Genomic DNA, 55,083 nt, shown 5'->3' with positions numbered 1-55,083 from the left:
TGGTGTTGCTATCATCTCTACCAGCAAAGGCATCATGAGTGATCGTGCTGCTCGCGCTGCAGGTATCGGTGGTGAGGTTATTGCACTAGTTGCATGATCCCTAAGCGTGAGGCTTACAAAATTATTACACTTAAGGTTTACTCTTAAGCGTAAATATGTTAAACTAGCAGGCTTTAATGCCTGTTAGTTTTTTTGTGACTACCAATTTCTGGTAGTTTAATTTTCATTTGAAGGAAATTCCTATGTCTCGTGTGGCTAAAGCCCCAGTAACGCTACCAGCTGGTACAAGCGTTACTTTGAACGATCGGCAGGTTGAGGTCAAAGGCAAAAACGGTACTCTGTCTTTGAGCCTGCATGAATTGGTCGAGCTAAAACAAGAAGAAGGTGTCGTAACACTATCTCCAGTTGCTGACACTAAAGAAGCGTGGATGCACACTGGTACAGTGCGTGCACTTCTTAACAACATGGTTAAAGGTGTTAGTGAAGGTTTCGAACGTCGCCTACAATTGATCGGCGTTGGTTATCGTGCACAAGTTGCAGGTAACAAAGTTAACCTAAGCCTAGGCTTCTCTCACCCAATCGAATACACCCTTCCAGAAGGCGTTAGCGCAGAAAGCCCAAGCCAAACTGAAATCGTTCTAAAATCAAGCGATAAGCAAAAACTTGGCCAAGCTGCTGCTAAAATTCGTAGCTTCCGTCCGCCAGAGCCTTATAAAGGTAAAGGTGTTCGCTATAGCGATGAAGTTGTTCTTCGTAAAGAAGCTAAGAAAAAGTAAAGGTGGGTAATCATGTTTGATAAAAAATCAGCACGCCTACGTCGTGCCAAAAAAACCCGTGCTCATATCCGTCATCTTGGTGTTAACCGTTTGACTGTTAACCGCACACCACGCCATATCTATGCTCAAATCATCTCGCCAACTGGTGGTGTTGTTGTTGCTCAAGCTTCAACCTTGGATGCAAGCCTACGTTCAGGTTCAACTGGTAACGTTGAAGCTGCTAAAGCTGTTGGTGCTCTAATTGCTGAGCGTGCAAAAGCTGCTGGCATCACCAAAGTTGCATTCGACCGTAGTGGTTTTAAATATCATGGCCGCGTAAAAGCTTTGGCTGACGCTGCTCGCGAGAACGGATTGGAGTTTTAATCATGGCAAAAGTAGAACAAACTGAAGGTTTGGTTGAGAAATTGGTTGCCGTTGATCGCGTTGCAAAAGTGGTCAAAGGTGGTCGTATCTTCTCTTTCACAGCACTAACTGTTGTTGGTGATGGCAATGGTCGCGTTGGTTTTGGTCGTGGTAAAGCACGTGAAGTGCCTGCTGCTATTCAAAAAGCACTAGAAGCTGCTAAACGCAATATGATCACTGTTGATTTGGCAGGTCACACCCTACAACACCCAATCAACGCTCGTCATGGTGCTTCAAAAGTATATATGCAACCTGCATCTGAAGGTACTGGTGTTATTGCTGGTGGTGCGATGCGTGCTGTTCTTGAAGTTGCTGGCGTTCAAAACGTATTGGCAAAATGCTATGGCTCAACCAATGCAGCAAACGTTGTACAAGCAACATTCAAAGGTCTGCGTGATATGACTTCACCAGAGCAAGTTGCAGCTAAGCGTGGCAAAACTGTTGAAGAAATTTTGGGCTAAGAAATAGGTGAGTTACGATGAAAAAAATGAAAGTTACTCAAGTAAAGTCGAGCGCCCATCGTTTGGCAAGCCACAAAGCTTGTCTTAAAGGTTTGGGACTGCGTCGCATTGGTCATACTGTAGAAGTAGAAGACACTCCTTCAACTCGCGGTATGGTAAATCGTGTGATCTACATGGTTAAAGTGGAGGAAGCGTAATGGGTCTTAAGCTTAATGAACTATCACCAGCACTAGGTGCTAAGAAAAAAGCACTTCGTCGTGGTCGTGGTATCGGTTCTGGTATCGGTAAGACTGGTGGTCGCGGTATCAAAGGTCAAACTTCACGCTCAGGCTCTAGCATTCCTGCGGGTTTTGAAGGCGGTCAAATGCCAATCTATCGTCGTTTGCCAAAATTTGGTTTTACGTCTAAGATTGCTATGACAACTGCTGAAGTTCGTCTATCTGAGCTAAACAAAGTTGAAGGTGACGTAGTTACCGTTGAAACTTTGAAAGCTGCTAACATCATTCGTGGTGATATGAAGCGTGCACGCATCATCCTATCAGGTGAAGTAACTCGCGCATTGACCTTTAAAGGCGTAAAAGTTACTAAAGGTGCAAAACAAGCAATCGAAGCTGCTGGTGGCAGCGTCGAGGAGTAATCTATGTCTAAGCAATCATCGTCTCGCTCAGGCGTGCCTTTAAATCCACTGGCTTTCATTCGTAAATACGATGAGCTGTGGAATCGTATGCTTTTTCTATTTGGGGCGTTGATTGTTTATCGTCTTGGTTCGCATATCCCTATTCCGGGTATGGATCCAATTGGTTTGGCTCGTTTTTTCCAAAGCAACCAAAACACCTTCCTTGGGATGTTTAATATGTTCTCAGGAGGTGCGCTTGAGCGTATGTCGATTATGGCATTGGGTATTATGCCTTATATTTCCGCATCGATTGTGGTGCAAATGATGTCAACAGTTGTACCATCGCTTGAGGCTTTGAAAAAAGAAGGTGAGTCAGGACGCCGTACACTTAATAAATATACACGTCAAGGCACGTTGGCTCTAGCTATTGTTCAAGCTGTTGGTATGTCCACAGGTTTGATTGCTGGTGGCTTAACACTAACATCTGGACTGGGATTTTATATCCCTGCGGTTACTTCTTTGGTAGCAGGTTCGATGTTCTTGATGTGGCTAGGTGAGCAAATTACTGAACGTGGTGTTGGCAACGGTATTTCGATGCTAATTTTTGCCAGCATCATTGCTTCAGCGCCAAGCATGATTTCGCAAGCAATCAGCCAAGACATGAATATGATTGTCTTGATGATTTTTGCGGCACTTGGTATTGCTGTTACCGCTGCGATTGTATTCATTGAGCGTGCACAGCGTCGTGTACCAGTAAACTATGCACAAAAGCAACAGCAAGGCCGTAAGGTTTATGCACAGCAACAATCTCATCTGCCACTTAAGCTGAATATGGCTGGTGTCATTCCTGCGATTTTTGCCAGCTCATTGTTGCTGTTGCCTGCAAGTCTTGGTCAATGGACAGCTGCGAGCGAAAACCCAACGCTAACCCAAGAAATTTTGCAAAATATTTCTTTGGTGTTGCAACCTGGACAGCCACTATACTTACTTCTTTTTGCAGTGATGATCATTTTCTTCTGTTATTTTTATACAGCGTTGATGTTCAACCCAAAAGAAGTGGCCGAGAATCTAAAGCGTAGCGGTGCTTATATTCCAGGTATTAGACCGGGCCAACAAACCAAACGATACTTAGATTTTGTGCTAAATCGCCTGACCTTTATTGGTGCAATGTATATGACAATTATTTGCTTAATGCCAATGATTGTACAGACTGCATTTAATGTGCCAATTCCATTGGGTGGCTCTTCTTTGTTGATTATGGTAGTTGTGTTGATGGACTTTATCGCTCAGATCCAAGCACATCTGATGACGCACCAGTATCATGATCAAGCATTAATTAAATCATCACATCAGTGATGGACTTTAGGAGCATGACATGAAAGTTCAAGCATCTGTAAAAAAAATCTGTGGTAGCTGCAAAATTGTACGTCGCAAAGGTAAAGTCCTTGTGATCTGCAGTGCAGAACCACGTCATAAACAACGTCAAGGTTAATTTACAAATTAATACTTGATATTTGGTAGCGGATAATGTATTATCCGCTTCTTGCCATGCTATCATTTTATTTGATAGCGGTTAACACTTAGCAAATGCCTTTGCATTTGTGCTAATGGAGAGAAATCAATGGCTCGTATTGCCGGTGTAAACATTCCGGACAACAAACATGCTGTGATTTCGCTAACTTACATTTTTGGTATCGGTCGTACTACTGCTAAGCAAATCCTTGCTAAAGTTGGTATCGCTGAAACTACCAAAATTGGTTCGTTAGATGATTCACAACTGGATGCTGTTCGTGCAGAAGTTGCAAACTACACAGTTGAAGGCGACCTTCGTCGTGAAGTTTCAATGAACATCAAGCGTTTGGTCGATTTGGGTTGCTACCGTGGTCTTCGCCATCGTCGTGGTCTGCCTGTAAATGGTCAACGTACTAAAACTAACGCGCGTACCCGTAAAGGTCCACGCAAAGCAATTAAAAAGTAACTAACTTAGGAAGCTAAAAGATGGCAAAAGACACTCGTAGCCGCAAAAAAGTGGCTCGTCGTTCGGTATCTGAAGGTATCGCCCACATTCATGCGTCTTTTAATAACACCATTGTAACGATTACTGATCGTCAAGGTAATGCATTGGCTTGGGCCACTTCTGGTGGACAAGGCTTCCGCGGTTCACGCAAATCTACACCATTTGCTGCACAGGTTGCAGCTGAAGTAGCTGGTAAAGCTGCTCAAGAAACTTATGGTGTTAAGAATGTCGATGTCTTGGTTAAAGGTCCAGGACCAGGTCGTGAGTCTGCGGTTCGTGCATTAGGTGCATTGGGTTATAAAATTAACAGCATCAGCGATGTAACACCAATTCCACACAACGGCTGCCGCCCACCTAAGAAACGCCGCGTTTAAGGAGATAGACTTATGGCCCGTTATATTGGTCCAAAACTAAAACTATCACGTCGTGAAGGCACTGATCTTCAATTGAAATCAGGCGTTAAAGCTTACGATGTGAAGACTAAGAAAGCAGGTCGTGTACCTGGTCAGCATGGCAACAGCCAAAATAAAACTTCTGAATACGCATCACAGCTTCGCGAAAAGCAAAAAGTTAAGCGTATGTACGGCGTACTAGAGCGTCAGTTCTCTAACTACTATAAAGAAGCTGCTCGTCAGCGTGGTGCTACTGGTGAAAACCTACTAGTAACCCTTGAGCGTCGCCTTGACAACGTTGTATATCGCATGGGCTTTGGTGCTACTCGTGCAGAAGCGCGTCAGTTGGTTAGCCACCGTGCTATCTTGCTTAAAAAAGCAGGTCGTGATGAGTTTGTTCGTGTAAACATTCCATCAATTCAAGTTCAAGACGGTGATGTGATTGCTGTTCACGAAAAATCAAAAGAACAACTTCGTATCAAAAACGCAGTTGAGCTTGCGACTCAGCGTGGCATTCCAGCATGGTTGGAAGTTGATCACAGCAAACTACAAGGTACTTTCAAATCTGCGCCAGAGCGTAGCGAATTGCCTGCTGAAATCAACGAACACTTGATTGTTGAGCTATATTCTAAATAATCCGAATTAAATCGAGGTGACACTATGACAAATGCAACTGAGTTTCTAACACCGAGCGCGATTAACGTGGACACGGTTAATGAAACGACTGCAAAGGTCACGCTCGAGCCGTTAGAACGCGGTTTTGGGCATACCCTTGGTAATGCTCTTCGTCGCATTCTGCTTTCTTCATTGTCTGGTGCAGCGGTAGTTGAAGCTGAAATCGAAGGCGTAGATCATGAATATTCTACCCTGGAAGGCTTGCAAGAAGACGTTTTGGATTTGCTATTAAATCTAAAATCGTTGGCAATTATCCTGCATGACCAGAATGAAGCTTATTTGACTTTGGATAAAAAGGGTGCAGGTGTTGTAACTGCTGCAGACTTAGAACTACCACATAATGTCGAAATCGCCAATCCAAACTTGGTGCTTGGCACATTGAGTGAGCGTGGCCACCTGAAGATGCGCCTGCGTGTAGTGACTGGTCGCGGTTATGAGCCTGCAAATCAGCGTCGTGAAGATGCAAATTCGAAGGTGATTGGTCGTCTAAAACTTGACGCTAGCTTTAGCCCGATTTTGCGTGTTGCTTATGATGTTGAGAATGCTCGTGTTGAACAGCGTACCGACCTTGATAAGCTAATTATCGAGCTTGAAACGAACGGCACGATCGACCCAGAAGAAGCTATTCGCAAAGCTGCGACTATTCTACAACAGCAAATCGCTATCTTTGTAGATCTAGAAGCAGAAGAAGCACCTGAGCCAATCAAAGAAAAAGAAGAGATTGATCCTGTACTACTTCGTCCAGTTGATGATCTTGAGCTAACGGTTCGTTCAGCAAACTGCTTGAAAGCTGAAAACATTTATTACATCGGTGATTTGGTACAGCGTTCAGAAACTGAACTGCTTAAGACACCAAATCTAGGTAAGAAATCATTGACCGAGATCAAAGATGTGTTGGCATCTAAGAATCTTGAGCTTGGTATGCGTCTAGAAAACTGGCCGCCAAGTGATTTGCGTGTCGATGATCGTTTCTCTTATCGTAGCCGCTAATTTTAAGGATACTTGACCATGCGACATCGTAAAAGCGGAGTCAAGCTGGGTCGCACCAGCAGCCATCGTAAGGCTATGTTCCAGAACATGACTAACTCATTGTTCGAGCATGAGCTAATCAAAACCACTTTGCCAAAAGCAAAAGAGCTTCGCCGCGTTGCTGAGCCACTAATCACTTTGGCAAAAGAAGACAGCGTTGCAAATCGTCGTCTAGCATTCAGCCGTATGCGTAACAAAGATATGGTAGGCAAACTATTTGCTGAGCTTGGTCCACGCTACCAAACTCGTCCAGGTGGTTATCTGCGTATCATCAAGTGCGGTTTCCGTGATGGTGACAATGCACCTATGGCATATGTAGAGTTGGTTGACCGTCCATAATCAACCACACTGCTAAAAACCCTGATTATTTAATCAGGGTTTTGTTTTATCTTTGATTTACTTTTCTTATCACCAATCAATTTGTGCATCACCTTGTATAAGCACGGTGGCACTCTCATCGATGAGACTGACAAGCGTCGGTGTGCTTTGTGCAATTTCACCGGCATTGATATAGCCATCCACCAAATTTTCAACCGCCATTTCCACTTCATAGCTACTGTCATAAATGAGTGGCTCACCATTAATGATGATGGGTAGGCTTACAAATGCTTCGCCAAGTTTATCAGCCAATGCCTGCTCAATGGCTGTGGTGGCTTGTCGTACGGCGATGGTTTTGGTTTTGTCATGGATGAATTTTTTGGGTGTCAGCTTGGTAGGATTAAGGGTAAAATCAATGCCCGTGCCAAGCTTTGATTTCATGATGCGATGGGCAAAATTATCCATGTCAGCATAGTGGGCGATTTGGCTTAAGTTTTGGCAAATAAGCACAGCGTGCGGCGGTGTTTGCCAATTACCCATACGAGTTGCTTGTGTATGGGCATCTTTGGCAGATAGGCTCATGGCAAGCTGATAGCCATGCTGACTTGGATAGACGATAAGTTTGTCATTTTGCAGGGCATCAATGATTTGGTTGATGATACGCTCTTGCGGGTTGTCGGGGTGTAGATAGTAGGTGTTCATGCGGTTTTCCTAGTGGATGGATTGATAAAATGGTGTGTGCGTCAGCGTCAAAAATGCCCACAACAGCCGTCTGGCGTCCCTAGGCAGGGTGTGCGGCTCATTCAGATAATGTAGTGCTTTGGCATGGACATCTTGGGCAAAGGTGCTTTTGGATGTGTCGAAATCGGCATTGAGATTGTCTTGTGAGACATAAAAATACCGCCCAAGCGCAAGGCTCAATAAGCACTCGATGGCTTGTGGGGTGATTTCAACTTGCTCAAAAATCGCCTGAGTCGTCTCATTACGACCGTCTGCTTCGTACCAGTAGCCAAAGTCATTCAGCGTGCGTCTGTGTTTACCCGCCACGCACCAGTGGCTAATCTCATGTAGTGCACTTTGAAAAAATCCATGTGCAAATTCAATGCGTGCCACATCCTGCTCATCGGCAGGAAAATATTCGGGCTCGCCATTGCCACGCACGAGCCGTGTCGGCATTTGCATCAGCTGTGCATTATTAAACAGGGCATCAAACAATCGGATAAGCCAATCGGTGAGTGCGACTTCAGCCTGCGTATCGCACTTGATGGCTTGCCAAGTGTGATAAAAACTTTGCCAATCATCAGCGCTGATTTGGGCAAATAAATGCTCGGCATCAACAATCAAAGCGCTATTTTGGTGAAAATTTTGCCATAGTGCATGAATACGACGAGCGTGCGTCGTATCGCTGGCTTCTGTGCAGATGTCAATGTCGGGCGAGAGCTGATTAAAGTCAATCATGATTCATCAAAGGTCAAAAACTGTTATTATAATATCTTTGGCTGATTTTGTTTGAGAAATTTTACTTTTGAAATTGGCAAAAATATGCCATAATGCTAGCTTATCCCAAGATTTTGACGACCATGACACACACGCACAAACACCCCGATAATCAAACGCTACCAAACAATATCCTGCTTGAAAAATGGGCGGATATTGGCTTTCATTGGCAAGGTGAGATTGCCATTGATGAATTGCCACGCCTAAATGAGCAGACGGTGGGTGGTGGTCCTTTGCAGGTGGTGTTTGATTTGGCAAAACAAGACGGCATATTGTGGCTTGATTATCAAGTGTCAGGCAGTGCTAATGTCGGCTGTCAGCGTTGTCTTGATCCGTTTGCGATTGATTTATCGGGCGAATATCGCTTGGCGTTATTGAATGATGATAGCGAAATTGGCTTGGTTGATGGTGCTGAATATGTGCTGATTGATGAGCTTGGCGAGTCTGCCCGCCGATTGCTACCTGTCAAAGATTTGCTCGAAGATGAGCTGATTTTGGCATTGCCATTATCGCCACGCCATGCCGACTGTGAGATGCTGGTGGAGTCGGTCGGTGATGAAATCGAAGAAGAAACCCAAGAAAATCCCTTTGCGGCACTGGCAGCCTTAAAAGGTAAATTATCATAATATCAATCACTTAATGAGATTGAGTGTGATTGAAAATACAATTTGATGAAAAGTTTTGTAAATTTTTGCGATTAGGCTTTGAAATTTGCAAGATTTTTGCGTATAATACAGCGTTTATTGTGCATAGGTCTATGATGGACGGCGATTGATGCTTAATCGCATTGACACAAATTGACAAAGACGCACGAACCGTTTATTTCTTGATGGGCACAAACTGCCCACTGACTTAATTAGGAGCTATCATGGCAGTTCAACAAAACCGCAAGAGCCGCTCACGCCGTGACATGCGTCGTTCACACGACCATATCGCTATTGCTGAGCTAAGCATCGATTCTACTACTGGCGAAAAACACCTTCGCCACCACGCGACCAAAGACGGTTTCTACCGTGGTCGTCAGCTATTCAAGGTTAGCCAAGATAGCTAAGCATCACTGTGTGATGATGAAGCCAAGCCAACATTGCAAGTCAATGGGCTTGGTTTTTTATTTGGGTCGGAATAAGATTTCGTGAATTGTGCGGTCAGTTGATACATTTGGGTAAACAAATGTATTTTTTTGTGATAAAATTGGCAAAATATTTTTATTGAATTTTCCAATCAAGCCAAGCGTGTGTTGGCTAAATTTTACATAGGTGAATTATGACACAAGACATCACCACAGTTGCCAAGCGATTGGCGGTGGTTTTCCCTGGTCAAGGCTCGCAGACAGTCGGCATGATGAATGAGTTGGCTGAGACTTATGATGTGGTGCGCAAGACTTTTGATGAAGCAAGCGGTGCGCTTGGCTTTGATTTGTGGGAAGTGACCCAAGATGACAGCCGTCTGAACAAGACCGAATTTACACAGCCTGCGTTATTGACGGCAAGCATTGCCATTTGGCGTATTGTTGAGCCACTACTTGCCAAGCAGTCATTGAAGCCCCTATATTTGGCAGGGCATTCACTCGGTGAATACAGTGCACTTGTGGCATCAGGCGTGCTAAGTCTTGGCGATGCTGCCAAGCTTGTGCATGAGCGTGGCAAGCTGATGACTCAAGCGGTCAAGGGCATGGATACGCAGATGGCGGCTGTTTTGGGACTCGAAGATGAACAAGTGGTAAGCCTATGCGAAGAAGTCAGCGGTAGCACAGGCATCGTCAATGCGGCGAATTTTAATAGCCCAGGGCAAGTCGTGGTCGCAGGTACAGAAGTGGGCGTGGCAGGTGTGCTGTCAGCTGTTGAAGCGCTTGGCAAAAAAGCCGTACCGCTTAAAGTCTCTGTGCCATCACATTGTGAACTGATGAATCCTGCCAGCGATGCACTTGCCGAACTACTGAACCAAACCGCCTTTGGTGAAGCCAAAATCGCCGTCATCCAAAACCGCCATGCCAAAGTGCATTCCGATGTGGCGGATATCAAGCTTGCTTTGACCGAACAATTATCTATGCCTGTCCAATGGTCAAAAACCATGCAAAAGCTTGCTGACCAAGAGATTGAGCTGATTGTCGAATGTGGCCCGGGTAATGTATTATCCAACCTTGCCAAGCGTCAAGCTACCCCAATCACAGCATTGTCAACGGATAAATTGGCACGATTAGAAAAATTGGAGAATTTGGTATGAGTCGTAAAATTGTACTAGTAACAGGCGCAAGCCGTGGTATCGGCAAGGCAATCGCACAGCGTTTCGCTGACGAAGGGCATTTTGTCATCGGTACAGCCACGAGCGAAAAAGGCGCTGATGCCATCGCAGAATACTTGAGCGAATCAGGCGGTATCGGCCGTGTGCTGGATGTCTGCAGTGATGAAGATGTGGATAAGCTGTTTGAAGAAATTGATAGCGTCTATGGCGGTATCAATGTGCTTGTCAATAACGCAGGCATCACCAAAGACGGCCTGTTGATGCGTATGAAAGATGAAGACTGGGCAAGTGTCATCGACACCAACCTAACTTCTATCTATCGCATGAGCCGTCGTGCGGTGCGTGGCATGATGAAAGCCCGTCATGGTCGTATCATCAATATCACATCAGTCGTCGGTCAAATGGGCAATGCCGGTCAAACCAACTATGCCGCTACCAAAGCAGGTGTCGAAGGCTTTAGCCGTGCGCTCGCTCGTGAAATCGGCTCTCGTGGCGTGACGGTGAACTGTGTCGCACCTGGCTTTGTAGAAACTGACATGACTGAAGAGCTGGATGAACGCCTACTCAACTCAATGCTAGATGCCGTGCCAATGGGTCGCATGGGTCAGCCAGAAGAAATCGCCGCAGCGGTGTCATTCCTAGCCAGTGATGATGCAAGCTATATTACGGGAGCGGTGCTAGCAGTCAATGGCGGTATGTACATGTAATCGTCTTTCTAATCGTGGCTATTGCGTCGTTAGACTCGCTCGATGTACTAAATGTACACCATCGCTCGTCTGCCTAGCACTAGCCCCGATTAGTGTGACGATGGATTGTGCTTATACACCTGCGTTCGCCTGCCTAGCACTAAACGCCAGCCACTTTGATAACCCGATTTTTGTGCTTCGCGATAGATTTGCTTGATGCACCAAATGTACACCATTGTTTGCCTGTGTGGCATTAAACCCAACTGATTTGATAACCATTTGTTCCATGTGCTTAGCGGTTGGCATGGCTTGGCAAACATTGATTGGACTTAAGCGATGATTGCTTAATGTCATAAATTGGTTAAAAGCATTGACAAAGTACAAGTTTGCCATTATCATTGAAAAAAGTGTACATATGTATTCATAAACGCTTGCACTTTTTGGGCAAATGTTTTATGATACGATTCAAGTTTCATATGAGCCAACTTTCAGCGTGGTGCTGATGGCTCTTTTATTCAAAGGAAATTACCCATGAGCGATATCGAAGCCAAAGTAAAAGACGCAGTAGCTGAGCAACTAGGTCTAAGCGTTGATGAAATCAAAAACGACGCATCATTTATGGATGACCTAGGCGCTGACTCACTAGACCTAGTTGAGCTAGTGATGGCATTTGAAAGCAGTTTTGGCATCACCATCCCTGATGAAGATTCTGCAGAACTGACCACAGTTCAAAAAGCAATCGACTATGTAACTGCAAAAGTTGCTTAATAGCGATTACATACTTGAAAAACCGTTGATATCATTATCAACGGTTTTTTGTTGAGTTACAATATCGCTTAGCTTGAGTGCTGATGCTACATAAATTAACACTTCTACTAATATTGCGGATGATTTCTGTTGGGATTGTGCTTTATGATGAAGGTATCCAATGAGTTATTAACAAAGTAGGAGAAAGCATATGGGTATTTTTAGTTTTGCCAAAGACATCGGCGATAAAATTTTTAACCGTGATAAATCAGCACAAACAACCGCACCAGTGGCGAATGAACCAACTACAACCGCACCAGTGACAAGCAGTGAACCAAGCGCACAACAAATCGCCGAACTGCTATTGGCTCGTATCCAAGAACAAAATGTCAATATCGCAGGTCTAAAAGTTAATTATAACAGTGACAGCGACACCGTCATGCTATCAGGCACTGCCAAGACCCAAGAAGACCGTGAGCGTGCACGCCTAGCGGTGGGCAATGTGCAGTATGTCGAAACTGTCGTTGATGACATCGAAGTAGAAACACCTGCCGAAGAATCACGCTTTTATACCGTTGTCAAAGGTGATACACTATCAAAAATCGCCAAAGAAATGTACGGCAATGCCAATGATTATATGAAAATCTTTGATGCCAACAAGCCGATGCTAAGCCATCCAGATAAGATTTATGTTGGTCAAGTATTGCGTATTCCTGCTTAAGCATCTTGCTTGATTTAGGCATGATTCGATCAAATCCCAGGCATTGCTTGGGATTTTTGTTATCAATTTATTAAATAAAAGGTGTGATGATGATAAAAGGCAGTTATTTTATATTGCCATTTGCTATGATGGCATTGGTGGCTTGCATGCCAAAACATACAGTTGATGAGCAGATGGTCGGCTCATTCGACTCTGTGATGCAGGCAGATGCGACCGAGTCACTCTACCCATCGACACTTGCCAATGATCAGCGACAAACAGCGAGTCTGTCAGAATATCTCAATGCAATCAGCGACCCTGCCTATGTGGATATGTACCTAAAGCATGAGCCAAAGACGCATACCGTCGTGCTATTTACCGATGCCGATACCAAAGAGCGTCAGGCTTGGTTTGAAAAGCTGCGCCAAAAATTCGGCACAGATATCCGCCTACAAAAGGCTGTACTGACCAAAGTGCAGGCGCAGCGAGAATTTGATCAAATCAAAGTGTTGTTGACTCAACATCAGATTGACTTGCAAGGTGGTTATGACATCGAATTTGAACGCTATCAAGTGCATGTCGATGAAACGGATTATGAGCGTGCCAAACAGCTGTTACAGGCATTGCCATTTGGGTCACGCATCGATCTGCATGCAGGCGGTTTGGCAGTGCCAGAAGCGGGGCTTAATTAGCTGTGTGCTAAGCGTCATGGGCGGCGGTCAGCTCATCAATCGCCCAATAAATATGCTCATCAAGCATCGCATCCATGCCAAGCCGTGATTGTAGTGCGGTGATGGTGTCTATTTTGGCGGTGTCATCAGGCTGACTGTTGCCAAGAGCAATAGCGGTGTTACGCAGTAGATTGAGATAGCCTGTACGCCGAAGTGGTGAGCCTTCGGTCTTGGCCATAAACTCATCTTCATCCCACGCCCATACATCGAGCAGACGCACTTCATCAAGCCCATGTCGTGGTGCGTAATCAGCCACAGTGGCAATCTTGGCATAGCGATTCCACGGACAAATCAGCTGACAGTCATCACAGCCAAAGATGCGATTGCCGATGGCTTTGCGGTATTTGACATCGATACTGCCCTTGTGCTCAATCGTCAGATAAGAAATGCACGCCCCAGCATCGAGCGTGTGCGGTGCGATGATGGCTTGGGTTGGGCAAATATCAATGCAAGCAGTACAGCTACCACAGTGCACTTTGACAGGGTGGCTCTCGGTGTCGCCCATCAAATCAAGACTGATAAACAGCTCGCCCAAGTTAAAAAATGACCCTGCTTGACGATTAATTAGCAAAGTATGCTTACCTGTCCAGCCAAGCCCTGCGGCATCAGCAATCGGACGCTCAAAAATCGGTGCCGAATCACTAAACGGCCGAAATACAAAGGGCTTATCAGCACCGATGGACAGGTGTGTCCAATTAGGCAGCTCCGATTCGATAGCACGAGCCAGTTTTTTGAGCTGTTGGCGGACGGTCTTATGATAATCACGCCCCCGAGCATAGCGCGCGATGATGGCATGATTGGGGCGTTCATTATCTTCGATGCGTCGTGGTGCAGGCAGGGTATGCAGATAGTCCATGCGTACACTGATGATGGTCTTTGCACCATCAACGAGCTGATGCGGATTGGCTCGCAGTTCGTGATTGTCGTGCATAAAATCCAGCGTGCCGTACAGTCCTTGATTGAGCCATGCTTTGAGTGCTTGGGTTTGCTCGGCAAAGAGCGGATGGTGTACACTTAAAAATCCACAATCAGCAAAGCCGAGCTCGCACGCCTTAGCACGAATCCAGTCCTTGACATCATCGACATCGGGCAAGGTAGTGCTGTCTATGCGTGATGGCTGTGATGACGATGGTGGGGGTGATGGCTTAGTCATGGCAATACTGCGTGAGTGCATCACGGATTTGTGCTTGGCGTTCGCTGACTTGGGCGGGGCTTAGCTGTGTTTTGTTGCCTGATGCGTCAATCTCATGGATGACACCGCCGGCGTTTAGGGTGGTTAGATGTCCTTTGAGCTTTTGACAGTCTTGTTGCATCTTATCGTTTTTGGTGGTGCTGTGTAGCACGCTGATGGCTTGATAGGGCTTGCCAATCGGCGGTGTTTGGCTATACACCATCTCGCCAAATTGCCCTGTATATTGATAAATAGGCGCAGCGATGGCTGTGGCAAAGATGCCTGACAACCAAGATGTGTGCAAAATCAGCCAAAATAATCGCTTGAGCATGGGTTTTATTTATCAAATCAAAAGGGCTATTTTATCATGCGTTCGGTGGCTTTATTATTTATTTTTTGTCATAAAATTGGATAGATAATAATTAAAATTTATCATACTTGACAAAAATGCGCCAATTTTTACAAATTTTTAAAAAGAACGCCAAAAATAGCAAAATACGCTTGGCAAGGGCGGATTTTTGGGGTAAGATATTCATATTGTTTTGATGGCGCTTATAAACCATACTAAAAGTTATAAGCATTATCATGAGTCGGCGTAGCTATTTATCAGGTGCTGCGTTTGTGCGATTGGTGCCGTCGGATTACCGTTCGATGACGCAAGATTGTACATTGCAATAGGACTTATCGGTCTGCAAGACACAAGAAATTATCCCAATTCCTTTCTTGTTGGCATTGTCATGATGCCCTTGCTTTGAAGTCATCTTGTATTTGACAGTCCGTTACTGACCCACGCTACGCCATTTCGTCTGTATATTGCCGATATGATTGGCAAAAGGATGCAACTGATGACGCAAATTACCCAAAAAGATGCGACTGCACATTTTCACGAAGCCCAAGAACGCCTAGCCCGTGGTGAGACGGTGATGATGTCTGGTGGCGAGATGTTGGTTCAAGCCTTGATTGATGAAGGCGTTGAGTACATTTTTGGCTATCCAGGCGGTGCGGTACTGCACATTTATGATGCCTTATTCAAACAAGACAAAATCGAGCATATCCTAGTTCGCCATGAGCAGGCGGCAGGTCATATGGCAGATGCCTATAGCCGTACTACAGGCAAGACTGGTGTGGTGCTGGCGACCTCTGGCCCGGGTGCGACCAATACCGTGACCGCCATTGCTACCGCTTATATGGACTCTATCCCGATGGTCATCCTAGCAGGTCAGGTACCGACCACACTCATCGGTGATGATGCTTTCCAAGAGTGTGACATGGTGGGTATCTCTCGCCCAATCGTCAAGCACAGCTTCCAAGTACGCAGTGCCGAAGAAATCCCTGAAATCATCAAAAAAGCATTCTACATCGCAGGCTCAGGTCGTCCAGGCCCTGTCGTGGTCGATATTCCAAAAGATATGACCAACCCAAGCGATAAATTCGCTTATCATATGCCTGAATCGGTGTCGATGCGCTCGTATCAGCCGACGCACAAAGGGCATGGCGGTCAAATCAAAAAAGCCATCGAAACCCTACTTTCTGCCAAGCGTCCAGTGCTGTACTCAGGCGGCGGTGTGATTTTGGGCAATGCTAGCGATGAATTGCGTCAATTGGCGGATATGCTTAAGCTACCTGTTACCAATACCTTGATGGGTCTGGGTGCGTATCCAGGCTCAGGTGAGCAGTTCATCGGTATGCTGGGTATGCATGGTACTTATGAAGCCAACATGACCATGCACCATGCGGATGTGATTTTGGCGATTGGTGCACGCTTTGATGACCGTGTGACCAATAATGTCAAAAAATTCTGCCCAAATGCAACCGTCATCCATATCGATGTCGATCCTGCAAGCATCTCAAAGACCATCACAGCGCACATCCCAATCGTCGGTGATGTCAAGCTTGTGCTGACCGAGATGCTATCACTGCTCAAAGAAACTGATAAGCGTATCGATGAGCACGCACTGAACGACTGGTGGCAACAAATCAACGAATGGCGTAAGCGTCACGGGCTACACTATGATGCCGATGATATGGAAGCTGAAATCCACGCCATCAAGCCGCAGCACGTCGTTGAGACATTGTATAAGCTAACCAAAGGTCAAGCCATCATCACATCCGATGTTGGTCAGCACCAAATGTTCGCTGCACTGTACTATAAATATGATGAACCACGCCAATGGCTCAACTCAGGTGGTCTAGGTACGATGGGTGTAGGCCTGCCGTATGCGATGGCAGCCAAGCTTGCTCGTCCCGAAAAAACAGTCGTCTGTATCACAGGCGAAGGCTCAATTCAGATGAATATCCAAGAGCTATCGACCTGCCTACAGTACAATCTACCTGTAAAAATCCTAAACCTAAACAATGCTCAGCTGGGTATGGTCAAGCAGTGGCAAGATATGCTATACGAAGCACGCCATGCGCAGTCGTATATGAAGTCGCTGCCTGATTTTGTGAAGCTTGCCGAAAGCTACGGTCATGTGGGTGTCAAGATTACCAATCCTGCGACGATGGAACAAGAGCTGGCAGCGGCGCTGGCGATGGATGATAAGCTTGTATTTATCGATGTCTATGTTGATAAGAGTGAGCACGTCTATCCGATGCAAGTGGCAGGTCAGTCAATGCGTGATATGTGGCTATCAAAAGGGGAGCGCACCTAATGTCAAATCAAGTCCATAAACATCTGATTTCTGTATTGATGGAAAACGAAGCAGGGTCGCTATCTCGTGTGGTTGGTCTGTTTTCACAGCGTGGCTACAACATTGATACGCTCAATGTCGCCGCAACCGACGATCCGACGATTTCTCGTCTGACGCTGACGACCATCACCACCAATGATAAGATTGAGCAAATCACCAAACAGCTACACAAGCTGATCGAAGTGGTCAAGGTACAAAACCTGTCTGAAATCAGTGGTGGTAGCCAAATCGAGCGTGAGCTGATGCTGATCAAAGTGCGTGCCACAGGCTCACACCGCGAAGAAGTCAAGCGTACGGCGGATATTTTCCGTGCCCAAATCGTCGATGTCACCCCAAATCTGTACACCATCTTGATCACCGGTGATGCTGGCAAGCTTGACGGCTTTATCGATGTCATTGGCCGTGATCGTATCCTAGAAGTGGTACGCTCAGGCGTGATTGGTATCGCTCGTGGTGAGAAGACATTGAGTTTGTGATAGGAAGGTGGGTAGATGAAAGTTATAAATGTATTAACGGCATTGGCTTTGGTCTGCTTGCCAACCCTTGCCGTTGCAAATAACTTACCGTTTGTGGGTAAGCGGGATTTTGATCTTACCCCTGCAACAGGTAATGTACCACCTGGTCTTTTTGGTGGCAGTGGTAGTCATTATCGATATATTGAAATTAATAAAAATGGGCGAGTCAAAATCACTGGTAGTGGCTGTGCTGGCGTAGCTAGTTGCAGTACTAACACATTGTATCAAGGTAAGTATCAATCTGTAATGCCTATTGGTTATGGCGAATATGTTTCAGTGCTAAACAAAAACCAAATCGCCTATACGGATAAATATGGTAATATTTTGAATGAGTGTACGCATTTTTATTCGGAAGAAGACTATATTGAAGGTCAACCCTGTATCGGTGATTTGCGCAAAGTTCGTAAATGATTTTAAATTGATTTAAATAATTTTTTTAACTTTAACCCTGCCAATTTTGGCAAATTATCAAGGAAACTCTTATGAGCCTAAATATCTATTATGACAAAGATTGTGATTTGTCGATCATCCAAAGCAAAAAAGTTGCCATCATTGGCTACGGTTCTCAAGGCCATGCACACGCATTGAACCTAAAAGATTCAGGCGTTGATGTGACTGTCGGTCTGCGTGCTGGTTCTGCTTCTTGGAAAAAAGCTGAAAACGCTGGCCTAAAAGTCGCTGAAACTGCCGACGCGGTCGCTGGTGCGGATGTGGTCATGATTTTGACCCCAGACGAATTCCAACGCCAACTTTATAAAGAAGTCATCGAGCCAAACATCAAGCAAGGTGCAACTTTGGCATTTGCTCACGGCTTTGCAATCCACTACAACCAAGTTGAGCCACGTAGCGATCTAGACGTAATCATGGTTGCACCAAAAGCACCAGGCCACACTGTACGCTCTGAGTTCACCAAAGGTGGCGGTATCCCTGATTTGATCGCTGTATGGCGTGATGCATCAGGCTCAGCTAAGCAGCTCGCACTGTCTTATGCAGCAGGCGTGGGTGGCGGCCGCTCTGGTATCATCGAAACCACTTTCAAAGACGAAACCGAAACTGACCTATTTGGTGAGCAAGCGGTTCTATGTGGTGGTGCAGTTGAGCTTGTGAAGATGGGCTTTGAAACCCTAGTAGAAGCAGGCTATGCACCAGAGATGGCATACTTTGAATGTTTGCACGAGCTTAAGCTGATTGTTGATTTGATGTACGAAGGCGGTATCGCTGACATGAACTACTCAATCTCTAACAACGCTGAGTACGGTGAGTATGTGACTGGCCCAGAAGTCATCAACGAAGAATCACGCAAAGCCATGCGTAATGCCCTAAAACGCATCCAAGATGGCGAATACGCGAAGATGTTCATCGCTGAAGGTATGACTAACTACCCATCAATGACTGCTCGTCGCCGCAACAATGCAGCACACCCAATCGAAACCACTGGTGCTAAGCTACGTGCGATGATGCCTTGGATTGGCGGTAACAAAATCATCGACAAAGAAAAGAACTAATTTCTCGGTTCTAAATTTGTCCAAAACAGTCATCCTGCGGGGTGGCTGTTTTTTTGTTTAGTGATGCTTGGCTGGATATGGTGGGTGTAGGTCGTCTGCACTGGATGAATTTGGCCGAAAAGTAGCGAAACAGCCAAGCTTTGGCTATAATAGCGATTTTGACAATTGAGATGACCATGAACCAACCGCTACTCATCACCATCTATCTGTGGGCAAGCCTAGCTGTGGCGCTGATGATTATTATCGAAAATGGGCTGCTGCGTCGGTACGGTGGTCGCCTACCGAATACGCCGCTGTTGATGGTGATTAGCATCACGACGAGCATTTGGGGCTTTGTTGTGCCTGCTGTACTGTACTTTTTACCAATAGAAGGCATGATGCGTGCGGTGCCTGTGGCGTATATCGTCTATGTGTTTGCCACTTTGGTGTATAGTTTTCGCTTGGTGCGTGGCAAGGATTTGCCCGATGATCCCAATGACATCATCATGCCGAGTGCTTATATGAATTTTTGTCAGTCATTTGGCATCGTGTATTTATTATTGTGCATGGTGGTATTGGCGTGGCATTATGGCGTGGTTCAGTTACCACTGTGATGATGTCATTCACCGAGTGAATATTTTTATAAATAATTTAAGACTTTTTGAGAAAAATTTGTTATAATAATTCTCATGGTATTTATGTACCAGAGTTTGATTTAGTTTAGGCATAGATTTTTCTTGGTCTAGACCGAAATGACTTTGATAACTGCAGACAGACGCAGTGGTATCAAGCATTCTTTAGAAAGACCAGTAAGTTTCTTATTTGGATGAGTGAAGAAGTTAGGGTGATTTGCCCGTGATCCCGATCGTTTTGTAAGTTTTGCATGAATAGCATAAGTTGCGTGTTTTACGCTTTTCATCATCCAAATTAGGAAAATATTATGTCAAACAAAGTTTTAGGCACTGTTAAGTGGTTCAATGAATCAAAAGGTTTTGGCTTTATCGCTCAAGACAATGGCGGTCAAGATGTGTTCGCACATTATAGCGCCATCAAAGGTTCTGGTTTTAAGACCCTTGCTGAAGGTCAAAAAGTATCATTCATTCTAGGCGAAGGCAAAAAAGGCCCACAAGCTGAAGAAATCGAAGCAATCTAATCGCTTGGTATTGCCAAGTTGCAAATACCGCCTATAATGATTATGGGCGGTATTTTTTTATTGGAATAAACACATGGCACGCATCAAGACAACACCGGCAAAAACGCCATCAACCACCATCGCACACGCACTCATCTCACCGCAGATGACGGCGCATTTTGGGCTATTTGGCTTGGCACTCGTGGCGGTGTCATTGTTGTATCTTGTGGGGGCAAATTGGCTGCTACTGTCCGATATGGTCAAGATTGCCATTCCGATGGCGGTGCTTATGCTGTCTGCTGTGGCGAGTCTGCGTACGGCGGGCGTGTGGATGAGTGCGCTGCATACGGTGTGTGCGCTGATGGCGGGGCTGCTGCTTGCGGTGATTGGTCAGGTGTATCAGACGGGCGCAGATAGTCTGTGGCTGTTTGTGCTGTGGTCACTATTGATTGTGCCGTGGCTGTATCGGGTCAATGACGGGGCGATGGTGCTATTGATGGTGGTGTCGCAGATTGCACTGTGGCTGACGGTCGATCAGATGGCATGGAATGAGTATTGGTATCCTGCGTGGGCGATGGTGTTGTTGCTTGGGGGGTGGCGAGTATTTGGGCGGTGTCGCCTGTCGTGGCTTGTGGCGCTGGGTTTGTCGATGATTGCGGTTTATACGGCAAGTGTTGATTGGTCTAGGCTGTCGGCAGCACAGTTGTTTTGTACGCTTATGGTGGTGGTCTCGCCGTGGTTATTTGCACTATGGGCAAGGGTTCGCCTGTCGGCATCTGAGCAGACGGCAAGCATTGCCATTGGTGTGGTCGGTGGGGCGTTGGCGGTGTTTGGCGCTGTGGTGATGGGTCTTGAGATACACTCTTTGCTTGTCATTACCATCTTGGCTCATGTGTGGTTTGGGGCGCTTGCCTTTGGCATTTATCAGCACTTTGGGCAAAATCTTGCCAAAGTCCAAACAGCACTGCTTGCCGTTGGTGGTTGGCTAAGTAGCTTATTTGCCTTGATTTGGCTGGTGGTGGATGTGCTGATGGGTGTGTCATCGGTGTGGGTGAATGCCGTGTATGCGCTCGTGGTGCTGATGCTTGGCTTTGGGGGGCTAATCAAATGGCAATACAGTGCCTATGCTCGCCATCTGGGCTATGCACTCGTAATCGTCGGCATGGGGCTTGTGGCATATACGCTGTTGGATCAGCTTAAGCAAAACAGTCTATGGGCGCTGATGGCAGTGCAGGCGTGTGTACTCGTGCTACTGTGGCGATGCCGTGTGCATTGGCTGTATTTGCTTGTGCATACGATGGCGTTATATCTATCGATGGTGGTGCAAAGCTTTGGGTCGTTTGATAGGCTGGCCGATTATGAGCATCTAAGTCCATCGGGGGTGGGGTTGTATGCGCTTGGCTTATTGCCTGTATTTTTGCTGAGCAAGCAGGCGTGGCTAGTGCGGGCACATCTGTCATGGCGATGGGCGGCGTGCTTGGTGCTGTCGGTGGTGGCAGGATTTGGGGCGTATTTTGGCGTTGCTGGGCATCAGCTGGATAATCAAGTAATGGCGGCGTTGCCATTATTGATACTATTTGGCGTGCTACTTGCTCGCTTGCCGATGAGCGTGATGCTGTGGCTATTGCCGCTTGGGGTGGTGGCAGGGTTTGGCTATGGGCATTTGCTTGCGGTGCTGATGGTGCTTGGGGTGGCGGTGATGCGTCGTGATTATCTGGTGTATGCACTGGCATTGATGGTGGGGATTGGGCTGTTGTGGCTGTTTTATTATCAGTTATCGTTGCCGTTTTTGGTGAAATTTGCCACGATTTTTGTGAGTGGTGTGGTGGTGCTGACGATGGGTGTTTTGCTAGATCGCCAAGTATCTGCTGAGTCTATCAAGGGGGTGAGTGTATGAAATTGCAACCAATCATCATTGCCCTACTAACGACAATCGTAGGCGGTGTGCTGATTTATCAGCATGAACAGCATCTATCGCAGGGGCAGACTGTCTATGCCAAGCTCGCACCTGCCGATCCTAGATCGCTCATGCAGGGTGATTATATGCAATTAGGCTATGAATTATCAGGCGTGAATGATGGTGGGATGATAAGTGAAACCGCTCGATGGCGTCAAGCATGGGCGCAGATTGATGGCGATGGGCGTATTGTCAGTGTCGATTGGCAAGCATCTGCCAAGCATGATACGCCGTTAATGCTCAAACACAACAGATGGCAGTGGTATCCTGCAACCGATAGCTTTATGTTTGCCGAAGGCTTGGGCGAGTGCTATGCCAAAGCAAGCTATGCCAAGCTGTCTGTTCGTGATGATGGCCAAGTCATGCTTGTGGACTTGGTGGATGATGCGCTTGCATCACTTGGTTGCACGCAGACATCATGGTGGCAGGGCGTACCTCATGCTGATGGTGGACAAGCAATAGCTTGGCAATAAATCATCAGCCGAGTGTGCGTACTCGTGATTCGTGCACCACTTTTTTGCTATGCACTTCTAAATACCATAGCAAAAACACCGCCGCCACGCCAAGCGAGATGACCAGTGCCGTCCAAAAGCCATAAATCCCCATACCGCCAAAAAATGCCATCACATAGCCCGGTATCAAGCCACAGCCCCAAAAGGCGATGATGTGAATCACCATCGGAATACTTGTCACCTTATAGCCACGCAGGGCATAGCTTGCCACGCATTGCACCGCATCCACCAGCTGAAACGCCGCTGCAAACAATATCAGCGATGCCGCAATCTCAATCACCGCCATATCATCGGTGTACATCTGCGCAAGCGGATAGCGAAACGCCACGAGAAATAACGCCGTGCCAACTGATGCCACAATCGCTGAGAGAATCGCCACGCCTGAGATATAGCGTGCTCGCGCAAATCGCTCTTGTCCAAGACTAAAGCCCACACGCACCGTCGATGCACTGCCAAGACTTTGGGGAATCATAAAAATCAAGCTTGTTAGACTCATGACAACTTGCTGTGCAGCGACAAAATCTTCGGTATTGCCATCCAATTTCGCCACCAAAAACATGATACAGGTAAATAGGCTCACTTCAATAAAAAACGATAAGCCAATCGGCACGCCAAGCCGTGTCATCTCGCCTAAGGTTTTGGGATTGGGCAGGCTAAATCGTGCCATCAGACCAAATTGGTCAAAGTGCTTATCCTTGACAATCAGCACCCACAGCACGGCGGCATTGACCCAAAATACAATCGCCGTCGCCAGCCCACAGCCAGCCCCGCCCAACGCAGGCATCCCAAATTTGCCATAAACAAAAATCCAGTTCAACGGAATGTTCAGCACAAAACACAGCCAGCTGACCCACATGATAAGCTTGGGGCGGTTTAGGCTTGATGCATAAGCGTGCAAGGCTCGATGAATCATCGCCGCAGGCATGGCAAGCCCGATGAACCATAGATAATTCTCGGCGATGGTGAGCGTCTGCTCGCTGACATCCAGCCATAGCTTAAACGGCGTAATCGCAAGCCACATCAGCCCCATGCCGATGATACCCATAATCAGTCCGTACCACAGCCCTTGTCGTCCCATCTCACCCACTTCATGACTGCCTTTTGCGCCAAATAGCTGAGCAATCATCGGATTGAGTGATGTCATCACTCCCATCAAGGTTACATAGACAGTCACAAAGACACTGCTACCGAGTGCCACTGCTGCCAAATCTGACTTGCCTGCACCACCTGCCATCACCGTATCAACAAAGCTTGTGCCGACTTGGGCAACCTGCGCAAGTAGCATGGGAATACCAAGCGTAATCAGCTCGGACAGCTCTTTTTTGTAGGTGGTGAATTGATAGCGGTTTAGGTCAAGTAGCATGGCGATATCATCATCTAAAAAAAGCGATATTGTATCAGATTTGCCTTGTCATGTATGATAAGTGTGATAAAAAAAGCAGAATGACTGGCATTCTGCTTTTGGCTTGATAATCAAGATTTACAACGGCAGCTGCTGAGCGTGTTTCCACTGCTGTTCTTTGACTTGTTGTTCAAAGGCGATTAGCACATCTTCGACGATATCGGTCACAAGTATCTGCACTTCTGGGCGTGATGTATCAATCTGCGCCACGCCATGCGCCACCGATTGCATTAGCCCGTCAAGCGTCTCATCATTGAATAGGTGTGCATTGATGGCGGTAGTGACATTCTCGCCGATGTGCTTACCGACATTGGTAATTTGTGACTCAATCATACCGCCAGCAATCGGAATCAGCTTAAGATATTTACGCAATTCAGGCGTATCGATGAGTGCTTTTTCGACAGCACGACCGATATCGGCGGACAGCTTAGCGCCTTGTTCGGCAAGTAGCGCCGCTTGCAGGCGTGGGGTCAGCTCGGTGCGTAGCATGGTCAAAAGTGCCGTTTCGATTTCATGGCGGTTTTGGCTGACGGTGCGGTGTAGTAGCTCGCCATGATTTTGACTGTGGCTAAGCTGTGCTCGAAAATTATCAATCGCCGTCAAAATCACACGGTCAGACAACTCTTCTAATAAGATATGATAATAAAAACGAGCCGATTTGAGCCATTGCTCGGGGATGACTTGGATACCAAGACTGTGTAGTCGCTTGATAATCACCACCGCACGCAGTAGTCGAAACGCACGCAGTGCAGGAAAACAGCCAAGCACTTCATACCAATGCACAAATGGGAAAAAGAACCAGCGATAATAAGTGCGTTTTTTGATGGCAATCAGCCAACGAATGCTCAAATCCGCCACCCAAAAGATGGTAAAAAATCCCGCCACCGTCGCCACCGACAGATGGTACGTATTTTGATAAGTGCTGAGCGCATCAGGCACACCCAGATAGCTTACGATACTACCAGCAAATTCGCTCATCAAAATATTATCCACCGCAATCAGGGTCAAATCAATGACAAGCAAAATCAACATCAAGATGTCATAGGCAAGCTTAGCCGTGCTGACTTCTCGTGTCTCATCCTTGTCCGTGCCATAGATGGGGATGACATCATCAGGCAGTTCGTGCTGTTGGGGCAGTTTAAAATCGTCTAAATCAGGGGTTTGTCGCATAGTTGTCGCTTAAATATCGCTTAAAAAAAGTGCAAAGGATGCATCAAAAAATCAGTGTGTGTCATTGCCAAAGTCGGCAAGCATCTCATCAATCTGGGCATCTTTGGCTTGCCAAATCGTATCAAGTGCGGTAAATAGCTCGGCTTTGATGGCATCATTGCTGTTGTATTCGCCACGCTTGAGCGCATCAAACAATGCATCATCAAGCTTGATGTGCTCAATATTCACGCCTAATCGGGTCAATTTGCCCGACCACAAATCGCTATATTCGGGTGTGCCATCAGGATAGACGATGGTCATATCCAAGATACCGTCAATCTCTTCGCCTAGACTTGAGATGGCAAGCGCAAAACCGCCCGCTTTGGGCTTGAGCAGATGTCGATAAGGCGACTGCTGTTTTTGGTGCTTGGCAGGGGTAAAGCGAGTGCCTTCAAGATAATTGAGTAGCACAAAAGGCTTACCGGTCAATAGCTGACAGGCACGGCGAGCTTCTTCGATGTCACGGCCGGCAAGCGCAGGATTTTTGGCAAGCGCTTCTTTTGAGTGGCGCTTCATCATCGGAAAGTCCAAAAAATAAAAGGTCTGACCGACAATTGGAATATAAATCAGCTCATGCTTGGCAAAAAAACGGGTAATCGGCAGGCGATTTTCGCTGATGTACTGAATGATACTCGTATCCACCCATGATTGATGGTTGCAGATGAGTAGGTATCTGCCGTTGGGGTTTAGGTCATCAGGCAGGGTGATGCGCCAATCTTTTTTTGGTAATACCTTATCAATCAATAAGTTATTGGTATTAATCCAATGATTGGCGATGCCAATGACGGTATCATCTGCACGCTTGGATTTGGTCAGTGTCTTTAAGATGCCTGCACTCATAACAGGCAAGCCAAAGGCAAGACTATTGGCAGCAATCGTGCCCGTGCTTGTGATGAGTGATAATTTTTGCGCAAGCTTGGGCGTGCCGTCGTGGAGCTTTTGAAATAGAGCAAAGGGCTTACGCTTGGGGGTTGTTTGGGTCATGATAAATTCCATTTGGCTAAACTTGACGGCATGAAACGATAACTTTTGCTACTTTAACACATCACACATCGTACACATCGCCAAATTCAGCGAGAATGTTACAGAGTGTGTCAAAATGCCGACAAGTGTTCACAATTTATCTTATTTTATCAAAAAACCACCAAAAACGGCGAGAATTTACGATACAGACTGTAAATGGGGCGATTTTTGACAAATTTTGAAACAATATTGCCGATGATTTGTTGCTAGTAAGACGATGTATGGAAAAATTGGCGATAAATTTGGATGATTTTTGTACAGAATTGATGGATTTTGAATGAATTTGCATAAAATTTATACAAACTGTATGGCAATTAAGAAAATTTTTCAATTAAAAATTATAGAAAATACACTAAGCAGATACACAGCTACTACAAACAAGTAAGAATTTTCGTTCATAATACAAACCAAGCAAGTCATCAAGCGTTTTTGATGGCGTTTATAAACATTCTCAACAAGGAGAAAACGATGAAAAGCATGAAAGTTCTAGGCGTATCAGTATTGGCAGCAAGCGTTGCATTGGCAGGCTGTGCATCAACTTCAGGTACAACAGGCACAACCACCACTGGCACAGGCATCAATAAAGCTGTTATCGGTGCAGTCGCTGGTGCACTAGGTGGCGCAGCAATCTCAAAAGCAACTGGCGGTGAGCACACTGGCCGTGATGCAGCAATCGGTGCGGTCATCGGCGGTGCAGCTGGTGCATATATGCAAAAGCAAGCTAAGCAAATCCAAACTCAAATGGCAGGCACTGGCGTTGAAGTGAAACAAGACCCAACCACAGGTAACATCAACCTTGTCATGCCGGGCAATATCACTTTTGCTTATGATGATGCGACACTAAACCCATCATTCACAACCAGCCTAAACCAATTGGCACAAACCATGAAGCAATATGACCAAACAACCATCGTCGTTGCTGGTCACACTGACTCAAACGGTTCTGATGCGTACAACATGAACCTATCAAAACAGCGTGCGCTATCGGTAGCTAACTACCTAGTCAGCCAAGGCGTATCAGCAAGCCGTATCCAAGCAGTTGGTTATGGTGAAGCACAACCTGTTGCATCAAATGCAACTGACGCAGGCCGTGCCCAAAACCGCCGTGTTGAGCTAACCATCAACACCCCACAAAATATGTAATCAACCCCTTTGATTGCACTTTTGCAAGACGAGTCATCAGCCGATGACTCGTTTTTTGTTGGGTGAAATTGGTCTAAGCATGGTACAATTTGTGCAATTTTATAATCATTATCACAGGTCAAATCAGTGCTCAATTGGATAAATCAAAAAGACACACTGGCAAGCTTGCACGATGACTTTGCTCAAGCAGGTATGCGTCTTATATTGACCAAAAAACGCATCAAAAACATCAACTTTCGGGTGAAATTGGACGAGTTTTTGGTCAGCTATCCTGTGCATATCAGCGAGCATCGGCTGATTGCGATGATTCGTGCGCGCTATGATTGGGCGGTATCTGCGCACCAAAAACTTATCCAAGCTAATGAGCAAAAGCCGGCAGCGATGGGCTATCTGTGGGGCGAGCCGTTTGATTTGGCAATGTGGCTAGCAAGCCATCAGCACCAAATCCACGCACGCACATTTAGGCGACTGACGACGCTTGCACCCGATGACTGCAAGGCATGGATTGACCGCTATGAATTGGCAAACTATGTTGATGACATTCTAGAAAAATGGCAAGCCAAAGTCGGCAAATCAGCAAGTTATATCAGCATCAAGCCGATGGTGAGTCGCTGGGGGAGTTGTAATGTACGCACCGCCAAAATCGCACTTTCTACGCATCTGGTCAGCTATCCTAAGGCTTGCACGGATTATGTACTGGTGCATGAGCTGTGCCATCTGATTCACGCTAATCACAGCCGTGAGTTTTGGGCGAGTGTAGAGAGTGTCATGTCTGATTATCAGACATGGCATCGAATGCTCAAAGGGCGAGTGTGATGGGAAGTGGATTGTATTTGCTTAAGCTGTCAAAATATGATGGATAATAAAAAACCGTTCGTGCCGTGATAAGCGTTACGAACGGTTTTTTTATAAGCTTGTAAAAACAAGTTGTTAAACTTACATCACATAAATGCGTGTGGCACAAACAAGCTTGTATCCTTAGTAATCAGTGTACTGTCTTCACGCACGCCAATCCCTGCTGGGCTATGACCGATAATCCAGCTACCTATCACTGTATAGACAGCTTGGCCTTGATGATTGGTGAACTGCGGTAGTGGGCTAAGTGCTTGATAAACATAGCCTTCTTGACCATAGATGCCATCGGTTGCGATGTTCATGCCGTCTTGGTGCAGGCTGATGTTTGCCCCTTCACGAGAGAAAAATGGCTTTTTGACCATATTGCCTGCGATGGCAGATGGGTTTAGGCTTGCTGGTAGCAGATTTGGATGATTTGGGAATAGCTCCCACAGCACAGCAAGCAAAGCTTTGTTGCTCATGAGTAGCTTATAAGCAGGCTCGATAAACTGCGTGCCACTGTGCTCGATATGACTGCCAAAGGCTTCGGAGAGTAGCCACTCCCACGGATACAGCTTGAACAGATGGCTGATGGCATGGTCTTGTAAGTCGGTAAATCGCCCATCATGCGCCCGATGACCAATCGCACCGATATCGATATAGTCGGTATTAAGCCCTGCTTGGATGGCGACATCTTGTAGATAGCGGGTGGTGGTGTAGTCTTCGACACTGGCAGAGACAGCGGTGAAATACAGCTTATCCTGCCCAATCGCAGGCTTCATCGCCCCAAATTCCACCAATAGCCGTTCATGAATGCTATTAAACTGGTCAGCGCCACTCAGCTCACCGCCTTGTGCCTGTAGCCAATACCACTGTGCGACACTGGCTTCAAACAGGGAAGTGGGCGTGTCGGCATTGTACTCGTATAGCTTGGGCGCGTTTGTCCCATCAAAGCACAAATCAAAGCGACCGTATAGGCTTGGCTCACGATTTTTGAAGCTGTGCTCAATCAGGCGTGCAGCAGTATCTGATAGCCCAAGCCGTGCATAGTCGCCTGTTTTGACGACATGGGCGACGGCTTGTAGGTACATCTGATGCAGTGTCTCGGTGGCGGTTTCGATGGTATCGATTTGGCGTTCATCGAAGATATAGCAGGCATCTTCTTGCCAATAATTGCCATCGATGCTGTGATAATCAAAGCCAATACGAGCCATTTCCCCTTGCCAGTCGGGGCGTGGGGCGACCTTGATGCGTCTCACGATGCAGCGCTCGTGCTACCGCCAGTTGCCCCAAAACCTTGACGGGTCGTGCCTGTCTTATTATCCGCTGTGGCTTGTGCTAGCGATTGGCGGTTTTGGTTGGCGGTTTGTTGTTGGGTGTTTTGTACAGGCTGCTGCGTGGTGGTTGGCGTTTGGGCAGTTTGTGATGCAGCGGCTGTCTGCGCTTTGCCTGCGCCAGCGGCTTTACTTGCCAGATAACCAGCGGCAGCACCAGCAGCGGCAGCACCCAGCATAGTACCGACACCACTGCCATTTTCAGCGGTGGCTTCACCTGTGCCTTGCTCAGCGGCAGCTTGCTCAGCCTGTGCTTGTGCTTCAAGCTCAGCAGCTTGGGCTTGTAGGGCGGCGGCTTGCTCCTGTAGGGCTTGTGCTTCAGCACTGGTGTACTGCTGTGTCTGCTCTTGCGGTGCAGGTGCGGTTGTTTGCGGTGCTTCGGCAGGCGAGCAGGCAGTCAGTCCTAGACCTGTTGCACCAAGTAGCACGAGTGAGATTTGGCGAGATGCTTTTGAAGGTTTGGTCATCTGTGTCATCAAAGTATCCAGTTTGGTGAATGAATTTACAACGATAATCCTATCATTATGCAGGCAAATCACCGATTTTACAAGGGATGGCAGGCGGATTGTTGATGAAAATTGCCAGAATCGCTTGCCAAATTTTGTATAGAGTAGGGCGAATTGTGCTATAATAGGCAGGCTTTGCCACTGATTTTGGCAAAGTGATGAGCGTAATTTTCAAAACTATTTTTAACTATGCAACCTTTGAGCTAGGTAGAAAAATGCCAAAAAATAGCCAAGCCACCAATAGCACGAGCCAAGCCAGTTTTTTTGGGCGACTTTGGCAAGGATTTTTGACCACTGTCGGCACTGAGCGATTTTTTCAGATTTTTTCACCTTGGGTAAAATATCTTGCCGCCATCGCAGCGATTTTGCTTGGTGTGGGTACGGTGTGGAGCTTGGGCTTTGCGCCACCTGATTATTTGCAGGGCAACAGCTATCGCATTATCTTTATCCATGTGCCAGCAGCGAGCCTTGCGATGAGCATTTATTTTGCGATGAGTGTGCTTGGGGTGATTTTTTTGGTATGGAAAATCAAGACCGCTAACATCGTCGCCCAAGCTATTGCACCGATTGGCTTTATCTTTTGTGTGCTAAGCCTATTGACAGGGTCGATTTGGGCGAAGCCGACTTGGGGCACTTATTGGGTGTGGGATGCGCGCCTGACATCGATGCTGATTTTGGCGTTTTTGTACGCAGGCGTGATGGCGCTGTTTGCGGCATTTGAGCATAGCAGTAATCGTGGCAAGGCGGCGGCGATTTTATCCATCGTCGGTGCGGTGAATTTGCCCATCATCAAATATTCGGTCGAGTGGTGGAATACCCTGCATCAAGGGGCAACCTTTACCGTGACCAATGCACCCAAGATGAGTGCATCGATGTGGGTGCCACTGCTGATTATGATGCTTGGGATGTATTTTTTGGTGGCGGCATTGGCGATTTATCGCACCAATTCGCTGATTTTGACCCGTGAAGCCAATAAAGCGTGGGTCACTCGATTGGTAAATTCGGATAAATAGGGCGAGCGATGACACCGTATTTCAAGACTTTTGGTGATTTTTTGGCAATGGGTGGGCATGGCTTTTATGTGTGGCTGTGCTATGCGATTACTTTTTTGGCGGTGCTTGGGCTCATCATCTATGCCAAAAACGAACGCAAGCAGACATTGCAGCGACTTGGCAGACAGCACACGCAGTCACGCCTAACCAACAAACAGCGTAAGCAATCTTAAATTATTTATAAAGAGCGACATCATGAATACAGTCAGACAAAAAAAGCTGATGTGGGTTATCGCAGTGCTACTCGGTGCTGTGGTGGCGGTGAGTTTGATTTTGTACGCCATTCGCAATCAGACGGATTATTATTTTGATCCGACTGCCATCGCCGCAGGGCAAGCGCCCGAAGCCAAGCGTATCCGTGCCGGTGGTATGGTCGTGGCAGGCAGTGTCAAGCGTGATCCGAATGATCAGCTCAATGTGCAGTTTGAAATCACCGACTTTAAGTCCACCGTGCCAGTCAGCTATCGTGGCGTATTGCCGGATCTGTTCGCCGAAAATTCAGGCGTCGTGGCAACGGGCGAGCTACAAAACGGCACTTTTGTCGCAAGCGAAGTACTCGCTAAGCATGACGAAAACTATATGCCACCTGAAGTCGCCAAATCGCTCAAGACCGAGCACGCCGCTCGTGGTACAGATGTCAATAATGGGCAGTTTGTCCCTGCGACATCGATGAGTGAGATCGATGAGCGTAACGCCAAAGAAGCTGAGCAGGCGCAGACTGAGCAGAAGTGATAAGCGTTAGCAATACCCCAAGCTATTTGCCTTGGGGTATTATTGTATGCACTAAGAGTAATTAATTATAAAGTTGGCTTGTGGGTACTTTGATAGCCTTGTCAGCTAGCCATTTGAATTTTTTGTTTTTCTCTTGCCATTCTAAAACATGATAAATGACAGTGGCGCTTTCGTAAGGTGTATCTATATTATGATAAGCGTTGCAGGTTACTTTGACAATCATTAAACGACTATTGTTTTTAAATAGTTGTTCAGCATCGCCCGTAATGCCATCGGTGAGCATTTCGCAAGTTTGTGTTGGATGGATGTTTTCATCATCAATCACACCAGCCGCTGTGGATAAAGCACCATAAACTTTACCTGTACTTTTATCAATCATAGCTCCACTTACGCACTGAGTGCCACAACCCCAACTGGTTGTAATGTATTTACCGGCAAAAGTAATTACGCCTTCTTGGTGTGCATCACCAATTCGGGTGCGAAAAGCACGTACAAATCCATCTTTTTTATTCAGCGCTGCTTTTTTGCCTTTATAAACCGAAGTATTGTAATTGGCAAATTTAAACCCTGTAATCTTTTCAGCATTTTTTAATTCTGTTTGATACCAATCATCGTAGTCATTCGCCAAAACCAATGTTGGCAAACAGCAAAAAGCAAATGCGGCAAGTTTTTTCATAATAACATCCTTTAAAACATGACTGAATAAATATTAAGATGCAATAATCTTATTTATAAAAAATCCCTTGATAAACAAGGGATTTTTAAGTTCGGCAAGATTACCAACCTTTGACCACAGCGCCTTTGAATTCTTCTTTGGCTTTGGCTTCTACTTCATCAGTTTGGTATGCTTTGACGAAGTTTTGGATGGCTGCAGAGTCTTTGTTGTCAGTACGAGCAACGATGATATTGACATATGGTGAGTCTTTGTCTTCAACAAATACACCGTTCTCATCAGCGGTTAGACCTGCTTGACCTGCATAGTTGTTGTTCACAACTGCCAAATCAACATCATCAATCGCACGAGCAGCAACTGAAGTATCGACTTCTTTAATCACTAGATTTTTTGGATTTTCAACGATATCTAGTGACGTTGATAGTAGGTTGGTGTTGTCTTTTAGCTTGATTAGACCTTGTTTTTCAAGCAAAATTAGCGCGCGAGCTAGGTTTGATGGGTCGTTTGGCACAGCGATGGTTGCGCCATCTTTTAGCTCTTCCACTGATTTGATGGTCTTTGAGTAGCCAGCTAGCGGATAGACAAAAGTATTGCCCACGATCACAAGATTATCAAGCTTTTTCTCTTTGCTGTCAGTGTCAAGATATGGCTTGTGTTGCATGGCGTTGGCATCTAGATCGCCTTTTGAGACAGCGGTGTTTGGCAGTGCATAGTCGTTAAACTCAACCAATTGGACATCTAGGTTGTATTTTTCTTTAGCAATTTTACTTGCGACTTCAGCAACCGCTTGCTCAGGGCCTGCCATTACGCCAACCTTGATGGTTTGGGCGGCAGGGGCGTCGCCTGCAGGCGCAGCAGCTTGTTCTGCTTTTTTGTCTTGACCACAGCCAGCTAGAGCGATGCCTGAAGCAAGGGCGCAGATACCAAAAAATTTACCAAAATTCATAATTCATCCTTAGAAATAAACACAAAAAATTTGTTCAATATCGTCATACAACTGCCATATTAAATCATAAAACCCTTGCTAGAACAAGCGTTTGGATATGACAATCTGGGCAAAAGCTTGTGAAAAAAGCGAATAATGCCAAAAGTCTGATGCAGTATTCGCTAATCTTTTAAGCCGTCGCAATCAGCGGTGATCAACTCTAGCCGCCAAGATATCACCAGCTTTTTGGCAAATCATCACAATCGCCACGATGATGATGGTGGAGATCCATTTGACATAGACCATGTTGCGGTGCTCGCCATAGCTGATGGCAAGATTACCCAGACCGCCACCACCGACGACACCCGCCATCGCCGAATAGCCGATGAGTGACACCAAGGTGAGCGTCACGGCATTGATGAGAATCGGCAGGCTTTCGGGAAAATAATATTTGCTCACCACTTGCCAATGTGTCGCCCCCATCGATTTGGCGGCTTCGGTCAGACCAGTAGGTACTTCAAGCAGGGCATTGGCGGTCAAGCGAGCAAAAAACGGAATCGCCGCCACGCTCAAAGGTACAATCGCTGCTGTTGTGCCAAGCGTCGTGCCCACCAAAAAACGTGTCACTGGCATCAAAATGATCAGTAGGATAATAAACGGCACAGAGCGACCGATATTGATGATGACATCAAGCACGCTAAAGGCGGTGCGATGCTCAAGAATACGACCTTTGTCGGTCAAAAACGCCAAAAACCCCATCGGCAAGCCAATGATGACGGCGATGGCGGTGGCAGCCAGCCCCATGTAGATGGTTTCCCAAGTGGATTGGGCGACCATTTCCCACATTTTTGGGTGCATTTCGCTCATAAAATCGGTGATGAATTTATCCCACATAGCCGAGTATCTCCACATTGACATGATGGTCGGTTAAATATGCAATCGCATGGTTTCGACTGTCGCTATCGCCGATGACTTCAGCGATGGTAAAGCCAAATTTCACACCGCCTGCATAATCCATCTGTGAAGTCAAAATGCTAAACTCCACGCCAAATTGCTTGGTCGCCTGCGAAAACAGTGGCATATCCACCGAATTGCCCGTAAACTCAAATTTCACCAAAGGATGTGATTCTGCCGATGGCGATGATTGTAGTTTTGATAAATAATCATCAGGTAAGCCGATATGGAAAGTTGAGCGGATAAACTCTTTGGCGAGCTCGGTCTGCGGATTGGCAAAAATCTCGCTCACTGTGCCTTGTTCAATCAATACGCCTTGGTCAATGACGGCGACTTTATCGCAGATGCGTTTGACCACATCCATCTCGTGCGTGATGAGCAAGATGGTGATGCCAAGCTGTTGATTGATTTGTTTTAATAGCTTAAGAATCGACTGCGTGGTCGCAGGGTCTAGTGCGGATGTGGCTTCATCACACAGTAGTACCTTTGGGTCGGATGCGAGCGCACGAGCGATGGCGACACGCTGTTTTTGACCGCCAGACAGATTGGCGGGGTAGGCGTCTTTTTTGTCGGATAACCCAACCAATTCAAGCAGTTCATTGACTTTGGTGGTGATGGCAGATTTTGGCGTGCCTGATAATTCTAAAGGCAAAGCGATATTGTCAAATGCCGTGCGAGAATGTAGCAGATTAAAGTGCTGAAAAATCATGCCGATGTTGCGTCGCTCGATGATGAGTGCTTGCTCGGATAATGCGGTGAGCTCGACACCATCAATGATGACACGACCTGTAGTGGGTCGCTCAAGCAGATTGACACAGCGGATGAGTGTGGATTTGCCTGCGCCTGATGAGCCGATGATGCCGTAGATTTCACCTGGATTGATGGTCAAATCGGTCGGCTGCACGGCTGTAAAGGTGCTGACTTTGCCGTCTTTTTCGATGGTGAATTGCTTGCTGATGCCATGCAGTTCAATCATCGCTTTGGATGGGGCGTGAGTATTCATGATAAAGTTAAGTCAAATCGTCAAATTAACTGATTATTATATCATGAAAATACTCGGTGCTCATACTTATGTTTTGGCTTTGTCCTTGTCTTTGTCTTTATCGTCTGCACTCATCACAGGCTTTGGGCGCATGGGTAGCACCACCAAAAAGCGGGTATGACCTTGCCAAGTGTCGGTGATGATTTTGCCTTGATGGGCTTCGACGATTTGTGAGACGAGCGATAAGCCAAGCCCCGAGCCTTTTTTCTCTTGTTTGAGACGCACAAAGGGGCTAAAAATATCTTCTCTCTTATCTTCGGGGATGCCATTGCCTTGGTCAATAAAGGCAAGTACGGCATAGTTTGGCTGCGGTTTGGCTTTTTCTTTTTCTTTGGTGCGAGTCAGTCGTTTAAGAAAATCGCTGGTTTTTTTGGCGCTTTTAACATCAAGTACATCTGTCGGCTGAATCATATCAGCATCGCTATCATCGATGGTGCAGACGCTATCAAGCAGGCTCTGCGGGATGATGGTGGCATCTTTGGCATCTGCCACACCATACAGATACACTTCAATCGGTGGCACGCCGTGAATCATGGCGTTGTTGAGTAGATTACGCACCAGATGCGTGAGTAGCTTGGGCTGTGCCAACAGGCTAATCGGCTCTGCCATGAGTGTCGCTTCAGGATAGTGCTGACATTCTTGGCGAGTCAGCTCATATAAATCCACTTGCTCGGCGGCTTGTAGGGCATGACCGGCATCTAGGCGTGAGACCAGTAGGATACTCTCAACCAAATCATTTAGCCCTGTCAAATCACGATTCACCGCCGCTGCTCGTTTATCAAACTTAGCTTTGGTGTTGTCATCCAGACGACTTGCGAGCATATCCATCATCTCAATCTGCAAGCGAATACGAGTAATCGGCGTGCGAAACTCGTGCGATGCGTGTGCAAGCAGTAGGCTGTTGGCATTGATAAGCTGTTCGATTTTTTGTGCTGATTGGTTAAACCCGTGTGCTAGTACGGCGATTTCGTCATTGCCATGTTCGCTGACACGCACGCTAAAATCCCCTTCGCCAAGTCGGCTCATCTGACGGCTCATTTGGTTAATCCGCCAAGTCATGCTGTGCGAAATCCACCACAGCACCGCCGACATGATGACAAGTAGCAGTAAAGTCCCCGAAAATAGGTTGAACCACGCCATCAACGGGCGTTCAGGCGACTGTTTGCGAGATTCGTACCATAGAGTGTAGCCAAGTGCGCTATCAACGGTGATGTGTGGCGGGGCAGGTGAGAAAATCTCACTAATCCACGGCTGTTCGGGCAACAGTCTGCTTGGTAGTTCGGTGTTTTCGGTTTGGAGAATCAGCTGACCTGCTGGGTCGTACAGACCGATTTTGGCGTTGAGACTTTCATCAAAAATATCAAAGCTTTTTTTGATAACGACTAAAGCAAAGCGAGCTTGTAGGCGGTTATTTTGGGCATTTAGTTGTTCAGCTTCTGCCAAAAATGGCTCAATCTGTGTCATGATTTGGCTAGCAATCGCACGAGAGCGTGCCGAGTCTGAATTGTTGTGCGTAAACTGCGACAACAACACAAAGGCGATGGCAAAGCCTACCAATGCCAAAAAGACACTGATAAATAACCGTGCCGAAATCGAGCGAAAGCCAAATTTACCATGCGAAGCTGAATTCATAACAAACCATCAATTTGAAAAACAACGAAAACCATCAAACGATTGCTTGATGGTTTTTGGATAATTTTTGATCAATTACACTTGATCGGTGGCGAACTGATAACCGACACCACGCACAGTGATGATGCGTTTTGGTTGGCGTGGATTGTCTTCGATCAGCGCACGCAGGCGAGAGATATGTACATCGATAGCACGATCGATATTCTCTGAGCTATCGTCATTTGGCATCGCTTGCCATAGCTGTTCACGGTTGAGTACTTTGCCTGCGTGGGTGGCAAAATAGTGCAATAACTGGAACTGATGCGTCGTCAGGCGAACGGGTTTTTCGTCGATGGTGACTTCGTGGCTGTCAGGATAGACGGTCAAGCGACCAAAGGTTAAGCTACCTGAATTGGTGTCTGCTTGGTTCGGTGTCTCATGGCGACGCAAGACGGCACGAATACGAGCCAACAGCTCTCGTGGCTCAAACGGCTTGGCGATATAGTCATCCGCACCCATCTCAAGACCCAGTACACGATCGGTGGTGTCGCCTTTTGCGGTCAGCATCACGATTGGCACTTTGTTGATCATGGCGTTTTTGGATGAACGCACTTTTTGGCAGACTTGCATACCATCCATATCAGGCAGCATCAAATCTAGCACGATCAAGCTGATATCACGCTCTTTGGCTTCTAGGATATCAAGACCGCCTTGACCGGTCGGTGCATGATGCACTTCATAATAGTTCATGGACAGATAGTCGCTGATCAGCTCGGCTAGATCTGGATCGTCTTCGATGAGTAGAATTTGTTTATTCATAATAATGCCTTATTTTCCTAAAATATTAACACAAATCAATGATACATATCTTGCCAATATTTGTACAGATTGGCAAGTGCTAAATTGTAGTCATTTGCAAGAGTTTTTCGCTGATTGCTCACAAATACCTGAATTGGCAAATTGTCAGTAACAATTGCAAAAATTCCTAAAGATTAGCTATGATTAATAACCGGTAGTGATAGCTAAACTTAGCCACGCTAATTCATTGTGGGTAATTGTCGTCTGTAATGATAATTATCAATAATATGACTATGAAACAGTGATACAAAACGCTACATTCTAGGCATACAATTTTAGCAATGATTTGTTATAATTGCCCAACTTTTAATCAATAGACTGACGATTTATAGCACCGATTGGTGTTTTGGAGAAATTATGGCGACTGTTCAAAAATACAGCATATTAACCCGTTTATTTCACTGGGTTGGGGCACTGTTGATTGTAGCTGCTTGGGTGCTGATTGAGCAGGGCGAAGAGTTTATTAGCCTGCACAAGGCGGTGGGATTTAGCTTTTTGATTTGGACGGTGCTACGCATCCTAAATCGCTTGGTGAGTAAAGCGCCACCACCTGTGCCGATGTCAAAACTACAAACCGGCATTGCGCATTTGGTACATCTAGGGCTGTATGTGGCGATGCTAGGTATGCCTTTGACCGGTTTGCTTGGTGCTTTGTACAATGGCTATGGCGTGAGCGTGTTTGGTTTGTTCCAAATCCCCGGCTTTGCCACGACCAATTATGACTTGGCAGACCAGTTGATGGACGTACATCAACATTTGATGTGGCCGCTACTGCTTGGTTTGGTGGGTGCGCATATTTTGGGCGCGCTACATCATCAATTTATCCTAAAAGATAATCTCATCGCTCGTATGCGTTAAGCGCTGATGACGATAAAAGCAAGCTTTCATGGCTTGCTTTTTTGTGGGGAAAATTGACAAAACCGCTTTGTACGAAATATCTTACAACAATTGACGCATTTTGCGTATTTTCATTATGCATAAAATAACGCATAATACGCACATAGCAACGGAGAACCCTGATGGAGCAGGGCAAGGATGAAATGCTATTCAAGGAAGGTTGGTAAGGATACGGATTTTACGGTGGTAAAATCAAGGAAAACAACGGGCGGTGTCTGATGGCATCGCCCGTTGTTTTTGCGCATTGGTTTATCAGTCAAAAAATAAACCGTTCATCTTAATGATAAACGGTTTGTGGGTTTTTTGAGCCAAATATCAATGCGCCTGATCCCAGTTATCACCGATACCGACTTCGACGACGAGTGGCACGGCAAAGTCCACCTGCCAACCACGAGCTTTGGCAAAGTCATCCAGCACCGATTGCATGGCGTCTTTAATGATGATGGCGACGTCATCTGCTTTATCTGCATCGACTTCAAAGACCAGCTCATCATGCACTTGTAGCAGTAGCTTGGCATGGTCTTTTGGCAGTACTTGATCGACAGCAATCATCGCAAGCTTGATAATCTCGGCGGCTGAGCCTTGTAGCGGTGCGTTGATGGCGGCACGCTCGGCGGCTTCTTTGATCATGCGATTGCTACTATTAATATCGGGCGAATACAGCTTACGCCCAAGCAGGGTCTGCACATAGCCGTGCAGTTTGGCATGGGCTTTGGTATTTTCCATATAGTCATGGATGGCAGGGTAGCGAGCAAAATAGCGTTTGATATAATCCTGCGCCACCGCACGATCGACGCCAAGCTGTTTGGCTAGGCCAAAAGCACTCATGCCATATAATAGCCCAAAATTCACCGCCTTGGCAGCTCGGCGCTCGTTCGATGTCACCGCATCAAGTGGCTTATTCATGATTTCACTGGCGGTGGCGGTGTGAATGTCTAGTCCACGATGAAATGCATCAATCAGTCGTTCATCCCCGCTAAAATGCGCCATCAAGCGTAGCTCAATCTGTGAGTAGTCCGCTGCCATGATGACACGACCTGTTGGCGCGATGAATGCTTCACGAATCAGACGCCCTGTATCGGTGCGAATCGGGATATTTTGTAAGTTTGGGTCAGATGACGACAGGCGACCTGTGGTAGTGAGCGCCTGATGGTAGCTTGTGTGCACTCGGTTGTCCTTGTCAGCGGCACGAGCGAGTGCATCGGTGTAGGTGCTTTTTAGCTTGGATAAACTGCGATGCTCAAGCACGACATCGACGAGCGGATGATCGATTTTGGCAAGTACAGCTTCGGATGTCGAGTATTGACCGGTTTTGGTTTTTTTGCCGCCTGATATGCCAAGCTTATCAAACAAAATCTCGCCAAGCTGTTTTGGGCTTGCTAGATTAAACTTTTCACCGGCAAGCTGTTCGGCTCGCTGCTCTAGCCCCAAAATCTCGGTATCAAAGCGGTGCGACAGCGTACCAAGAAACTCGGTCGCAATCAAAATCCCGTCATGCTCCATCTGTGCCAAAATCTGTGCTGTTGGGATTTCAAGCTCATGCAATAGGTGGTGCGCTGTGCTATCTTTGGATAGATATTGTGAAAATATACTAAATAGTCTAAAAGTAATATCAGCATCTTCGCAAGCATAGTGGGCAGCGGTGTCGATGTCGATTCTGTCGAAAGTGAGCTGTTTTACACCTTTGCCTGCAATGTCTTCGAAGGTGGTCGTCGTCACGCCCAGATAGTGCTTGGCGATGTCATCCATATTGTGCCGTGTGGCGACATTGTGAATGACATAACTGGCTAACATGGTATCAAACCAACCTGCCCACTGTCGCCCCATTGCTGCGTTAGGCTCGCTCACAGTACTGGTTGTACAGTTTCGCTCGCCTGCCTTGCACTCCGACGACATTGGATTGGTTGGTGTCTTGAGTGTGTGAATGATGTCGATACCATAATTGGCAAAAATATGCGCATCATATTTGATGTGTTGACCGATTTTGCCGATATTTGGGTTTTCTAGTAGTGGTTTGAATTTGGCAAGGACGGTATCTCTTGGCAATTGTCCATCGAGTAATACGCCCAAATCATCGACATGACCGACAGGGATATAATAAGCATCGAAGTTTTGATAAGCGATGCTGATACCGACCAGTTCAGCCTGTTGCCAGTTGATACTTGTGGTCTCGGTATCAATGGCAAAATACGGCACAGTGTGAAGTTTATCTAACAACTTATAAAGCTCATCCATCGTGCTGATGGTCTGATAGGTGGTAGGCTGTGATGGCAGACTGGGCACACTAAGCGTATCAGTAGTTTCATTTAGTATGCCAAGCTCCCCAAAGGCTTGTGCAAACTGTGCTTCAAGCTCGGCATCCATCTTGGCATCACTATCGGTGCTGTCATCATCGGCATGAAAGGCAGTTTCAAGCTTGGCAAGCTTATCACTGATGGCGCTAATCTCGGTGCGAAACTCAAGCTCGCTAAATAAGCGGTGCAATTCATGCAGGCGTGACAAATCATCACTGTTATCAAGCTTGATATCATCAAAATCAAACGGCAAGCGCAGATTGGTCACGATGGTCGCAAGCGTGCGATTGAGCGGAATCTCATCACGGTGTTCGGTTAGGTTTTTGCCCACGACGCCTTTGATGTCATCGAGATTTGCCAAGATGCCATCGATGTCTTGGTATTCGGTGAGTAGTTTGGCGGCGGTTTTGGCACCGATTTTTGGGATGCCTGCGATGCCATCGGACGCATCACCCATCAGCGTCAGATAGTCGGCGATTTGGGTGGCAGTGACGCCAAATTTTTCGATGACTTGGGCAGGGTCGGTCAGCTTACCGGTGAAGCTATCTTCGAGCGTCACGCAGTCATTGACGAGCTGCGCCATGTCCTTGTCACCGGTTGAGATGATGACAGGGTGGCCTGCTTGACAAGCTTGATGCGCAAGCGTGCCAATGATGTCATCTGCTTCAAAGCCGTCAAGCTTAATCAAGGGAATGCCAAGCAGTTCAATCATGCGATGAATATAAGGAATCTGCACCCGCAAATCATCATCCATCGGTGGGCGATGCGCCTTGTAGCTGTCGGATAGTTCATGGCGAAAGGTCGGTGCTTTGGTGTCAAATGCCACCGCCATATAGGCAGGCTTGTAGCGACGCATGAGCTTGTTTAGGGCGTTTAGCACGCCACGAATGGCATTGGTCGGCAGACCGTCTTTGTTGGATAAAGGCGGCAGTCCAAAAAAGCAGCGAAACAGATAATATGAGCCATCGACCAGCACCACAGGCGCGCGCGTGCTATCGATGTGGCTGGTGTCAAATTTGGCAAGGTTTGGGATGTTTGTATAATCGGTCAAATCAGTCATGGTATGTTCTTTATGGTGAGATTGGGCGGTGAAATCAGCGGATATCCGCTCGAATCCATTTAGGATAACGGACGGCAAGCTTGGTGCAGATGGTTTTGGCAAGGATTTGGATGATAAAAGCAAAGACAATCATCACGCCGAAGTAGATGGCGATCTCAAGTGTGCTTTTATTATCCAGTCCTGCACGCTGACTGGCGGAGAATACGAGCACAAAGCCAAGCACCATCATGGCGTATTTGAGCCACAGTTTGCGCTGATAGACATTAAGCGCAACCAAAATCAAACCAAGTAGTGCATAAATCACGGTAAGAGCCATAAAAATCTCATTGTATCAAGCGAGTATTAGCCATCATTATAGCAGTCAATACCGTCATTTCATACTCAAAAATTTCTTGAATTGTGCTATAATTTGCCATCATTTTTCTTATAAATTTGCCAAACTGACCGAATACGATTATGACCACTCAACTCTCCGAAATTCAGCGTCGCCGCACCTTTGCCATCATCTCGCACCCTGACGCGGGTAAAACCACCATGACCGAAAAGCTCCTGCTGTGGGGACAGGTCATCCAAAAAGCAGGCGAAGTCAAATCCCGCAAGACCGACAAACACGCCACATCCGACTGGATGAGCATGGAGCAAGAGCGTGGGATTTCTATCACCACATCCGTCATGCAGTTTCCTTATGGCGATAATATGGTGAACTTACTTGACACCCCTGGACACGCTGACTTTTCTGAAGATACTTACCGTACACTGACCGCTGTGGATAGCGCCTTGATGGTAATTGATGGGGCAAAGGGCGTGGAAGAGCGTACCATTAAGCTCATGGATGTCTGTCGTATGCGTGATACGCCGATTATTTCATTCGTCAATAAGCTTGACCGTGAAATCCGTGACCCTTTATCACTGCTTGATGAAATTGAAAGCGTGCTAAAAATCAAATGCGTGCCGTTTACTTTTCCAATTGGTATGGGGCAGGATTTCGTCGGCGTGTATCATTTGGGCGAAGATAAGACCTACTTTTATAAAAAAGGCTTTGGCACGCAAATCACCGATATCGAAGTGCGTGATGGCTATGACCATGACGACATCAAAGAGCGACTTGGCGAGCTGATGTGGAATGAGTTCCTAGAAGGCTTGGAGCTTGCACAGATGGCACATGAAGACTGGGACGAAAGCGAGTTTTTGGCAGGCAAACAAACACCTGTGCTGTTTGGCACGGCTTTGGGGAATTTTGGGGTAAATATGATTTTGGATGTGCTTACCCAATACGCCCCACCGCCAAAAGACCATGAGACGCTTGAGCGTACCGTCAAAGCAGACGAGCCGGAGTTTACAGGATTTGTGTTCAAAATCCAAGCCAACATGGACCCCAAGCACCGTGACCGTGTCGCCTTTATGCGGATTTGCTCGGGGCGATATGAGCGTGGTATGAAGATGAACCATGTGCGTATCGGCAAAGAAGTGCGTGTGTCGGATGCTTTGATGTTCCTAGCAGGCGACCGTGAGACGCTGGACGAAGCCTATGCAGGTGATATTATTGGTTTGCACAATCACGGCACGATTCAGATTGGCGATAGCTTCACGAGTGGCGAGAATTTGAACTTCACAGGCATTCCGCACTTTGCTCCCGAGCTGTTTCGCCGTGTGGTGCTAAAAGACCCGCTCAAATCCAAACAGCTACAAAAAGGCCTGCAACAACTCTCCGAAGAAGGGGCAACCCAAGTATTTATGCCACAAATCAATAATGATTTGATTCTAGGGGCGGTGGGTGTCTTGCAGTTTGAAGTGGTGGCACATCGCCTAGCCGAAGAATATAAAGTGCAATGCACCTTTGAGCCTGTGTCTATCGCCACCGTACGCTGGGTGCATTGTGATGATAAAGTGGCGTTTGAGAAATTTAAGAAAAAAGCCCATGACCAGTTATCCGTTGATGGCGGTGGCTATCTGACTTATCTTGCCCCAAGCCGAGTGAATTTGCAACTCATGCAAGAGCGGTATCCTGAAGTGGAGTTCCGCGCGACTCGGGAGCATTGATGGTTTGACAAAGCCTCTTTTTTGGCACTATAATAAGAATACAACTCTCCCTTTATAACTGTCATTCAGTTGGCTGTTGTTTAGGGCTAAAAAAACCGCTTTTTGGCGGTTTTTTAATGCTTAGGTGAAATATGAAAACGATTGTTTATGTTGATGGCTATAACTTATTTTATGGATTTTTAAAAAAATATACAATGAATATTATCTACATGAGTTTTGGAAATTAGAAGGGGGTAAAGCGGATACCAATATTCATGACAATTCCATCGGTTGTTGCTGTAGATATTTGGTACGCTCTTGTAGTCTTGGCACTTCACATAAATAGCGATAAGTTTTGGCAATATCAGAGTTGTTGCTTTGAGCTTTGCCATAAGCAGTGCATTCACTTTCTCGTTGATTATTAATTGCTCTTTGTTCTAGACGAATGCTCTCTCTAAATTCTGGATCAAGCGCTTGCCACACCTGATTAATATGATAAATTTCTATGTCATAGGCATTTTTTGCTTCTTTAAGTGTCATAGGTGGATTGGTTGGTACTCTTGGTGCATCCATAATTGGGTTGTTGGTTTTGTCAAATGTAGGTTCGATAATTCTTGTATATCTATTTTCTTGCAAATATCGTGTTCGTGCTTGCAATCTTGGCACTTCACATAAATGACGATACGCCAACTGCTCTTCAGGGTTTTGGGATTGATTTTGTCCATAGACTGTACACTCAGCTTCACGTTGATTATTAATTGTTCTTTGCTCCAAGCGAATACTTTCTCTAAAATTTGGATCAAGTGCTTGCCATGCTTGATTAATGTTAAATATTTCTTGTTTATACATCTGTTTGGCTTGTTCAACGGTAAAGATTTGTTGGGTTTGTTCAATTTGGTGGGCATTTTGGATCGGCTCTATTGTTTCAAGCGGATTCTGGATGGATTGTGTGTTTGCTGTATGAATTTGTGTTGATGTTGATGTGTAAGTACGGGTAGATATAGTTTCAGGGGTTGATGGGTTATCATTTAGCCAATATTTTACACCACCATGGTGCGAGCAAGTGCCACTACGGCTTGTACTGTAACTGTAAGTACCGTCTCGACATTCAGCAGTGGCATTAGATGGTATTTGATTGGTGGTTTCAAGCAAATTGTCATAATTATGATTTGTGAATCGGTGATTTTTTGGTTTATCGTCGTTGTTAAATATAACATAGATAATAACGATAATACCCATCCAGATTACCCAATTGTTCTTCATTGTCCACCACTTTTTTTGTTGCTAAGAGGGGTTGAGTCCATCCCCGTTTAATTTTTTTAATACACCGATATGTCCAATGTCAGCACTACGCATGCGATAAAAGAAGAAAATGGATTTTTTTCGTTACCAATTGGCGATAGCTGTGATAATTATACTAAGCAAACATTGTGACAACATCCAAAAAGTTGAAAAATTACAACTTATCATTGGCCACCAAAAACAACTGCTTGAGCAAAAAGACAAAGAAAGCGAACTGCTAAGACGATTGCTTGATTAATGTAACTGTGCCCACCCATTTTGATCTTCTATATATAGCAACATAGCTAAACCTTGCGCAAACAGATGAACCTCTTGTCCTGACATGTTGGCATTTTGATAAAGAAAAATATTGCCAGCTTCGGCCAACTCAATTGATCTCTGATTTTGCAAAGTAAAGCCTTTATGCAAACCATGTGCATCCCCGATTGCCGCCTGCTGACGAATATCAAACCCTTGATAGCGATAGTCGATGGGTATATTATGCCATTGTTGTGCAATGGCAACAAAAGCATTGCATAGCTCACTATCATAGCACTCTTGAGTGGTTGGGGCGAGTTCAGGCTTGTGATAAACTGCCATTATATTGCTGTAATCGGTTGTGACCACCGTATTTGATGCATCGGGTGTGGGTTGTGTGCCAGTACCTGCATTCTGATAAATCCAACCTTTTAGGAAGGTGTATTGAGGGGTGTTGCAAGTACTTAGATTGCTATTTGTTGCACAAAAATTTCCATGGTAGTCAACATGAAACCAACCATTGTTATAATGGGCATCATTTGTGTCGGTGGTGATGATTAGTTCCTCGCCTTGAGGGATAATGCCAAGAATTGAACAGTTAGCCGAGGCGCATTCATATAAATAAATATCTTGGGCTGTTGTAATAATTTCTCCCAATTGGTGTACTGCTTGTGGGCTGTTAGATTTGATTGATGGTGTTGATTCAACAGAGTTGTTGGACTGCTGATGCGTATTTTCGCCACCTTGATTTGCTAGGCTTATAGTTTGGCGTATTTCTGAAACAGCGATCGCTAGCATCGCAAGGTTGATGGCTATCAAAAGAAGGGATAGGTAGATAAAAGAATAGTCGTATCTTGCATTCTTATGTTGGAAATTTTTGTTTGGGATACGCGGATCGGCACCGAATTGATTTACGCCTTTTGTAGCCGGGGCAAAAAGTATAATTAGCTGAACAAAAGGTAAAGCTGTCCACCAGCCACTATAGTTGCAGTCGTGCAATCTTTTGATGGAAATAAATGTGATGAACAAATATGGAATTAGCTCTAGTATTAAAAGTGCCATCATAGATAACACAGGGATTTCGCCTGTAATTGCAGCATCCATACCTAGATGAACTCCAGCGTCATGAGTAAGATTTCGAATAAATATTGCAAGAACAGCGGTTGGGATAAATAGCAGAATATAAGTGCGTCTCCTCATGCGACCATGCATTGACCAAAAAGAATGCAAGGCATGCTTGGTCTGTGCTGAATAATAGGTGAAGTCATGCCTCTGATAGGGGTTGGTTCTTTCATGATCGTTGGAGCGCTGGTAATTATAAGTACGCTTAGTGTTTTGAGAATATTGTGTTTCTTGTGCATCAATCCACTGATCATATTGGGCTCGACGGCTGGGATCCGACAGGACTTCATAAGCTTCATTGATGCTTTTCATCATTTGTTCGGCGTCAGAATTGTTTGGGTTCTTATCTGGATGATATTTGCTCGCAAGTGCTTTGTAAGCGGCTTTAATAACTTCGGGTTGTGCATCGCGTGATACACCAAGGCTGTCGTAGTGGGTATGAATCTTGGTCATAAAGCTATATTGGATTTATAAATACAGTAAAGATTTTACAATTAATTGGTAATAAGTTTATAGTAAATATGCTAATAAAAGCAATAGTTATTATAAAAATACTTATGACTGTAAATTTGAAGAAGAATTGTTGAATGTGCATGCGTTTACATTAATACATAAGATTGATAAGATGCATCTGAAAATAAAATGTATTAACACAGTGTTTTACTAGCCATCTCCCAATTATGATACAATACCCCAAATCGTATCCATTAAAGAACATCATGCCCAAAACTCCCCACACTGACACAGGTTCATTTCTCGGCTCGCTATGGATGGTCGCGGGGTCGGTGTGCTTTACCGTGATGGGGATTTTGGTCAAGATGACGGGACTGAGATTCGCCATGCACGAGTACGAGCTGGTGTTTTGGCGAGTGGCGTTTGCTGCGGTGGTGCTTGGTGTGCAGGCGATGCTGATAGGTCAGTCTTTTGCTACCGCCTATCCCAAAGAACATTTTTGGCGGTCATTGGCAGGCACGACAGCACTGTGCATGATTTTTTATAGTATCAATCATCTGCCTTTGGCGACGGCGACGACTTTTAGCAATACTTCGGCGATATTTTTGGCGATTTTATCAGTGGTGATTTTAAAGCAGATGCCTAGCCGTACCACTTGGTTTGCCCTGATACTTGGCTTGATTGGCATTGGGCTGATACTACGCCCGAGTATCTTGGGGCATGGTGTGCTACCGACTTTGATGGGGCTTGGCGGTGGTGCGATTGCAGGCTATGCCTATTTGCAGGTGCGAGAGCTGTCACTGCTTGGTGAGCCGTCGTGGCGGATTGTGTTTTATTTTTCGGCATTGGCGACTGTGCTATCAGCGGTGGCGAGCACGGTGGTTGGCTGGACGCCGCTGCGCCTTGAGATGTTGCCGTATTTGCTTGGCATTGGTGTGACAGCGATAGGTGGGCAGATGCTGATGACGCACGCTTATAAGGTTGGGCGTAAGTTTATGGTATCGGCATTAGGCTATCTGTCGGTGGTGCTATCCACGCTGTATGGGGTGGTGGCGTTTGATGAAGTGCTACCGATGATGGCGATGGTGGGGATTGGACTTGTGATTGTCAGTGGGATTTTGGCGGGCAAGAAATGAGCACACCCACCCAAAAAGCGACACAGCTGTGCTACAATAGTCGATAATTTTTATTAATGCCCGAAACCATGCTGACCTGCCCAATCTGCCAACAGTCTTTGACACTGACCCAAAAAAGCTACCGCTGTCCATCCAATCACAGCTTTGATATCGCCAAAGAAGGCTATGTCAATCTGCACGTCGTCCAGCACAAAAAGAGCAAAAATCCCGGTGATACGCCCGAGTCAGTAGCGGCACGCCGTGCGTTTTTGTCGGCAGGGTATTATCAGCCACTCAAAGATGCCATCAAGCAGACGCTATCGTCACTGCCTGCCAAGGCAGTGCTGGATATCGGCTGCGGTGAAGGCTACTATACTGATGGCTTGGCAGATGTCGCCGAGCAGGTGATAGCGATTGATATCGCCAAATCAGCGGTGCAAATCGCTGCCAAAGCGGACAAGGCACAGCGTATCACTTGGGTGGTGGGCACAGGCGCGGTATTGCCTGTGGCAGATGGTATGGTGGATGTTTGCACAAGCCTATTTAGCCCCTTGCCAAAAGATGAGATGCGCCGAGTGTTGACGGCAGATGGTCATCTGATTGTGGCGACGCCAGCACCGCATCATCTGTATGCTATGCGTCAGGCGTTGTTTGGACAAGTGATTGCCCATGAGCCTGAGAAATTCATCGCAAGCCTTGCCTCAGAGTTTGTACTCATCGATGAGCGGATTATCCATGCGGATATGACGCTTGATAATACGAATCTTAAGCACCTGATTGCCATGACGCCTTATGCATACAAGGCAAAAGCGGACAAACGAGCCGAGCTTGAACGCCTGGATGTGCTTGATGTGCGTGGCGAGTTTTGTGTTTATGTGTTTAAAAAATCCCAATAAAGACAACAGTATCAATTTACAAAAAATAACATATCCAACTAAATCTTGAATGATGATGGTGATAAAATAAGAATTATTCTTATTAGGGAATTTTTATGAAATCATCATTCAAGCCCATCATCACCGCCATGAGCGCAAGCCTTGCCCTAGCAGGGTGTTCGACCATCGCATCCACCATCGCCACAGTGAATAATAATCCTGTCAATATCAGTATCATTGATGGTAAATTGCCTACCGTCACAACGAGCACCGCCAATGCGTTGCAGTTTGATGTCAATAATTATAAACCGCTTGATGTCACGGTGGATAACCAAACCATCAAAGTGCGTGCCTATGAGAACATCGCCTATGTCGCAAATCCTGTGGATACCGCTTATCAGTCGATGAATATTTATATTCCCGAAAGTTATTTTGAAGATAAATCCATCAATGGCTATACCGCAGCCACCGCCCCTATTTTTATGCCTAATGCAGTCGGTGGCTATATGCCTGCTAAGCCCATGACGGTGGGCGTAGGTCGTGATGGTAAGCCAAACAGTGTGGCACAGGCACTGCATCGTGGTATGATAGTCGCATCGGCAGGGGCAAGGGGTCGCACGCTAAAGAGCGAGCAGGGCGAGTATTATGGTAAAGCCCCCGCAGCGATTGTGGATTTAAAGGCGGCGGTGCGCTATCTGAAGGCAAATGATGGCGTGATGGCAGGCGATGCGGGTAAAATCATCGTCAACGGCACATCGGCAGGCGGTGCGATGACGGCACTGCTTGGGGCGACGGGCGATAGCGCAGACTATGAGCCGTATTTGCAGAAATTGGGCGCTGCCAAAGCATCTGATAGCGTATTTGCGGTGTCAAGCTACTGCCCGATTACCAATCTTGAGCATGCTGATATGGCGTACGAATGGCAATTGGCTGATGTCGTCGATTATAAAAAAATGTCCATCTCCATGCTTGACTATAATGTCAAGCGTGAGCTAGTTCCGGGTACATTAACCGATGGCGAAAAACAAACTGCCCAAGCACTCAAGCAAGACTTTCCAAGTTATGTTAATGGCTTAAAGTTGATAGGGCATGATGGCAAGCTTTTGACCTTGGATAAAGATGGCAATGGCAGCTTTAAAGATGAAGTACTGTATCATCTGAATAAATCGGTCAATACCGCGCATAAGCAAGGCGTGGATTTGAGCAGTTATGCCTTTTTGGCACAAAAAAAATCTGCCGAGCCGTATTATATCGCTGATTATAGTGAGTTTTTAAAGGCTTATACAGGTCGCTCAAAAACGCCGCCTGCTTTTGATGCCTTAGATTTGTCCGCAGGCGAGAATAATCTGTTTGGCGATAATGCCACCGATAATCGCCATTTTACTGCCTTTGGTGTTAAGCACAGCACCGCCACAGATGCCAAAGTGGCAGATGCTCAGACGGTGAAACTGATGAACCCGATGGCGTATTTGGACGATAAAACCGCCAACACCGCCCTGCATTGGCGCATCCGTCATGGGGCAAAAGACAGCGATATAGGCTTTGCCATTCCTGTGATTTTGGCAACCAAGCTTGCTAATCAAGGCAAAAATGTCGATTTTGCGATGCCGTGGGATAAAGGTCATGGCGGTGATTATGATTTGGACGAGTTATTTGCTTGGGTGGATAGCGTTGCCAAACAATATCCAAATCCAAAATCCATAAACCAAATCAAAAAATCCCAAGGTGATTAACCAATCAGCCATCAGTTATTATTCATACTGATGGCTGATTTGTATTTGGCAGACTTTAGATGATTTGACAATGCTTTGCATTATTTTTAAAGTATGTTATGATGGGCTTATTATGACAATCTTGTGATAAGCTGTTTGGCTAATATGTTGGGATTTTTTGGAGATGAGAATGACAAAGCGTAGCAAGAACAGTGTGTTTGGTGTGGCACTCACGGCTGCCTTGATGATGATGGGTGCGGCACAGGCGAGCGATTTTTATGTGCAGTCCAAGTGGGCTGAGACAGACAGTACGCCATATGAGAGCTGTGGCGAGTATTGCCCGAGCATCGATTATCAGCTGATACACACAGGGCATATGTGGCTTGATAGTGTGATTAATAAAGATGTACTTGCCATCATTGATGTACTGGATGAGCATGATTCAGATTCTGCCATCGCCAAGCAAACCAAAGCTTTTTATAATAAGCCATTGGTGACCGACCGTGAGCTTGCTCGTGAGCTGAATCGTATTACAAATAATCTGGTTGGTGCTGTCAATACCGCGCGTGCCGAAGACAGTATTTATAGCTATTCGGTGATGGCGACACCATCGATGATTGGTATGCACAAAGGGCTTGCCTTGATGCGAATCGATGGTAATGTCTATACGGGCGGGGCACATGATTTGCCAAATAGCTATTACTATGTCTTTGATTTGACAAATAAAAAATTGCTGACACTCGATGACATCATCATCGCAGGACAGCAAGATGCCCTTGAGCAGATGTTATATGCTAAGTTTTATGAATATCTGATTGCGATGGAAGTTGAGCCGTCCGAGATTATGAATAGCTGGGATTTTGCGGTGACAGAAAATTTTATGTTTGATGAGACAGGCGTGGAATTTTTGTATCAGCCCTATGAGATTACGCCTTATGTCTTTGGGATGCCGTCACTGCACCTAAGCTATGCCGAGCTTAAAGGCATTCTAAAATCTCAGTACCTAAAATAATCAAAATCAGCACACCATGTTCGTTATGACTTGGTGTGTTTTTTTATAAAAATTTCGATAAAATTGTGCTATGATAATGACAATTTTTTATGAATTGCATGGATTATAACAATGTCAAATCCGATGACCAAAGATGAATTTTTACAATTCAAACACCGTGGCTACAGCCATGTACCACTCATCAAAAAACGCCTGATGGACGATGCGACACCGGTGTCGGTATTTGCCAATATTCGCAAACTAAACCCAAAAGCTTATTTGTTTGAGTCGGTGGTCGGCGGTGAGCGTTTTGCTCGTTATTCGATGATTGGGCTTGGCAAGGGCGTGTATTTTGAATACCAAGATGGTGTGATGAAAGTCGGCAGCGAGCTGGTGGGCGTGGTGTCGAGTACCCAGACGGACAAGCCATTTGATGAAATCCGCAAATTCATGGCGCAGTTTACCATGCCGACGGTGGAAGATGTGCCAGCTTTGCCGGTGTTTAGCGGTGGTTTGGTGGGGTATTTTGGTTATGATTTGATCCGCACCATTGAGCCATCGGTGGGGCAGTCGGATGCACCCAATCCGCTGAATCTGCCTGATTTATGGCTGATGTTATCGACCGAAGTGGTGGTGTTTGATAATCTTGAGCATACTTTATCCATTGTCGTCTATGCCAATAGTGAGCTTGAAAATGGCTATGAAGATGGACTGGCGCGCCTAGCTGCGATCGAACAAGCACTGGGACAGCGACCTGATTTGACCACGACCACACAGCCTAAGCCAAACTTTGTGTCTGTCACAGGTCAGGATAAGTTCTGCAAGGATGTCAATAAAATCAAAGACTACATCCTAGCAGGTGATGTCATGCAAGTCGTGCCTGCGCAGCGTATGACGGCGGACTTTGATGGGGATGCCTTGAGTGTGTATCGAGCACTGCGTTATCTGAACCCATCGCCGTATTTGTTTATGCTGCACGGCGAAACCTTTGGAGTGGGCAAATCGCCATTTGACATCATCGGGGCATCGCCTGAGATTTTATCTCGTATCGAAGATGGTACGGTCACGGTGCGACCACTGGCAGGTACTCGCCGTCGTGGGCGTGATGTGGCAGAGGATTTGGCACTTGAGGCAGAATTGCTGTCCGACCAAAAAGAAATCGCCGAGCATCTGATGCTGATTGACCTTGGGCGTAATGACATCGGACGAGTATGTCAAATCGGCTCGGTCAAGGTGACGGATAAGATGTTTATCGAACGCTACTCGCAGGTGATGCATATCGCCAGCAATGTCGAAGGACAGGTGCGTGATGATGTCGATGCGCTCGATGTATTTTGTGCGACTTTTCCGGCAGGCACGCTGTCGGGCGCGCCCAAAATCCGAGCCATGCAGATCATTGATGAAGTTGAACCTGTCCGCCGCACGGTGTTTGGTGGGGCGATTGGCTATCTGGGCTGGCATGGTAATATGGATACGGCCATCGCCATTCGTACCGCAGTGATGAAAGATGGCAAGGTTCATGTCCAAGCAGGGGCAGGCGTGGTCGCTGATTCTGACCCGATGGCAGAATGGGATGAGACCAACAAAAAAGCCCTTGCCATCATCAAAGCGGTCGAGATGGCGTGTGATGGGCTTGAGATTGGGTAGGTTTGTTAAAAAAGTCCAGTTTTTAAACTGGACTTTTTGATTTAACCAAATAGTTTCCCCCAAAGTTTTTTGGCACCTTTAAGTAAAGCTGTTTTGGCTTTTTTCGCTGGTTCTTTTAAGATTGGTGGCAACGGTGCATTATCAATAACAATATCAAGGGCTTCATCGACCAAACCCAAAAATCCTTTTAGCGCTTCTTCCTTTGCTTTTTCCGTTTTTTCCTCTTCGGGGACTGACGCCAAGAAACTGCTTTGTGCTTGCCTAGGCATATTATAGATAATGTTCTCAATCAGTAAATTTATATTGTAATTTCTTGCCTCATTCTTTTCTTCATCATAATCATGGGCAATGGATACAATGTTGCTATAGCTACTAATATTAAAATCTTGTGCGATTAATTTAAGTTTTTCGCTGATTGTTTCTTGTTGGCGTTTGCCAGGCTTGAATGAATCCCAGTCCCATTCTTTTGTTGGGTGCGTTTTATCGCATTGACTTAAAACAAAGATGATTTGTTCTTTTTTGTAGCGCTGGGTTAGCCATTGATAAAATTCCAAATCGTCTTTTTGAGCACGGTCATCAACTTTAATTACCCATAAGATGATATCCAACTTGGGTAATTGCTCTTCATAAAGCTTCAAATATTCATCGTGGCGCTCAGGATTTTCAGCAATGCCTGGCAAGTCCACAAATACCAATTCGCGATTTTTAATTTGAACAACTTCTTCTTGTAAATTGCGTGTACAGCCACCCAAGTGACCAACTTTAAATACTTGCTTGCCAACAATAGCATTGGCAAGTGATGATTTGCCTGCACCTGACTTGCCCATAATACCGACTCGTGGCGTATAATTGGCAATGCTATTCAGTTGTTCACGCAACTTATTTTGAATTTCTGGTGGTAGATTTTCCATCCAGTCATTCAAGGATTGATTGGTAGATTGACTCATAAATACTCCTATAAATTTGCACCTGTTTTGGGTGCATTATATATTGTCCCTAAAATAGGTGCAATGAAAAATTTGCGTCTATCTATACATTCTGATCAACATCAGCATTTAAGAGAAATTTTTATTGCTCAAAGAAAATCTTTAGGATTATCCCAGCGGGCTTTAGCAGAGCGATTGGGCGTGGTTTATTCGTTTGTTGGCAAGGTGGAGACGGGAGATCGCAGATTGGATGTGTTTGAGTTTATTGTTTATTGTCAAGGTTTACAACTTGATCCTGTTAAGGTTTTAATGGATTTGCAAAACATGCTAAAAGTTGAGGCATTAGAAAAATAAAAGCAGCCAAAATAATGAACCGACCCCCAATT

General features: G+C 46.0%; 62 protein-coding genes (1 of these 62 only partly in view). 42 read left to right on the top strand and 20 right to left on the bottom strand.

The window, feature by feature from the left end; translation table 11 throughout:
- From rpsH to rplQ, 13 genes are all read left to right on the top strand, one after another.
- A protein-coding gene (gene rpsH, locus B0680_RS09760; protein WP_078254901.1) for a 30S ribosomal protein S8 crosses the window boundary here: on the top strand, positions 1-97 show its 3' end. It extends 302 nt beyond the left edge of the window; the window shows 97 of its 399 coding nt (coding positions 303-399); its start codon lies off the left edge, out of view; the stop codon is at positions 95-97.
- Between the two features lie 145 nt (positions 98-242).
- Positions 243-776: a 50S ribosomal protein L6 gene (gene rplF, locus B0680_RS09755; RefSeq protein ID WP_078254900.1), complete on the top strand. Its 534-nt coding sequence runs from the start codon at positions 243-245 to the stop codon at positions 774-776.
- A gap of 12 nt (positions 777-788) precedes the next feature.
- Positions 789-1,139: a 50S ribosomal protein L18 gene (rplR, locus tag B0680_RS09750; RefSeq protein ID WP_078254899.1), complete on the top strand. Its 351-nt coding sequence runs from the start codon at positions 789-791 to the stop codon at positions 1,137-1,139.
- 2 nt (positions 1,140-1,141) lie between these two features.
- The gene (rpsE, locus tag B0680_RS09745; RefSeq protein ID WP_078254898.1) at positions 1,142-1,639 is read left to right on the top strand and encodes a 30S ribosomal protein S5; all 498 of its coding nucleotides are present in this window, start codon (positions 1,142-1,144) and stop codon (positions 1,637-1,639) included.
- A gap of 17 nt (positions 1,640-1,656) precedes the next feature.
- Positions 1,657-1,836: a 50S ribosomal protein L30 gene (gene rpmD / locus B0680_RS09740; protein ID WP_049236829.1), complete on the top strand. Its 180-nt coding sequence runs from the start codon at positions 1,657-1,659 to the stop codon at positions 1,834-1,836.
- The gene (gene rplO, locus B0680_RS09735) at positions 1,836-2,276 is read left to right on the top strand and encodes a 50S ribosomal protein L15 (protein WP_078254897.1); all 441 of its coding nucleotides are present in this window, start codon (positions 1,836-1,838) and stop codon (positions 2,274-2,276) included. Before rpmD ends, rplO begins: the two co-directional genes overlap by 1 nt.
- 3 nt (positions 2,277-2,279) lie before the next feature.
- Positions 2,280-3,611: a preprotein translocase subunit SecY gene (gene secY, locus B0680_RS09730; RefSeq protein WP_078254896.1), complete on the top strand. Its 1,332-nt coding sequence runs from the start codon at positions 2,280-2,282 to the stop codon at positions 3,609-3,611.
- A 19-nt stretch (positions 3,612-3,630) separates the two neighbouring features.
- The gene (gene rpmJ / locus B0680_RS09725; protein WP_049236838.1) at positions 3,631-3,747 is read left to right on the top strand and encodes a 50S ribosomal protein L36; all 117 of its coding nucleotides are present in this window, start codon (positions 3,631-3,633) and stop codon (positions 3,745-3,747) included.
- Positions 3,748-3,876: 129 nt separating this feature from the next.
- Positions 3,877-4,233, top strand: coding sequence for a 30S ribosomal protein S13 (gene rpsM / locus B0680_RS09720; RefSeq protein ID WP_078254895.1), 357 nt, complete (start codon positions 3,877-3,879; stop codon positions 4,231-4,233).
- Between the two features lie 20 nt (positions 4,234-4,253).
- Positions 4,254-4,646 carry a 30S ribosomal protein S11 gene (gene rpsK / locus B0680_RS09715; protein WP_036364258.1) on the top strand — a complete coding sequence of 131 codons (393 nt, stop codon included), beginning with the start codon at positions 4,254-4,256 and terminating at the stop codon, positions 4,644-4,646.
- 12 nt (positions 4,647-4,658) lie between these two features.
- On the top strand, positions 4,659-5,300 hold the full coding sequence (gene rpsD, locus B0680_RS09710) for a 30S ribosomal protein S4 (protein WP_078254894.1): 642 nt from the start codon (positions 4,659-4,661) through the stop codon (positions 5,298-5,300).
- A 24-nt stretch (positions 5,301-5,324) separates the two neighbouring features.
- A complete protein-coding gene (locus tag B0680_RS09705; protein WP_078254893.1) occupies positions 5,325-6,329 on the top strand; it encodes a DNA-directed RNA polymerase subunit alpha in 1,005 nt (334 codons plus the stop codon).
- A gap of 18 nt (positions 6,330-6,347) precedes the next feature.
- Positions 6,348-6,707, top strand: coding sequence for a 50S ribosomal protein L17 (gene rplQ / locus B0680_RS09700; protein ID WP_078254892.1), 360 nt, complete (start codon positions 6,348-6,350; stop codon positions 6,705-6,707).
- Positions 6,708-6,776: 69 nt separating this feature from the next.
- Here the strand turns inward: rplQ and B0680_RS09695 are convergent, their stop codons facing one another.
- The gene (locus B0680_RS09695) at positions 6,777-7,388 is read right to left on the bottom strand and encodes a Sua5/YciO/YrdC/YwlC family protein (protein WP_078254891.1); all 612 of its coding nucleotides are present in this window, start codon (positions 7,386-7,388) and stop codon (positions 6,777-6,779) included.
- A 9-nt stretch (positions 7,389-7,397) separates the two neighbouring features.
- Positions 7,398-8,144: an elongation factor P hydroxylase gene (locus B0680_RS09690; RefSeq protein WP_078254890.1), complete on the bottom strand. Its 747-nt coding sequence runs from the start codon at positions 8,142-8,144 to the stop codon at positions 7,398-7,400.
- Between the two features lie 92 nt (positions 8,145-8,236).
- Between B0680_RS09690 and B0680_RS09685 the strand changes: the two genes are divergently transcribed.
- From B0680_RS09685 to B0680_RS09650, 7 genes are all read left to right on the top strand, one after another.
- Positions 8,237-8,809: a YceD family protein gene (locus tag B0680_RS09685; RefSeq protein ID WP_228143796.1), complete on the top strand. Its 573-nt coding sequence runs from the start codon at positions 8,237-8,239 to the stop codon at positions 8,807-8,809.
- 242 nt (positions 8,810-9,051) lie between these two features.
- Positions 9,052-9,234: a 50S ribosomal protein L32 gene (rpmF, locus tag B0680_RS09680; protein ID WP_003656952.1), complete on the top strand. Its 183-nt coding sequence runs from the start codon at positions 9,052-9,054 to the stop codon at positions 9,232-9,234.
- A 212-nt stretch (positions 9,235-9,446) separates the two neighbouring features.
- Positions 9,447-10,406: an ACP S-malonyltransferase gene (fabD, locus tag B0680_RS09675; protein WP_078254889.1), complete on the top strand. Its 960-nt coding sequence runs from the start codon at positions 9,447-9,449 to the stop codon at positions 10,404-10,406.
- On the top strand, positions 10,403-11,131 hold the full coding sequence (gene fabG, locus B0680_RS09670; protein ID WP_078254888.1) for a 3-oxoacyl-ACP reductase FabG: 729 nt from the start codon (positions 10,403-10,405) through the stop codon (positions 11,129-11,131). Before fabD ends, fabG begins: the two co-directional genes overlap by 4 nt.
- A 510-nt stretch (positions 11,132-11,641) precedes the next feature.
- On the top strand, positions 11,642-11,878 hold the full coding sequence (gene acpP / locus B0680_RS09660) for an acyl carrier protein (protein ID WP_078254886.1): 237 nt from the start codon (positions 11,642-11,644) through the stop codon (positions 11,876-11,878).
- 190 nt (positions 11,879-12,068) lie between these two features.
- A complete protein-coding gene (gene lysM, locus B0680_RS09655; protein WP_078254885.1) occupies positions 12,069-12,578 on the top strand; it encodes a peptidoglycan-binding protein LysM in 510 nt (169 codons plus the stop codon).
- A 146-nt stretch (positions 12,579-12,724) separates the two neighbouring features.
- Complete coding sequence (locus B0680_RS09650; RefSeq protein ID WP_143821417.1) at positions 12,725-13,249, top strand: hypothetical protein; 525 nt, start codon at positions 12,725-12,727, stop codon at positions 13,247-13,249.
- 7 nt (positions 13,250-13,256) lie between these two features.
- Here B0680_RS09650 and queG read toward each other — a convergent pair whose 3' ends face one another.
- Entirely contained in the window at positions 13,257-14,441 is a 1,185-nt protein-coding gene (gene queG, locus B0680_RS09645) for a tRNA epoxyqueuosine(34) reductase QueG (RefSeq protein WP_228143795.1), read from the bottom strand.
- Entirely contained in the window at positions 14,434-14,790 is a 357-nt protein-coding gene (locus B0680_RS09640; RefSeq protein ID WP_078254882.1) for a DUF4124 domain-containing protein, read from the bottom strand. Before B0680_RS09640 ends, queG begins: the two co-directional genes overlap by 8 nt.
- A gap of 592 nt (positions 14,791-15,382) precedes the next feature.
- On the opposite strand from B0680_RS09640, the gene B0680_RS09635 reads away from it, so the two are divergent.
- From B0680_RS09635 to B0680_RS09600, 8 genes are all read left to right on the top strand, one after another.
- The gene (locus tag B0680_RS09635) at positions 15,383-17,110 is read left to right on the top strand and encodes an acetolactate synthase 3 large subunit (protein WP_211271276.1); all 1,728 of its coding nucleotides are present in this window, start codon (positions 15,383-15,385) and stop codon (positions 17,108-17,110) included.
- Positions 17,110-17,625: an acetolactate synthase small subunit gene (gene ilvN, locus B0680_RS09630; protein WP_078254880.1), complete on the top strand. Its 516-nt coding sequence runs from the start codon at positions 17,110-17,112 to the stop codon at positions 17,623-17,625. The genes B0680_RS09635 and ilvN overlap by 1 nt, the downstream gene beginning before the upstream one ends.
- A 15-nt stretch (positions 17,626-17,640) precedes the next feature.
- The gene (locus B0680_RS09625; protein ID WP_078254879.1) at positions 17,641-18,075 is read left to right on the top strand and encodes a hypothetical protein; all 435 of its coding nucleotides are present in this window, start codon (positions 17,641-17,643) and stop codon (positions 18,073-18,075) included.
- Between the two features lie 71 nt (positions 18,076-18,146).
- Positions 18,147-19,169 carry a ketol-acid reductoisomerase gene (gene ilvC, locus B0680_RS09620; protein WP_078254878.1) on the top strand — a complete coding sequence of 341 codons (1,023 nt, stop codon included), beginning with the start codon at positions 18,147-18,149 and terminating at the stop codon, positions 19,167-19,169.
- A 176-nt stretch (positions 19,170-19,345) separates the two neighbouring features.
- Positions 19,346-19,762 carry a hypothetical protein gene (locus B0680_RS09615; protein ID WP_078254877.1) on the top strand — a complete coding sequence of 139 codons (417 nt, stop codon included), beginning with the start codon at positions 19,346-19,348 and terminating at the stop codon, positions 19,760-19,762.
- Between the two features lie 326 nt (positions 19,763-20,088).
- Positions 20,089-20,301, top strand: a complete 213-nt coding sequence (locus tag B0680_RS09610) for a cold-shock protein (protein ID WP_078254876.1) — start codon at positions 20,089-20,091, stop codon at positions 20,299-20,301.
- A gap of 73 nt (positions 20,302-20,374) precedes the next feature.
- On the top strand, positions 20,375-22,177 hold the full coding sequence (locus tag B0680_RS09605; RefSeq protein WP_078254875.1) for a DUF2157 domain-containing protein: 1,803 nt from the start codon (positions 20,375-20,377) through the stop codon (positions 22,175-22,177).
- A complete protein-coding gene (locus B0680_RS09600) occupies positions 22,174-22,710 on the top strand; it encodes a GDYXXLXY domain-containing protein (protein WP_078254874.1) in 537 nt (178 codons plus the stop codon). Before B0680_RS09605 ends, B0680_RS09600 begins: the two co-directional genes overlap by 4 nt.
- A 4-nt stretch (positions 22,711-22,714) precedes the next feature.
- Here the strand turns inward: B0680_RS09600 and B0680_RS09595 are convergent, their stop codons facing one another.
- From B0680_RS09595 to B0680_RS09585, 3 genes are all read right to left on the bottom strand, one after another.
- Entirely contained in the window at positions 22,715-24,112 is a 1,398-nt protein-coding gene (locus B0680_RS09595; RefSeq protein ID WP_078254873.1) for an MATE family efflux transporter, read from the bottom strand.
- A gap of 117 nt (positions 24,113-24,229) precedes the next feature.
- Positions 24,230-25,321 carry a hypothetical protein gene (locus B0680_RS09590; RefSeq protein ID WP_143821416.1) on the bottom strand — a complete coding sequence of 364 codons (1,092 nt, stop codon included), beginning with the start codon at positions 25,319-25,321 and terminating at the stop codon, positions 24,230-24,232.
- Positions 25,322-25,372: 51 nt separating this feature from the next.
- The gene (locus B0680_RS09585; protein WP_143821415.1) at positions 25,373-26,344 is read right to left on the bottom strand and encodes an acyltransferase; all 972 of its coding nucleotides are present in this window, start codon (positions 26,342-26,344) and stop codon (positions 25,373-25,375) included.
- A gap of 507 nt (positions 26,345-26,851) precedes the next feature.
- On the opposite strand from B0680_RS09585, the gene B0680_RS09580 reads away from it, so the two are divergent.
- Positions 26,852-27,526: an OmpA family protein gene (locus tag B0680_RS09580; RefSeq protein ID WP_143821414.1), complete on the top strand. Its 675-nt coding sequence runs from the start codon at positions 26,852-26,854 to the stop codon at positions 27,524-27,526.
- Positions 27,527-27,652: 126 nt separating this feature from the next.
- Positions 27,653-28,342, top strand: coding sequence for a M48 family metallopeptidase (locus tag B0680_RS09575; protein ID WP_078254871.1), 690 nt, complete (start codon positions 27,653-27,655; stop codon positions 28,340-28,342).
- A 125-nt stretch (positions 28,343-28,467) separates the two neighbouring features.
- On the opposite strand, the gene B0680_RS09570 is transcribed toward B0680_RS09575, so the two are convergent.
- Both B0680_RS09570 and B0680_RS09565 read right to left on the bottom strand, forming a co-directional pair.
- Positions 28,468-29,619 (bottom strand): glutathionylspermidine synthase family protein, encoded by a 1,152-nt coding sequence (locus tag B0680_RS09570; RefSeq protein WP_078254870.1) that lies wholly within the window; start codon positions 29,617-29,619, stop codon positions 28,468-28,470.
- Positions 29,616-30,161 (bottom strand): hypothetical protein, encoded by a 546-nt coding sequence (locus B0680_RS09565; RefSeq protein ID WP_228143794.1) that lies wholly within the window; start codon positions 30,159-30,161, stop codon positions 29,616-29,618. The genes B0680_RS09570 and B0680_RS09565 overlap by 4 nt, the downstream gene beginning before the upstream one ends.
- A 254-nt stretch (positions 30,162-30,415) precedes the next feature.
- Here B0680_RS09565 and B0680_RS09560 point away from each other — a divergent pair, with 254 nt between their 5' ends.
- From B0680_RS09560 to ccmE, 3 genes are read left to right on the top strand one after another with little or no spacing between them, the layout of a single operon-like run.
- Positions 30,416-31,213, top strand: coding sequence for a heme ABC transporter permease (locus tag B0680_RS09560; protein ID WP_078254925.1), 798 nt, complete (start codon positions 30,416-30,418; stop codon positions 31,211-31,213).
- Between the two features lie 8 nt (positions 31,214-31,221).
- Positions 31,222-31,425: a heme exporter protein CcmD gene (gene ccmD / locus B0680_RS09555; protein WP_078254868.1), complete on the top strand. Its 204-nt coding sequence runs from the start codon at positions 31,222-31,224 to the stop codon at positions 31,423-31,425.
- 22 nt (positions 31,426-31,447) lie between these two features.
- On the top strand, positions 31,448-31,984 hold the full coding sequence (ccmE, locus tag B0680_RS09550; RefSeq protein WP_078254867.1) for a cytochrome c maturation protein CcmE: 537 nt from the start codon (positions 31,448-31,450) through the stop codon (positions 31,982-31,984).
- A 61-nt stretch (positions 31,985-32,045) separates the two neighbouring features.
- Here the strand turns inward: ccmE and B0680_RS09545 are convergent, their stop codons facing one another.
- The 6 genes from B0680_RS09545 to B0680_RS09520 all read right to left on the bottom strand — a co-directional run bounded on the left by B0680_RS09545 (position 32,046) and on the right by B0680_RS09520 (position 38,008).
- Entirely contained in the window at positions 32,046-32,660 is a 615-nt protein-coding gene (locus B0680_RS09545) for a hypothetical protein (RefSeq protein WP_078254866.1), read from the bottom strand.
- A gap of 100 nt (positions 32,661-32,760) precedes the next feature.
- Complete coding sequence (locus tag B0680_RS09540; protein ID WP_078254865.1) at positions 32,761-33,603, bottom strand: MetQ/NlpA family lipoprotein; 843 nt, start codon at positions 33,601-33,603, stop codon at positions 32,761-32,763.
- Between the two features lie 183 nt (positions 33,604-33,786).
- The gene (locus B0680_RS09535; protein ID WP_078254864.1) at positions 33,787-34,476 is read right to left on the bottom strand and encodes a methionine ABC transporter permease; all 690 of its coding nucleotides are present in this window, start codon (positions 34,474-34,476) and stop codon (positions 33,787-33,789) included.
- On the bottom strand, positions 34,466-35,539 hold the full coding sequence (gene metN / locus B0680_RS09530; RefSeq protein ID WP_322853491.1) for a methionine ABC transporter ATP-binding protein MetN: 1,074 nt from the start codon (positions 35,537-35,539) through the stop codon (positions 34,466-34,468). The genes B0680_RS09535 and metN overlap by 11 nt, the downstream gene beginning before the upstream one ends.
- A 66-nt stretch (positions 35,540-35,605) precedes the next feature.
- A complete protein-coding gene (locus tag B0680_RS09525; RefSeq protein WP_078254863.1) occupies positions 35,606-37,210 on the bottom strand; it encodes a sensor histidine kinase in 1,605 nt (534 codons plus the stop codon).
- A gap of 75 nt (positions 37,211-37,285) precedes the next feature.
- The gene (locus B0680_RS09520) at positions 37,286-38,008 is read right to left on the bottom strand and encodes a response regulator transcription factor (protein WP_078254862.1); all 723 of its coding nucleotides are present in this window, start codon (positions 38,006-38,008) and stop codon (positions 37,286-37,288) included.
- A gap of 396 nt (positions 38,009-38,404) precedes the next feature.
- Here B0680_RS09520 and B0680_RS09515 point away from each other — a divergent pair, with 396 nt between their 5' ends.
- A complete protein-coding gene (locus B0680_RS09515) occupies positions 38,405-38,905 on the top strand; it encodes a cytochrome b (RefSeq protein WP_078254861.1) in 501 nt (166 codons plus the stop codon).
- Between the two features lie 354 nt (positions 38,906-39,259).
- Here B0680_RS09515 and polA read toward each other — a convergent pair whose 3' ends face one another.
- Both polA and B0680_RS09505 read right to left on the bottom strand, forming a co-directional pair.
- Entirely contained in the window at positions 39,260-42,298 is a 3,039-nt protein-coding gene (gene polA, locus B0680_RS09510; protein WP_078254860.1) for a DNA polymerase I, read from the bottom strand.
- A gap of 34 nt (positions 42,299-42,332) precedes the next feature.
- Positions 42,333-42,614 (bottom strand): hypothetical protein, encoded by a 282-nt coding sequence (locus tag B0680_RS09505; protein WP_078254859.1) that lies wholly within the window; start codon positions 42,612-42,614, stop codon positions 42,333-42,335.
- A gap of 140 nt (positions 42,615-42,754) precedes the next feature.
- Between B0680_RS09505 and B0680_RS09500 the strand changes: the two genes are divergently transcribed.
- Positions 42,755-44,338, top strand: coding sequence for a peptide chain release factor 3 (locus tag B0680_RS09500; protein WP_078254858.1), 1,584 nt, complete (start codon positions 42,755-42,757; stop codon positions 44,336-44,338).
- A 252-nt stretch (positions 44,339-44,590) separates the two neighbouring features.
- Here the strand turns inward: B0680_RS09500 and B0680_RS10925 are convergent, their stop codons facing one another.
- A complete protein-coding gene (locus B0680_RS10925) occupies positions 44,591-45,556 on the bottom strand; it encodes a DUF3761 domain-containing protein (protein WP_228143793.1) in 966 nt (321 codons plus the stop codon).
- A 133-nt stretch (positions 45,557-45,689) separates the two neighbouring features.
- On the opposite strand from B0680_RS10925, the gene B0680_RS10775 reads away from it, so the two are divergent.
- Complete coding sequence (locus B0680_RS10775) at positions 45,690-45,857, top strand: hypothetical protein (protein WP_211271274.1); 168 nt, start codon at positions 45,690-45,692, stop codon at positions 45,855-45,857.
- On the opposite strand, the gene B0680_RS10850 is transcribed toward B0680_RS10775, so the two are convergent.
- Entirely contained in the window at positions 45,854-47,431 is a 1,578-nt protein-coding gene (locus B0680_RS10850; protein WP_078254857.1) for a DnaJ domain-containing protein, read from the bottom strand. The two genes, B0680_RS10775 and B0680_RS10850, sit on opposite strands and share 4 nt — an antisense overlap.
- 266 nt (positions 47,432-47,697) lie before the next feature.
- Here B0680_RS10850 and B0680_RS09485 point away from each other — a divergent pair, with 266 nt between their 5' ends.
- From B0680_RS09485 to B0680_RS09465, 5 genes are all read left to right on the top strand, one after another.
- A complete protein-coding gene (locus B0680_RS09485) occupies positions 47,698-48,567 on the top strand; it encodes a DMT family transporter (RefSeq protein ID WP_078254856.1) in 870 nt (289 codons plus the stop codon).
- A gap of 68 nt (positions 48,568-48,635) precedes the next feature.
- Positions 48,636-49,442: a putative RNA methyltransferase gene (locus tag B0680_RS09480; RefSeq protein WP_078254855.1), complete on the top strand. Its 807-nt coding sequence runs from the start codon at positions 48,636-48,638 to the stop codon at positions 49,440-49,442.
- Between the two features lie 95 nt (positions 49,443-49,537).
- On the top strand, positions 49,538-51,154 hold the full coding sequence (locus B0680_RS09475; protein ID WP_211271273.1) for a subtype B tannase: 1,617 nt from the start codon (positions 49,538-49,540) through the stop codon (positions 51,152-51,154).
- A 169-nt stretch (positions 51,155-51,323) separates the two neighbouring features.
- Positions 51,324-52,145, top strand: a complete 822-nt coding sequence (locus B0680_RS09470) for an RsiV family protein (protein ID WP_158078324.1) — start codon at positions 51,324-51,326, stop codon at positions 52,143-52,145.
- Positions 52,146-52,268: 123 nt separating this feature from the next.
- Positions 52,269-53,771 (top strand): anthranilate synthase component I family protein, encoded by a 1,503-nt coding sequence (locus B0680_RS09465; protein ID WP_407662016.1) that lies wholly within the window; start codon positions 52,269-52,271, stop codon positions 53,769-53,771.
- Positions 53,772-53,812: 41 nt separating this feature from the next.
- Here B0680_RS09465 and B0680_RS09460 read toward each other — a convergent pair whose 3' ends face one another.
- Positions 53,813-54,718, bottom strand: coding sequence for a GTPase family protein (locus B0680_RS09460; RefSeq protein WP_078254852.1), 906 nt, complete (start codon positions 54,716-54,718; stop codon positions 53,813-53,815).
- On the opposite strand from B0680_RS09460, the gene B0680_RS09455 reads away from it, so the two are divergent.
- On the top strand, positions 54,710-55,051 hold the full coding sequence (locus tag B0680_RS09455; protein ID WP_228143792.1) for a helix-turn-helix domain-containing protein: 342 nt from the start codon (positions 54,710-54,712) through the stop codon (positions 55,049-55,051). The two genes, B0680_RS09460 and B0680_RS09455, sit on opposite strands and share 9 nt — an antisense overlap.
- Positions 55,052-55,083 lie beyond the last annotated feature (32 nt).

Source organism: Moraxella pluranimalium (genome assembly GCF_002014825.1).
Lineage (GTDB): Bacteria > Pseudomonadota > Gammaproteobacteria > Pseudomonadales > Moraxellaceae > Moraxella > Moraxella pluranimalium.
The sequence above is the reverse complement of the archived record's forward strand: the minus strand, read 5'-3'. Positions and strand labels throughout refer to the sequence as shown.

Bases quoted from the DNA above. Each gene is read 5' to 3' on its own strand.
- rplF (WP_078254900.1), top strand. From the start codon at position 243: ATGTCTCGTGTGGCTAAAGCCCCAGTAACGCTACCAGCTGGTACAAGC.
- rplR (WP_078254899.1), top strand. From the start codon at position 789: ATGTTTGATAAAAAATCAGCACGCCTACGTCGTGCCAAAAAAACCCGT.
- rpsE (WP_078254898.1), top strand. From the start codon at position 1,142: ATGGCAAAAGTAGAACAAACTGAAGGTTTGGTTGAGAAATTGGTTGCC.
- rpmD (WP_049236829.1), top strand. From the start codon at position 1,657: ATGAAAAAAATGAAAGTTACTCAAGTAAAGTCGAGCGCCCATCGTTTG.
- rplO (WP_078254897.1), top strand. From the start codon at position 1,836: ATGGGTCTTAAGCTTAATGAACTATCACCAGCACTAGGTGCTAAGAAA.
- secY (WP_078254896.1), top strand. From the start codon at position 2,280: ATGTCTAAGCAATCATCGTCTCGCTCAGGCGTGCCTTTAAATCCACTG.
- rpmJ (WP_049236838.1), top strand. From the start codon at position 3,631: ATGAAAGTTCAAGCATCTGTAAAAAAAATCTGTGGTAGCTGCAAAATT.
- rpsM (WP_078254895.1), top strand. From the start codon at position 3,877: ATGGCTCGTATTGCCGGTGTAAACATTCCGGACAACAAACATGCTGTG.
- rpsK (WP_036364258.1), top strand. From the start codon at position 4,254: ATGGCAAAAGACACTCGTAGCCGCAAAAAAGTGGCTCGTCGTTCGGTA.
- rpsD (WP_078254894.1), top strand. From the start codon at position 4,659: ATGGCCCGTTATATTGGTCCAAAACTAAAACTATCACGTCGTGAAGGC.
- B0680_RS09705 (WP_078254893.1), top strand. From the start codon at position 5,325: ATGACAAATGCAACTGAGTTTCTAACACCGAGCGCGATTAACGTGGAC.
- rplQ (WP_078254892.1), top strand. From the start codon at position 6,348: ATGCGACATCGTAAAAGCGGAGTCAAGCTGGGTCGCACCAGCAGCCAT.
- B0680_RS09695 (WP_078254891.1), bottom strand. From the start codon at position 7,388: ATGAACACCTACTATCTACACCCCGACAACCCGCAAGAGCGTATCATC.
- B0680_RS09690 (WP_078254890.1), bottom strand. From the start codon at position 8,144: ATGATTGACTTTAATCAGCTCTCGCCCGACATTGACATCTGCACAGAA.
- B0680_RS09685 (WP_228143796.1), top strand. From the start codon at position 8,237: ATGCTAGCTTATCCCAAGATTTTGACGACCATGACACACACGCACAAA.
- rpmF (WP_003656952.1), top strand. From the start codon at position 9,052: ATGGCAGTTCAACAAAACCGCAAGAGCCGCTCACGCCGTGACATGCGT.
- fabD (WP_078254889.1), top strand. From the start codon at position 9,447: ATGACACAAGACATCACCACAGTTGCCAAGCGATTGGCGGTGGTTTTC.
- fabG (WP_078254888.1), top strand. From the start codon at position 10,403: ATGAGTCGTAAAATTGTACTAGTAACAGGCGCAAGCCGTGGTATCGGC.
- acpP (WP_078254886.1), top strand. From the start codon at position 11,642: ATGAGCGATATCGAAGCCAAAGTAAAAGACGCAGTAGCTGAGCAACTA.
- lysM (WP_078254885.1), top strand. From the start codon at position 12,069: ATGGGTATTTTTAGTTTTGCCAAAGACATCGGCGATAAAATTTTTAAC.
- B0680_RS09650 (WP_143821417.1), top strand. From the start codon at position 12,725: ATGCCAAAACATACAGTTGATGAGCAGATGGTCGGCTCATTCGACTCT.
- queG (WP_228143795.1), bottom strand. From the start codon at position 14,441: ATGACTAAGCCATCACCCCCACCATCGTCATCACAGCCATCACGCATA.
- B0680_RS09640 (WP_078254882.1), bottom strand. From the start codon at position 14,790: ATGCTCAAGCGATTATTTTGGCTGATTTTGCACACATCTTGGTTGTCA.
- B0680_RS09635 (WP_211271276.1), top strand. From the start codon at position 15,383: ATGATGTCTGGTGGCGAGATGTTGGTTCAAGCCTTGATTGATGAAGGC.
- ilvN (WP_078254880.1), top strand. From the start codon at position 17,110: ATGTCAAATCAAGTCCATAAACATCTGATTTCTGTATTGATGGAAAAC.
- B0680_RS09625 (WP_078254879.1), top strand. From the start codon at position 17,641: ATGAAAGTTATAAATGTATTAACGGCATTGGCTTTGGTCTGCTTGCCA.
- ilvC (WP_078254878.1), top strand. From the start codon at position 18,147: ATGAGCCTAAATATCTATTATGACAAAGATTGTGATTTGTCGATCATC.
- B0680_RS09615 (WP_078254877.1), top strand. From the start codon at position 19,346: ATGAACCAACCGCTACTCATCACCATCTATCTGTGGGCAAGCCTAGCT.
- B0680_RS09610 (WP_078254876.1), top strand. From the start codon at position 20,089: ATGTCAAACAAAGTTTTAGGCACTGTTAAGTGGTTCAATGAATCAAAA.
- B0680_RS09605 (WP_078254875.1), top strand. From the start codon at position 20,375: ATGGCACGCATCAAGACAACACCGGCAAAAACGCCATCAACCACCATC.
- B0680_RS09600 (WP_078254874.1), top strand. From the start codon at position 22,174: ATGAAATTGCAACCAATCATCATTGCCCTACTAACGACAATCGTAGGC.
- B0680_RS09595 (WP_078254873.1), bottom strand. From the start codon at position 24,112: ATGCTACTTGACCTAAACCGCTATCAATTCACCACCTACAAAAAAGAG.
- B0680_RS09590 (WP_143821416.1), bottom strand. From the start codon at position 25,321: ATGCGACAAACCCCTGATTTAGACGATTTTAAACTGCCCCAACAGCAC.
- B0680_RS09585 (WP_143821415.1), bottom strand. From the start codon at position 26,344: ATGACCCAAACAACCCCCAAGCGTAAGCCCTTTGCTCTATTTCAAAAG.
- B0680_RS09580 (WP_143821414.1), top strand. From the start codon at position 26,852: ATGAAAAGCATGAAAGTTCTAGGCGTATCAGTATTGGCAGCAAGCGTT.
- B0680_RS09565 (WP_228143794.1), bottom strand. From the start codon at position 30,161: ATGACCAAACCTTCAAAAGCATCTCGCCAAATCTCACTCGTGCTACTT.
- B0680_RS09560 (WP_078254925.1), top strand. From the start codon at position 30,416: ATGCCAAAAAATAGCCAAGCCACCAATAGCACGAGCCAAGCCAGTTTT.
- ccmD (WP_078254868.1), top strand. From the start codon at position 31,222: ATGACACCGTATTTCAAGACTTTTGGTGATTTTTTGGCAATGGGTGGG.
- ccmE (WP_078254867.1), top strand. From the start codon at position 31,448: ATGAATACAGTCAGACAAAAAAAGCTGATGTGGGTTATCGCAGTGCTA.
- B0680_RS09545 (WP_078254866.1), bottom strand. From the start codon at position 32,660: ATGAAAAAACTTGCCGCATTTGCTTTTTGCTGTTTGCCAACATTGGTT.
- B0680_RS09540 (WP_078254865.1), bottom strand. From the start codon at position 33,603: ATGAATTTTGGTAAATTTTTTGGTATCTGCGCCCTTGCTTCAGGCATC.
- B0680_RS09535 (WP_078254864.1), bottom strand. From the start codon at position 34,476: ATGTGGGATAAATTCATCACCGATTTTATGAGCGAAATGCACCCAAAA.
- metN (WP_322853491.1), bottom strand. From the start codon at position 35,539: ATGAATACTCACGCCCCATCCAAAGCGATGATTGAACTGCATGGCATC.
- B0680_RS09525 (WP_078254863.1), bottom strand. From the start codon at position 37,210: ATGAATTCAGCTTCGCATGGTAAATTTGGCTTTCGCTCGATTTCGGCA.
- B0680_RS09520 (WP_078254862.1), bottom strand. From the start codon at position 38,008: ATGAATAAACAAATTCTACTCATCGAAGACGATCCAGATCTAGCCGAG.
- B0680_RS09515 (WP_078254861.1), top strand. From the start codon at position 38,405: ATGGCGACTGTTCAAAAATACAGCATATTAACCCGTTTATTTCACTGG.
- polA (WP_078254860.1), bottom strand. From the start codon at position 42,298: ATGACTGATTTGACCGATTATACAAACATCCCAAACCTTGCCAAATTT.
- B0680_RS09505 (WP_078254859.1), bottom strand. From the start codon at position 42,614: ATGGCTCTTACCGTGATTTATGCACTACTTGGTTTGATTTTGGTTGCG.
- B0680_RS09500 (WP_078254858.1), top strand. From the start codon at position 42,755: ATGACCACTCAACTCTCCGAAATTCAGCGTCGCCGCACCTTTGCCATC.
- B0680_RS10925 (WP_228143793.1), bottom strand. From the start codon at position 45,556: ATGGGTATTATCGTTATTATCTATGTTATATTTAACAACGACGATAAA.
- B0680_RS10775 (WP_211271274.1), top strand. From the start codon at position 45,690: ATGGATTTTTTTCGTTACCAATTGGCGATAGCTGTGATAATTATACTA.
- B0680_RS10850 (WP_078254857.1), bottom strand. From the start codon at position 47,431: ATGACCAAGATTCATACCCACTACGACAGCCTTGGTGTATCACGCGAT.
- B0680_RS09485 (WP_078254856.1), top strand. From the start codon at position 47,698: ATGCCCAAAACTCCCCACACTGACACAGGTTCATTTCTCGGCTCGCTA.
- B0680_RS09480 (WP_078254855.1), top strand. From the start codon at position 48,636: ATGCTGACCTGCCCAATCTGCCAACAGTCTTTGACACTGACCCAAAAA.
- B0680_RS09475 (WP_211271273.1), top strand. From the start codon at position 49,538: ATGAAATCATCATTCAAGCCCATCATCACCGCCATGAGCGCAAGCCTT.
- B0680_RS09470 (WP_158078324.1), top strand. From the start codon at position 51,324: ATGACAAAGCGTAGCAAGAACAGTGTGTTTGGTGTGGCACTCACGGCT.
- B0680_RS09465 (WP_407662016.1), top strand. From the start codon at position 52,269: ATGACCAAAGATGAATTTTTACAATTCAAACACCGTGGCTACAGCCAT.
- B0680_RS09460 (WP_078254852.1), bottom strand. From the start codon at position 54,718: ATGAGTCAATCTACCAATCAATCCTTGAATGACTGGATGGAAAATCTA.